We start from the raw sequence: 54,778 nt of genomic DNA, 5'->3' as shown, positions 1-54,778 counted from the left end.
ATACCTGATCATGATGGGAACCCGGTTGATTTTCAAATTATTGAAGCAAATCCCGCATTTGAACAGGTCTCCGGATTGCCAGCTGATTCATGTATCGGGAGAAGTGTGTTGGAAGTCTTTCCGACAACAGGCAGAAAGTGGGTTGAAGTCTGTGGAAAAACCGCAACAACCGGAGAGCCACAGGCTTTTGAGGAGCAGCTGCCTGGTATTGGCAATATATTTGAGGTACTGGTATACAGGCCACAGGAGGGAGAATGCGCTGCTCTCTTCCAGGATATAACCGAGAAGAAGAAGAAAGATGAAGAGATTCAACGTTCACTCCGGGAAAAAGAGACGTTGATAAAGGAGATCCATCATCGTGTGAAAAACAATATGCAGGTGATTGCAAGTCTCCTGATGCTGCAGAAGGACAGCATTGCGGATCCCCTGATGCGTGAGGTATTCATGGAGAGTGAAAACCGGGTCTATTCAATAGCCCTTGTGCATGAGAAACTCTACCAGTCGGATAACCTCTCCCGGATAGACTATGGCGAGTACCTCTCTGATATCGGGAGCCATATTCTGGCTTCAAGAAACGGGGGAGATGAGAGAATCCATCTTGAGATCGATGCTCCGGATATCTATCTCTCAATAGACAGAGCCGTGCCCCTCTCACTCATCACCAACGAACTCCTGACCAATGCCCTGAAGCACGCCTTTCCGGATGGCAGGGAGGGGACTATCCACATTCAGATGGAACGTATTGAGAACAGATTCATATATCGCTTTGCTGACGATGGTATTGGTCTTCCAGATGACCTTGATTATACCAACACACATACACTCGGCCTGCAGCTTGTTTGCAACCTGGTGAAGCAGCTCCTTGGGACAATGACACTGAAACGGGGGACGGGAACGGCATTTGAGCTAACCTTTGAAGCCAGTATGGAGGAGGAGGAGGAAGATAATGAGTAATGCAGCGATATTGATCGTGGAAGACGAAGCGGTCACCGCGATGGCAATACAAAAAAGCCTGACGAACCTGGGCTATTCGGTCTGCGGGATCGCTCCGACAGCAGAGCAGGCTGTAAACAAAGCCAGAGAGCTCGACCCCGACCTCATCCTGATGGATATCAAGCTTGCCGGGAAGAAGACCGGAATCCATGCAGCAGCAGAGATTAACCGGCATAAGAACATTCCAATCGTCTACCTGACCGCGTTTTCAGATGATAGGATCATCAATGCGGCAAAAACGACTGAGCCGTTTGGATACATCCTCAAACCCGTGCGTGAACAGGAACTCAGGACCACAATCGAGATGGCACTCTACAGACATGCGATGGAGACAAAACTCAGAGAGCATGAGGATACAATCCGCGTACTGCTGAATGCAACCGATGATATGCATTTTCTCATGGATACAGGGGGCACAATCCTTGCTGCAAACAAGGCTCTTGCTGACTGTGCAGGCAAAACCCACGAGGAGCTGGTTGGAACGGATATTTATGATCTTGTTTCCCAGGGTTGTATATCACCCAAAATGGCAGGGTATAAGTTCCCAGCGAATCAGAACACGTCAGTGATATCGACAGAACGCTTTGGAGAGAGATGGTTTGATATCGGGATACATCCGGTCACAGATTCCAGAGGGGTGGTGATTAAATATGCGGTACATATCCATGATATCACAAGGCTCAAGGGAATGGAGGAGAAGATACGCCAGAAAGACGAAGTGTTCAGATCAATCATCGATGATATGGCTGATATCATCATAATCCTGAACCAGGATGGCACGCTCCTCCAGGAGAGCCCGTCACTGAACCGGTTTGCCGGATACAGGGATGAAGAGAAGCAGGGCAGAACGTGGTTTGAGTATCTCCATGAGGACAGCCTTGAAACCGCCCGCAGGCTCTTTTTTGAGGTCCTGAAAAACCCGTCACAATCCCGGAAATTTGAGCTGAACTTCCAGACCGTTCATGGAAAGACCATCTCTGTCCAGGGTATACTGAGCAACCACGTTGATGATCCCGACTTTCTCTTCGATGGTATTGTACTGACTGGATGGGTGAAGAGACACCCCGATGTACCGCAGCTTTCAGATGCGGGCTCATAAGATGCGGGCTCATAGGTTCCGGAATAGCCATCCGGGGGCTGATCCCCTCTCTCTCATCTCCACAAAGCCTTGGCAGCCCAAAAGAGATCCATCAATAGTATTAATCCTGCCAACAGCCATCTTCTCTCTATGCCCCTTCAGGAAGCTGATGCATCTTTGATCGCTCTCTTATATGTTGATGATGAACCTGACATCCTCACGATTGGTAAGAGATTCCTTGAAAAGAAGGGGGGTTTCACGGTTCATACCTCAGAAAACGTCAATGATGCCATCACGCTTCTCTCTGAAAGGAGATTTGATGCAATCATATCAGATTACCAGATGCCGGTATGTGATGGCATCCGTTTTATGCAGTACCTTCGTGAGAGGGGTGATGAGACTCCATTTATTATTTTTACAGGGAAAGGAGACGAAGAGGTCGTCATCCGGGCTCTGAACAGCGGCGTTGATTTCTACCTTCAGAAGGAGGGGGATCTGAGAAAGCAGTTTGCAGAGCTTGAAAATGCGATTCGTTATGCGGTTGCACAGAAGAGAAGCGAAAAAGCACTCCGGGAGAGTGAGAACCGCTACCGCTCGCTCTTTGACTCGATGCATGATGGCTATGTCCATCACCAGGTTATCCGGAATCAGGGTGCAAAGACTATCAGATACCCGATTATCGAGGCAAACAAGGCTTTTGAAGAGATAAGTGGTCTTTCACGCGATCAGATCCTTGGAAAGGAGATGAAAGAGATCCTGTCCGAATTGGAAGCAGCCTGGGATGAACGTTTTGAGAGGGCTGCTTTCATGCATGAAACCCAGGTATTTGATTATCCCCATCCCGATCTGGAGAGGCATTTTGAAGTATCCATATACAGCCCCGGATCTACAGAATGCAGCACACTCTTCCATGACATCACTGAAAAGAAGAAGCGGGAGGAGGAGACGAAGCGTTCACTCAGGGACAAAGAGATCCTCCTGAAAGAGATACATCACCGGGTTAAGAACAACATGCAGGTGGTATCAAGCCTCCTCATGCTCCAGAAGGAGAATATCCTGGATACAACTGTCCGCGATCTCTTATCTGAGAGCCAGAACCGGGTCTACTCAATTGCCCTTGTCCATGAGAAACTCTACCATTCCGGGAACCTCTCCCGGATCAATTATGGTGAGTACCTCCACAATATGACCGATTATGTTCTTGCGTCACAAGGAATGGGAGAGGGAACTGTCTCAATAGAAATATCTGCACCTGATATCTTTCTCACGATAGAAACAGCTGTTCCGCTCAGCCTGATCACAAACGAACTCCTGACAAATGCCCTGAAGCATGCGTTTTTGGATGGCAGAACCGGATCGATTGCCATAACCCTTGAGAGAAGAGATCAGGTTGTCAGCTACCGCTTTGCAGATGACGGTATCGGCTTTCCCGAAAACCTCGACTTTACCAACACCAAGACACTTGGTCTGCAGCTTGTGAACAACCTGGTGAATCAGCTCCTTGGAACAATAACAATGAAACGGGACTCCGGGACAGTATTTGAAATCCTGTTCCCGCTTGATGAAGAGGACACTTGAAACAATAGAGATGTCCCTGTTGCCACCGCAGCCGAAATAAAACGTTTTTTTGAAACACAACCTGCAATCTCTATAAAGTATCTGGTCATACCAGTCCCTGTATGACCTACTATGCTCTCACGGAGATCGACTCTGCAATCCAGAGAACCCGCGATCTCCTCTGGCCGTTTCGAAAAGGTGTATGGCTGCGCCTCGCAGTCATTGCGCTTTTTGTCGGCTTTGGCGGGTGGTTCCCGCAGCCGACATGGTCTTCTGACACCGAAATTTTTGGAGATCTGGCTGGTTTTTCCGCTCCAACTCTCCCGGAAGAGATGCTGGTTATCCTTGCCCTCATCCTCATGGTGGGATTGCTTGGCCTGCTCTTCTGGCTGATCCAGTCGATTATCCAGTTTGTTTTTATTGATTGCATTGCAACAAAAGAGATCTCGCTAACCCGGACATTTGGGCTCCGTGCAGGCAAGGGCATCCGCCTGCTTCTCTTCCAGGCTGGCCTCGCGATTCTTCTGCTCCTTCTCCTTGGCCTTCTCTCACTTCCAATCCTCTATGCTGCAGGAATACTTTCAGGACCATCCATTGGTTTCCCGATTGCCCTCCTCCTGCTCTTCATGATCCCGTTCTTCCTATTGTTTGTTCTATTCGCAGCCCTTATCCAGCTCATCACCATCGATTTTGTCGCCCCCCTCATGATCAGGAGAGACTGCGGGGTGCTTGAAGGGTGGAGAACCTTCATCAGGATCCAGGAGGGGCAGTGGATGCAGCTCATTGTCTATGTACTTGTCCGCGTCCTTGCTGCGCTTGGAACCGGCATTGTCATACTGCTGTTATCGCTTCTGGTGCTTGCAGTCATTGCCCTTCCGTTTATTGCAATCGGACTGATTGGCATGATGCTCCTTGCGGCAGGCAACATTGTACTCCTTCTCCTTCTGGCAATACCATATCTCATCATTGCAATACCGGCGGTTCTCATGGTCTCGGTACCATTTGTCACCTTCTTCAGGACCTATTCCCTCCAAGTACTTGGCAGGCTCTCTCCTGATGATGCACTGCTCACATGAAGACATGGCGGGTTTGCCCTTCACACGGGCTTCCACCCCGTTTTTTGTACTGTAACCAATCCTTATCCCTCTGAAGAGCTCATAGAATCGACAGACGACAGGAGGCATGGTTACTATCCCATTTGAATGCAGCCAGTGCGGGGACTGCTGCAGCTATCTCGGCACTGTCCACCAGATCGAGAAAGACTATGGCGAACAACGCTACCTCATCCGAAACTGCTATACCGGCGAGAGAACAGCGGTTCAGATCAGCCCCGGGCTGCTCCACCGCTTTCTGGACGACGAGACATCTGGAGAACGGCCGGAGGCCTGCCCGTTCTTCCGCTTTGATCCAGACGAACGCAAAGGGTACTGCTGTGTCCATCTGACCCGGCCCGCAATCTGCCGGGACTACGGCTGCTGGCGTATCCTCATATCCAATGCAGATGGAGAGCGTCTTGGCCGTATCATGGGCAGCCGCCACCTCTCAACCGAAGATCCCAAACTCCTCGCTCTCTTCAGGGATGAAACTGCAGCCCTCTCCCCGCTCCCTGATTCCGACTGGGACGACGCGGTGATCCTGATCCTGCGCCGTGCCGGGTATACCGTCTCTGTCTGAGGTTTTTTTTATCTCTGATCACGACGATTGCCCTTGTCTTGTGCGGTTGTTACTGTGGCAGCCGGGCTCATCATGTATACGATGCTTGAGGAGCAGTATAAGAAAACGCATTTTATGAAGGATCTCGTCTGCTGGATCCGCCAGGAGATCGATCCCGATCTGAAGCCTGCCTCTGAAGACGGGGATCAGAGGTAATCTGCCTGGACGGCAAGCACCCCGGCACTGTCCCCGGCTGCTGCATACTCTGCAAGCGGTTCTGCATTCACCTCAAGAAACCGGATGCCAAAGGCCACTTTCGAGAGTACCAGTTCCGCCTGCTCCCGCTCACCAAGGATACAGAGTGCCGCGGCAAGCGCCTCGACTGAGGAGAGGAGAAAAGGCCTGCCGAAATTAATTGGGTTTGCCGCAACAAGGAACGGGAGTGCCCGGCGATTCCGAAAAAGAGTCAGCTCATCTCGTTCAAGCACCTCCCAAGAACAATCAAGGGCGGTTATGGATCCAGCCCATCTCCGGTCAGCGGGCGAGATGACAACACCGGCAGTCGGGTCAAGGAGGAGTGTCTTCTTTGGTACCTGCCTGATTTTTGTATGCACACGAACCATACCGTACCGTTCAAGTTTTTTGATAGTACACTTTCTCGGATCACAGGTATTGTCCCGGTACGCCATCAGGGGGATCATTCTGGTTTATTGGTATTCTCCTGCTCCCTCATCAAGCACTCCCACGATCAATCCATGAGGAAGCAGCGCCAACACTGATAGTATGTACGTGATGGTCGCCCCCTGCATTCTCGATCCCCTGCTCCGGGCTGAAGGAATTACAACAGAGGAGGATCTCAGGGCCTATGAGCGCTGCCAGGAGCGGTGCAGGGCTTTCGGGCTGGAGATGGTTCCCCTTCCCTGCCCGGAGACGCTCTTCTTTGGAAGAGAGAGAAAACCTGCAACCTATATGGAGCGGATGAACACCCAGTCATTCAGATCACATCTTGACGAGCTTCTCAAAGGGGTTCGCCGGGTGATCATGGAGAAGGGTGAGCCGCTCTGTATCATCGGTGCAGATTCATCCCCGACCTGTGGTGTCAACAGCACCTGGTACAGTCCTGACCAGAAAATGCGTCACCGCGGTGCATTCCTCTCGGAATTGCCTGAGATTCCTGCAATCGATGTCTATGACTTCGCCCGGTACCGGGTCTACCTTGCTGCCCCTCTCTTCTCTGAAGCTGAGCGGAGGTATAACGAATATATTCGTGATCTCCTTGCGTCCCACTGTTTTCTGGTGTACCTTCCGCAGGAGATGGGAGACGATTCGGCATCCCGGCATCACCACGAGATGGGGGATATCTTCCAGACACACTGTGAAGCCCTGAACAGGACCGACTGTGTGGTAGCAATTATTGATGGTGCTGATTCGGATTCGGGCACCGCATGGGAGATGGGGTATGCGTATGCACGCGGGATACCGGTTATCTCGTTGCGAACAGACTTTCGGTGTGCCGGTACTCACGAGCATGTGAACCTGATGCTTGAACAGGCTTCAACAGTCGTGAATACAAAAGAGGATCTTCTGCAGGCCCTCAACTCACCCCTCACCCATTAGCCCTGCGCCTCTTCCTGGTTGCAGCAAGCACCTCGCCGATTGACCTGAAGAGGTCTTCAACCTCTGAAAAGGCCGGGACACCGCCTCTCCTGAGCAATTGCATCCCCGGCCGCACCGACTGGCCTCCCGGAAACCCGGCAAGAACCATCCTGTCTGTATGCTCTGAGAAGCGGATGATCTCACGTGCGACATGCCTTGGATCGGCAATTGCAGTCGGTGCCGAGATGATGATTGCAATATCCCAGAAATCCTGGTTTTTCAAAAGGACATCAAAGACTTTTGCAAATCTCCCTGCAGTGGAATCACCGATCATATCCATCGGGTTTCGTCCGCTCCATCCCGGCGGGAGTATCTCATCAAACTCTGATCTCACGGAGTCGGGGAGTTCGACGAGCCTGATTCCATTCCGCTCGGCATAGTCTGATGAGAGAACAGCAAACCCCCCGGCACTCGTCACCACAACTGCCCTCTCTCCGGACGGCAGACTCTGGGTTGAGAGGATCTCACTTACCTGGAATGCCAGCCGGATCGAATCTGCCGGGACAACACCTGCCTGCAGAAACGCTGCCCTATAGGTCTGGTAATCGCCGGCAAGCGATCCGGTATGTGATGCAGCAGCAATCTGCCCGATTCTGGACTGCCCGGATTTGATCGCGACAACCGGCTTCTTCTCTGCAACCCGCATGACCGTATCAAAGAATCTCCGGCCCTCCCGGATCTCTTCAATATAGAGGACTATCACCTTTGTCTCCTCATCTTCAGCCAGGAGATCGATATAATCGACAAACCCGATATCGGCCTGGTTTCCGACACTGATCACAGCAGAGAACCCGATCTCCTCTTCAGCACTCCAGTCGATGATGGTGGTGATCAAAGCCCCGCTCTGGGAGATAAACCCAACAGGACCTGCCTGTGCTGCACTCTGGCTGAAGGTGGAGTTGATACCATGAGGGGGCACCATGACGCCGAGGCTGTTTGGGCCAACGATCCTGACGCCGCCCGATCGAGCAATCGAGACGATCTCCTCCTCAAGCTGCTTGCCCTCTTCTCCTGACTCACGGAACCCAAACGATATCACAACGGCTGTCCTGACCTTCTTCTCGACACAGTCGCGGATAATGTCAGGAACAACACCAGCAGGCACAGCAATCACGGCCATATCGACATCATCCTGGATCTCAGGTATCCGTGGCCAGGCTTTCCGTCCGAGGATCCCGGTATGTTTTGGGTTCACCGGGTAGAGCGCTCCTGGAAAGGAGAGGAGATTTCTTGTTATGGTATAGCCGATCTTCTGTGGATCAGGACTTGCACCCACAACCGCAATCGACTGAGGTTTCAGGATCCCGCTATCAAGTGGCCTGTGCTCCTGTTTGCCGGGTTTATCCTCTGCTCCGGCGATGAAACGGGCATCGACAGCGATTAATCCATCCTCATAGAGGATCAGCGGGTTGATATCAAACTCGGAGAAGCCGGGGTGATCCAAAAAGAGCCGGGCTATGGCACTGATGGCCTGGACAAGCGCCTCCTCGTCCCGTGGGGGTTCATTACGGAATCCTTTGATCAGCTGGTATCCACGAATCTCCCGTACCATCGATCGGATCTCTGGTTCGTCAACCGGCAGAATCCTGATGGCGGTATCCCTGATCAGCTCAACAAGCGTTCCGCCAAGGCCTACGGTGATCGTCTTTCCAAACGCAGGATCAGTTCTTCCTCCGATGAGGATCTCAAGACCAGGCGCCGCTTCTTCTTCAATTGCAACACCGGCAATTGATGCCTCTGGCTTCATTTCCCGGACCCGGGAGATGAGATCCCGATACTCACCTCTGATCTCAGCCTCATTCTGTATCCCAGGGATGACCCCGGATACATCGCTTTTATGGAGGATATCCGGGGATTCGATCTTCAGGACAACCGGGTAGCCTATCTCTTCGGCAATGGCTACAGCTTCCTCCTCGTCTGCTGCAAAACGGGTCTTTGGCACCCGGATCCCATACTCCCCGAGAAGCCGGTATGCACCCCTCCCTGATGTATGCGTTATGCTCATGGCTTCTTTTGGGATCTGTCGCATGAGGTATTTATTCTTCCCACCCCGGGAATATGGAAGGACTATTGCAACGAATAGGGAAACTGTGTTCAGAATAGTGTTCAGTACTGCCAAAAGATTCGATAGTTATAAAAAAAAGAGTGTTTCTGGTTACTTCCGCTTTGCAACAATAAAGAGAATACCAAGCATGGCAACAGCTCCAAGAGCCGCTACCGGGAGGCTTCCCGATGGTGTTGGCTGTGGTGGAGCAGGCTTTGGGGTAAGTGTCGCCGATACCTGGGCTGTCTCTCCTGCATTGACCTGGACAGTGCTCATCCACTCACTGTATCCCGGGACCTTCAGGGTGATTGGGTGTGAGCCCGGTGCAATGTCGGGAACAACAAACGGTGAATACCCGCGGAAGAGGTTGTCGATGTAGACCTCGGCACCGGATGGTTGTGACATGACATTTACCCTGCCGTTCGTTGCAGGTTCGGGATGCTGGCTCAGGGTTGCTGAGACGTATTTGACGCCTCCTCCTGTTACTGAGACATATGTGGAGTAGTCAGCATACCCGGGCTTTCTGAGCATAAGGGAGTGTGAACCTGCAGGTATACCGATGATATCGAAGTAATCATTGGTGTAGGTGTTTCCCTCATAGCTGCCATCAAGGTAGATTGCAGCACCGGATGGGAATGACTTCACCGCAATCGATCCGGTTTTCGGAGATTTATGCTGGAGTCCGACATTCTTGCTTGTCGTCTGGCCAGCATAGATCTGGACTGTCTGGGAGAACTTGTCATATCCGGCAAGCCTGAGTTCAAGGGTATGTGCACCCGGATGGAGGTTGCCAACAGTCATCGGGGTATAGCCGCGATAGGAGCCGTCAACATAGACATCAGCACCGGATGGAGATGACTTGATTGCAAGAGATCCGGTCTGCTCCGGCCGCCGTGTCAGGGCAGCATGAACAGGGGTCGTCTCTCCGGCATAGGCGGTAATCCTCTCAGACCATGACTCATAACCCGAATACTCAACCTGGATACGATGGGTGGTTCCACCCGACACCCGGTGATTTGAGATCGGGGTTGTACCGACATAATGGCCGTCAATCCGGACCGTTGCACCTGAGGGGGTGGAGGTGATTGAGAAGTACCCGTCATAGACCGGTGTTGGTGTGGGTGCAATAGGCTCAAGCACCGCATGGACGTATTTTGTCTCTCCAGCTCCAGGATGCGGAGCAGTTGTTGAGTAGGTCTTATACCCGGATTTTGAGATGACAAGCTGCTGTCCCGGTGTTCCGGTGGCATACACCCTGATATCAAGAGGTGTTGTTCCTTCGTACTGGCCACCGTAGTTTACAGAGGCGCCACTTGGGTCTGAGGTGACCTCAATAATTCCCACATCTCCGCCTATCATCTGGGCGGCTGCGGGGTTTGCAACCGCACAAAGGAGCAGTGCGGCTGCGGCAATGATAATCGTACGTATCAATAGCATGGGAAATCCCAATAATAAAAACGGAATGAGATTATTTATATATTTCCACTCTCTTTATTGATCAGGTACAATTTATTGGTTCTATCTTCATATCCGCTCAGTAACCCGGCTCTGCCGGGAACACTTTAATTAGAGATGGATGGTGAATATCAATAACCAGATAGCTGCGTGTGGGTTTCCTCTGGTTTTGGGGGATTAGGTGATAGAAGATGGATGGGTATATCGAGATTCTTGAGTTTGAACTTGGCAAAGAAGAGTATGCACTTGATATCCATCTCGTCCGTGAGATCGTCGAGATGAAACCGATCACCGAGATCCCAAGGACTCCGCCCTATATCAGGGGAATCATGAACCTCCGGGGCGAGATAACCACCATACTCTCGCTAAACGATCTCTTATCAATCCCTGACAAGACTAATGGTGAGCAAAAGATAATCGTCCTTGTTCCTGAAGCATCGCAGGGATCAAACGTCGGGATGATTGTTGACGATGTCCATTCAGTGATGCATGTTCCAGAATCAGATATCGATCTCTCCCAAGACGGGCTGGGTGACGAGGTTGCCGATTATCTCCGTGGTATCATCCGTATCCGAAAAGAAGGCGAAGAGGAAGAGGTTGCCCGTCTTGTCCTCTGGCTTGATATGAACCGGCTTCTCGATAGCTTTTTTGCTGATGCCCAGCGGGCTTAGGCGATCAGTCACGGCTTCATCCGGTATCCGATACAGAGTGCGGCTCCAAGAAGTGCTGCACCCCATCCTGCAGCCTCAGGTGTCTCTGGAATGGTTTCTGGCGGCAGAGGTGCCGGCTCAGGTACGGGTGTGAGTGTTCTGATTATTGAGGTTGTTTTTCCCTCATAGATGGTCACATTCATCCCGAATGGGTCGTACCCCTCGCAGCTGATGTCAACTGCATACCCGCCTGTTGGGAGCTGGATCGCAAGCGGGGTTTCCCCGGCATACCCACCATCAATCTCCACCCGGGCACCCCATGGCTCAACCGTCACCTGGAGTGATCCGGTCTTCTCAACACCGGTCTCAAGCGTGAGCGCCGCACTTCTCAGTGTCACCGGGATTGTCTTGTAGGTGGCACCATGGAGGTTATGCCTGTCACGGGGCTGGTTTACCGCAAAGATGGTGTATGTAGCCGGATCAAGACCGGCCCTCCCTGTATTCCACCTGTATTCCCATCGTCCCGATGAACGGACCTGCACCTCGGTGAACTGCCCTGCTGCTGCCCTGAGTGTCGGGTCATGGAGTGCAACACCAGCGCGATCAAGGTTTGGCCCGATCATGAAGAGATAGACCCTGTCTGCTCCGGCTGCCGATCCGGCAAGGGTGATCGTTTCGCCAATAACTGCCTCAGAAGCGGCTGCGCCCGTGGTGGCGAGACCTGCGAGCAGCACCACCGCGATGAGTACCCGGTACATGATCTCTCTTTTCCCGCTTCCCGGATAATGCTGTTTCTTTTTTGGCAGGTGGGACAAGTGCATCTGCGCCATCGCCGATCAGGTCTTCCCGGCCCGCGAGACGTAACCCTTCACGGACGAGTTCGTGGTTCCCTGGATCCCTATGCCTGAGGAATGCCCGCTGTATCCGGCGCTCGTGATCCCGGGGAACATGCACGCTCTTCCCGGTGATCGGGTCAATCCCCGAATGGTACATCGCAGTTGATCTCGTCATCGGGGTAGGGGTGAAATCCTGAACCTGCTCGGGTGCAAGGCCGGTCTTCTGGATATACCTGGCAAGATCGATCATAGCGCTGATGGTGCATCCCGGGTGGGATGAGACCCAGTAGGGGATCAGGTACTGCCTCCTCTTCTGCCCGGGCTGAAGCTGCTGAAAACGTTCTCTGAATGCTTCAAATGAAGCATTATCCGGCTTATTCATCAGCCTGAGGAGATCGCCTGTGATATGCTCCGGAGCGACCTTCAGCTGGCCTGAGACATGGTATCCAAGGAGCTCCTCGAGGTAGCCTGATCTATCAGCCAGGGCAAGGTCAAACCTGATCCCGGATCCGCAGAAGCTGTGCTTTACTCCAGGCATCTCCCGGATATGCCCAAGGAGCCTCGTAAGTGCACCATGATCGGTTGAGAGAGAGGGGCAGTCGGGTTTACAGTCCCTGTCCGGACAGGTTCCTTCCTCTCTCCATGCCGGGCAGGAGAGCCCGTACATGTTTGCCGAAGGCCCGCCGATATCCTGGATCGTACCCCGGAACCCCTTTGCCCTGCTGATCCGCTCAACTTCCAAAAGAATTGAGCTCTCGCTCCGGCTTGTGATTATTCTTCCCTGGTGGTGGGAGATGGCACAGAACGAGCAGTTCCCAAAGCAGCCGCGATGGGTGACGATAGAGTACCGCACCGGTTCAAGTGCCGGGATCTTCTCCTTATACGATGGGTGGGCGGATCTCGTGAAGGGGTGGTTATAGATGGCATCCAGTTCATCCGGGGAAGGGGGGTATGCCGGCGGGTTCTGGATGATAACCGTCTTTGGATGCGGCTGCGCCACGGCCCGGCCCCTGAAGGGATCCTGCTCGCGTGCATATGCGGCATATGCCTCTGCATATCGTCGTCTGTCTTCCCTGACGTCTGTATAGGATGGCAGGAGAACCATATCTTCGGTAGTAAAAGATCGAAATTCAGCCACCGGCATCTTCCAGCAGGTTCCCCGGATATCCCGGATTGCCTGGAGTGCAGATCCCTTTCTCACGCGGCTCGCAATTGAAGCGAGCGTCTGTTCGCCCATCCCGTAGACGAGCAGATCCACAGGCGCATCTGCTGCTATCGACTGGCGGACCGAGTCTGACCAGTAGTCATAATGGGCAAACCGCCGGAGACTTGCCTCGATCCCCCCGATCACAATCCCGCAGCCGGGTGCGGCAGAACGGATCCGGTTTGCATAGACGATCCCGGCACGATCAGGCCTCTTCAGGACACCGCCGGGTGAATAGACGTCACGGCTCCGCCGCTTCCTGTTCGGAGTATAGGCATTCACCATCGAATCGACATTTCCCGGGGCGATAGCAAAGAAGAGGCGGGGCAATCCAAGCGCAAGGAACGCGTCATCACGCTGCCAGTCGGGCTGGGGAATTATCCCGACGGTATAGCCTGCAGACCAGAGGTTCCGCCCGAGTATGGCAGGGGCAAACGAGGGGTGATCAACGTAAGCATCGCCTGAGACGATGATGATATCAATAGCATCAATCCCAAGCTTCTCCATCTCTCTCTCAGAAACCGGAAGGAACCCTGGCTCTCTCCCCTGGGCTGAAGACTGGTCTGCGCTCATGGCTCTGCACGGCGGAGAGCTAGGATGAATGCCGATCCCTTCTCAGGATAGCCGGGTATCCTGTCTGCAACCTGGATTGTACCCCCATACCGCTCTGCCAGTGTCCAGCAGATATAGAGGCCGATCCCAAGCCCTTTCTTCTCAGATCCGATTCTCAGGTGGCGGGAGAAGAGCTGTTCTTTTTCCTGATCCGGAATGCCGGGGCCGGTATCCGCGATGGTGACAAAGACGTTTGAATCATCCTGTGTCACCGTCACCTGGATCTCCACGTCAGGTCCCCCATACTTCAGGGCGTTCCCAAAGAGATTGAGGAATATCCCGGAGAGGAGTTCATCGGCATAGACGACAGCTCCGGATTGTGTAAACCTGATGTCTGCTCCCCTGGGTGCTGCCCTCTGAATCACCGGATCGATCGCAACAGGCTTCAGGTTCTCATCTCCGCCTCTCCGGATGGATCTGATCGTCATTACGTTCCGGTGGATCTCACCAGCGGTATCAAGTGCGGATTGGATCAGGTTCGTATAGGTTTCTCTCTCGTCTTCCCCTGCACCAGTGAGTAGCTCAAGTGCCCCACCGATGGTGTTGTGCGCATTATTGACATCGTGAACAAGGATGTCGAGGAAGAGATTGGCAATATCATTTGTCTGTTTCAGTTCATCCCGCATCATACCTGCCTGGATGGCTCCACCGATCTCTCTGCCGATGCTCACGAGCAGATCTCTTTCATCGGGATCGAAACCCTCCCTGCCTTTTGAGAAGAGATTGACTGATCCAAATACCCGGTCATCTGAGACAAGGGGGATGATGGCAACGGCGGTTGGGGAATGCCGCTTTGCAAGCGCATCAAAACCGGTCATTCCGGGGGTCTCAAGATCCCGGATCTCCTCAAAAAGAGGGTTTCCTCTCTGGAATACCTCTGCATAGGGTTCTTTATGGACAGGAATGGTACTGTAGCCCCGTAGCTCTTCAAAATCAGGGATATTTTCCCTGAGAATTGCACATTCTGCTACTTTTGCATCCGAAGAGATGAGATAGACCGCAGTCACGATGTTGCCAAAGAGACTGTCGAGTTCATCTGCAACGATCTTCAGGGCCTCCCGTGTACTCTCCTCACTATGCATTGCGGATATTACGGCATTTGTCATCTGAAGAAGCCGGTACTGCGATTCGATCTTCTGGTGCGCAATGAGCAGGGGCGTGACATCCCTTGCATGCACCATAACCCGTATGATGCTCCCAACCCGTATCGGAGTTAAGGTCACAATCGCTGTACGTTCCAGTGCGCCTGCGGCAGTAAAGACCCACCTGAACCGGACCGGCCCCCGCTCAAGCTGGGTTCTGTAGAGCTCCATCTTCTGGCCGGATAGCTCGTTGTCAGGCTGATATTCTGGTGAGAGGTCAAAAAGCGTCTTTGTCCTCAGCTCATCAGTATCCATTCCAAAAAACTCTCCTGCAGCTGCGTTTGCCCTCCTGATACTCCCGTTCTCCAGGAGGAGGATGCAGTCTGGTGAGGATTCAAAGATCTCCTGAAAAAAACAGTACTCAAAATCCCGATCAGCAGACGCCGGGTCGATAGCTGAGGCTAGGGTATCTGCCTGGTTGGAAGCCATGCCGTAACTCTCTTCATTGCCTCTCTCTGTGATAACGGAAACGTTGCTATTAAAACTGTATATAGATTCTGGATTGCCGGGGTTCACCATATCTTTATTTTTATCCCTCATGGGAGACGGGATTCATTTGGCTGCGTCTGGCTGGATTTCCTGATTAATTCCTGCTTTTTCCCCTGTTATATCGGTGGTGATGGCAAGAATATTTCGTATTTTGCCTCTGCTTGAGAAGATGGGTATCTTTTTTGTCTTCAGAATCAACACATCGTCTCCGGGAGAGAGCGGGTACTGCTGGATCTCCTCATGAATTCCCTGCGATCTGATGACAGCAGCTGTTGTCTCTGCCCATTCCTCTGCAAATTCCTTTGGAAAGATTTTATCAGGTTTCTGCCCGACCAGGAACTCCCGGGGCAGCCCGATGAACTCCTCTGCTGCCTGGTTGAAAAAGACAAGTGTGTGGGTGTCCAGATCTTCAACTGCTACCATATCCGGGATATTCTCAACAATGGAATTGAGAAAATCCTTCCACTGGCGGACGTGCTTGACTGCACGGTTTCTCTCGGTAACATCCCTGAACACTCCCCGGTATCCGAGGAAAAGAAGTTGTTCGTCTGCATCAGTGACGGTGATCGGGTTGGCTGATAATTCAATTGCAATACTCTCACCATCCGGCTTCCTGATACTGCATTCAACAAGTGGCCACGCTCTCTGGTTCCGGATGGCAGTATGAATTGTCCGCCTGAATGATTCCACCTCTTTTGGATGCATAAAGTCAGTAAAACGTCTGCCGACCATCTCTTCAGGCCTGAAACCGCATATCGCCTCTGAACGGGGACTGATATAGGTGATAGCCCCGGTCTCGTCAGCCGCCCAGATCACATCACTGATATCCGAGACAAGTGTCCTGAACATCTCCTCACTTCTCCGGAGTGCCTCCTCTGCCTTCTTCTGGGTGGTGATATCCTCAAGAATCATCGTGATGCCGGGGATGCCATCATCAAAGACGGTAGTGACGATCTTCTGTCGGAAGAAGCACTCATCATCTCCTCTCAAAAGCCGGATCACATCGACTGATTCAGGATTGCCGTTTCTCCAACTGAGATATTCTGTCAGCCTTGGATGGGAAAAGAGAGACAGCGGTGTCTCTTCCAGCTTTTTGCCGATGATATCCTCTTTCAGCGTGCCTGAGAAGGAGAGTATTGGATCGTTTGCAAGGATGATACGGCTGTCATGGTCGAGTACCATCACGAGATCTGAAGAGGTGTTGAGCATTGCACTGATCGGGATTCTCTGGGAGAGAAAGAAGACTTTTGCCTTGCCAAAGGTTCTCATCTCGACTTTTCCGGCAACAAGGAGCATATCCAGGTAGCGGGCTGCGGTATTTCTGTTTATTCCAATGGCATCTGCTATCTCGCCGACTGACATGCCGCGCGGTGCTTTCCTGAGGAGATCGGTAATTCCCGTTATGTCAGCAGACTGGGATGGCATTTTAGTAGATATGGAGTCTTCTGGATAAATCCATTTCGATATTGCCCGGCATCGCACTTAGCACCAATGCACGGCAATGGGAGAAACTTTTTTAAACCTAATTAACAAAGGTATGTATGGACAACCGGGATACCCTGTGATTCCGGTATCGCCCATCCATTGCGGAAGGCGTGCGTCCTGCCCCCTCTGTATGCGGACTTTTCAGAATTCAAGGCATGAATTTCAACCAATAGTGTCCGGCTACACACCTCTCAAGTGGCGATCACAAGGATGTCCATACACAATTGATCCCATCCGGACAGGTCCGGCAGCAGAGGGGGCACGCCACCTTCAGTATCATAAGAGATATCAGTTATTCCTGTGCCGTGCGGGCATATACCAACCAATCTTCTCCCCCTTTATTTTATCTGAAAAAAACGTCAGCTACTGCTCTTCCTGGTGCCGTTCATAAAAAAACCGCAGAGGGTTGGGGTTTCTATCTCTTCACAAACTCTTCACAAATGGGCGTATTTTGTTGTCCGCTGGATAAGGGTCCTGCCGATATCCTCACTGATATGCTTCATGAGCACCGGATCAAGATACCCTGCTTCTGATCCCCCTGCCTCGACAGAGACATCATCTGAGAACATCGTGCCCCCGAGGTCATCTCCACCTGACAGAAGTGCGATCTGGGTGAGCTTGATGCCGAATTTACCCCATGGCACCTGAATATGGTCGAAATTATCAAGGAAGAGGCGGGAGACTGCAATCATCAGGAGATCTTCCCTGCCTGTTGCACCTGCTGGTGCACGTCCCCGCCTGTAGAGCTCTGTATTATCGTGCAGGTAAGAGAGAGGAACCAGTTCGGTAAACCCGCCGGTCTCGTCCTGGATCTCCCTGAGAATCTGAAGATGGGTGATCCGGTCTGCCGGGGACTCTGCGGATCCGTACATGATCGTTGAGGTGCTCCGGATGCCTGCCTGGTGAGCCTCCCTGATGATCCGGACCCAGGTTGCGGTATCGACTTTGGCCGGGCAGATCACCTTCCGGACATCGTCCACCAGGATCTCAGCAGCAGTACCCTGGAGGGTGCCAAGGCCAGCCTCCCTGAGCGTTTCAAGTGCCTCAGTCGTCGGTACACCGCTTTTTTCTGCAATAAAGGCGACCTCGTCGGGACTGGCGGTATGAATATCGATCATGGGAGCCTCATCGCGGACAGTCCTGATGATATCTGCATAGGTATCAAGGGTATAGTCGGGGTGGACGCCGGAGAGGAGACAGATCTCGGTGATGTTTCTGGAACAGGCGATCCTCACCTTCTCCCGGATCCGTTCCGGATCATCAAAGAATGCATCCGGATCATCCTTTCGCTTTCCAAACGCACAGAACCCACAGAGATTCTTGCAGACATTGGTAATATGGATGTTCTGGTTTCTCACATAGGTCACGACATTGCCGACCTTCTCTTCACGGAGGAGATCTGCTGCATGACAGATGGGATAGATCTCACGTCCGGTCGTCTTCAGGAGATGAAGCGCCTCTTCAGGGGTAAGCCGGTGGCCTCCCAGGCAGTCGTCGAGCAGTTGTTTTGTCTCTATCATATTGATTCCCTACTTCTTCTCTTTCCTTCGAACTGCAATGAGTTCCTGGATGATAATGATGGCGATGATCACTATGGCAAATTCCACGATATGCAGGGGCAGGTACCCAAGGAGAGGAATTGCAAAGACCGCTTTTCCGATGATCCATTCATCTTTCACCGGCTCGATCCTGCCCAGATTCGTATGGGTTGTAAGCTGGTCGATCACCGGGTTGTTGTCGCCTTTTGTGACTATTCCGGCGTGGGGATCACGAAATTCGAGGAGCTCTTCAGCCTCAGCCTCGTCTATCCTGATGATCGCCCGGTGGATGATTGGATGGACCGAATCATCGCCATTTGGCCTGAAGACGATGACATCTCCCGGACTGCCAAATGAGAGATGCCCTGTTTCTGCTCCTTCGGCTGATGTGACAAGCGGCCCAAAGCGATCAGGTGCGGCAACAAAGACAAGATCTCCAACCCGCATATCAGGGAGCATGCTCCCGGACTCTACAGCCACAACCGCGGGCCATGTCCCGGATGCGGCAAAAAGCAGCAGTGCCACTCCTCCGACAACACAGGCGACCCAGAGGAGATCACGGCCAAGTGATACTGCGGGATGCGAACTTTCGCAAAACCGTTTCAGGAGTGACTGCTCCCCCACGGCAGGTGTTTCCTGCAGATCTTTCTCCCTCATCTGCCTCTATTGTTGTCCAGCACTGTTCTTGATGGTTTCCGTATGGTTAAAAATACTCATGAAAAATGACTGGTTTGTTTGAAGGTGATTATTTTATCACCTTTCTCAACAGAAAGGTACTGATACGCTTATGCCCTGTACAATTATTGTGGGTGGTTTTTTTGGCGATGAGGGTAAAGGCAAGATTGTTGCCCATATCGCGTATAAAGACAATCCAACAGTTATAGCACGTGGCGGTGTCGGACCAAACGCCGGCCACACCGTAAAGATCAAAGAGAAGGAATTTGGCGTCCGGATGGTTCCATCCGGCTTTGTTTTTGAAAAAGCCGATCTCTGTATCGGCCCCGGGGTCCTGGTGGATCCGAGGGTTTTTCTTCGGGAGGTTGACCTAATTGATGCCTCGGAGAGGACCTATATCGATGGACGATGCGGAATCATCGAGGAGGAGCATATCGAGAGAGATCAGGCGAGCGAATACCTGATGAAGACGATCGGGAGCACCGGGACGGGCTGCGGTCCTGCCAATTCGGATCGGGTGCTTCGCCAGTCGCGCCAGGCAAAGGATCTCCCGGAACTTGCACCATATATCACCGATGTTGCGGAGAAGGTGAACAGGGCAATTGAGAATGGTGAGGAGGTGCTCATCGAGGGTACCCAGGGTTTTGGCATATCGCTCTATTTCGGAACATACCCGTATGTGACAAGCAAAGACACCTCGGCATCCCAGATTGCAGCGGACTGCGGTGTCGGCCCGACCAGGATAGACGATGTGATCGTTGTCTTCAAGGCATTCCCGACACGGGTCGGTGAAGGTCCGTTCTCGACTGAGATGAGTCTTGACCAGTCTCATGAAAAAGGTATAATCGAATACGGCACCGTGACCCATCGCGAGCGGAGGATCGGGAACTGGGACGGGGCTATGGCTCGCTACTCGGCTATGATAAACGGCTGCACCCAGGTTGCGGTCACCGGAATTGACCGGGTTGATCCTGCCTGCTATGGGGCAACAGACTATGGTCAGCTCACCGAAACCGCAAAGGTTTTCATCCGGCAGGTAGAGGAGGATGTGGGACGCCCTGTTACAATCATCTCTACAGGGCCGGAACTCTCACAAATAATAGACCTGAGGAGAAAGCGATGAAACGATGGCTTATGGATATTCTCTGCTGTCCGGTCTGCAAAGGCGATATCGCCCTGACCGCAACCGAAGAGAATGATGAAGAGGTTCTTGAAGGCACACTCCGGTGTGATGCATGCAGCCTTGACTTTCCGATTCACGAGGGGATACCAAACCTCCTCCCTCCAGAACCTGTTCCAGAAGAGGGGTGATCAGCCCATATGACCATCGTTCTTGCCCATCTGAACCGGCGTGGGGTCAACTCGGTTGAACTCTCTGCCCGTGAGGCTCCAATTGATGCCGGGAGTGATCTTGTTCTCCACCTGAAAAACCATGGCTCTCCCACCCATGCGACGATCAGAACGCAGAACGGACAGGCATATACTGATTTCTTCCATGAAAACCTCTTTATTGACGGTGATATGGAATACCGGATCCCGATACGCGACTCATCAGGAGATGGAGTCTTTGATCTGGAGCTTATCACCGGTTATGGGGCACGCTCGGCACGGTTGAAGGCGGTGGTAAGCAAGGCCTGCCCGGTGGTGATGCCTGCACCTGTTGCTGAGACCTATGAGCTGGAAGAGGATGCTTCTGCCACAATCAAACCCCCGCTCCTTGCACTCCTCCCCTGTATCATCGCCTGTATCATCTACCTGGTCTGGCTCTCATTCCGGGGCGGGATCCTTGCTCCTGTTGACGCATTTGCAACCTCGCTTATTGTCCTGCTCCTGCTTGCCGGGATTGTCATTGCATGCCGTTCTCCGGATACGTCCTGATTCCAGCATTCGTCCTGGCAGCAGCCCTCGTACTTGACAGGTGCCTTGGTGATCCCCATACACCCTTTCATCCGGTTGCCCTCATTGGCAGGGTCATTGGGTGGTGGGGACGCCCGTCTGTATACCGGCCGGGCATCCAGAGGCTTGCCGGGATCATCTGCTGGGCTGGAACTTCGCTCCTCTTCACGCTGCCGTTTCTCCTGGTGGAGTGGTTCGCTCCATGGTGGCTGTACCTTCTGGCAGGCCCGTTCCTCTTAAAATCCACGTTTGCATGGCGCTCCCTGGAAGAACACGCCAGCTCAGTTGAAGCGGGGCTGGCAACTGATCCGGGTGCCGGCCGGACTGCAGCCTCGATGATGGTCTCACGAAACACCGAAACACTCTCGGATGAAGAGGTCAGGTCCGCGGCATACGAATCGGTCGCAGAGAACCTGGTGGATTCGATACTCGCACCACTCTTCTGGTTTGCCATCCTTGGCCTCCCGGGTGCGGCACTCTACCGTGCAGCAAACACAATGGATGCGATGCTCGGGTACCGGGATGAGCGGGAGCGTCTTGGATGGTTCCCTGCCAGGGCAGATGATCTCCTCTCCTATATTCCCGCACGGATTGCCGGATGCCTCCTCCTCTGCTGGTTTGGGGTTTATGGACGGGGAAGAGACGCGTTCTCGATCCTCAGGCGTGATGCACGAAAACGCCCCGGTCCAAATGGCGGGATACCAATGGCAGCCATTGCAGGGGGGTGCGGGATTGCGTTTACAAAACCTGGTGGCTACCTGATTGGTGAGCCTGCCCGCAGTCTGCTCAAGGGGGGGAGCTGCGTCATTGCTGCAGTCAGGGGAGTAACGCTTTTTTTTGCGTTCTTGCTTCTTCTCATCTGGATTCTCCCCGGTCTTTCGCTCATATCTCCTCTTCTATGGGGGTAGCCGGAGATCCCCTGCCCGGGATTTTGGATGGCAAAAGCGATCCGCCTGATGCGGTGATACTATGTTTTAATGGCTGAGCAGATCCATATTTCTTAAGATGAAACTTGAAGACCTGAGGTTTGGAACAGAGCTTCTGAAGCGGGGGTTTGCATCCATGCAGAAAGGCGGTGTTATCATGGATGTCGTCTCTGCCGAACAGGCGGTTATCGCTGAGGAAGCAGGAGCGGTTGCTGTGATGGCACTTGAACGTGTGCCTGCCGATATCAGGAAGGCAGGCGGTGTCACCAGGATGGCCGATCCGGCAAAGATCATCGAGATCACTGAAGCCGTCTCGATACCGGTGATGGCAAAGATCCGGATCGGTCATTTCGTCGAGGCCCAGGTGCTCCAGGAACTCGGTGTGGATATGATTGATGAATCCGAGGTTCTGACACCGGCAGACGAGGAGTACCATGTTGAGAAGAGCGGGTTCTCGGTACCGTTTGTCTGCGGTGCCCGAAATCTCGGTGAGGCGCTCAGGCGGATCAATGAAGGGGCTGCGATGATCCGGACAAAAGGTGAAGCCGGCACAGGAAACGTCGTTGAGGCTGTACGGCATATGCGTGCCATCCAGTCGGAGATCCGGATGCTGAAGGGTATGGATGCCCTTGAACGGACCGCCTATGCACGGAAGATCGAAGCGCCGTTTGAGCTCGTTGATGATGCTGCTTCACGTGGCCGCCTGCCGGTTGTGAACTTCTCTGCCGGTGGTATCGCCACCCCTGCGGATGCCGCACTGATGATGCAGCTTGGTGCAGACGGTGTCTTTGTCGGCTCCGGTATCTTCAAATCAGAACAGCCTGCAACAATGGCAAAAGCGGTTGTTGAGGCAGTTCACCACTTCAATGATCCCAATGTGATTGCAGACGTAAGCCGCGGCCTTGGAGAGGCGATGCCGGGCATCGATATCCATACCCTCAGACCGGATGAGGTGCTGCAGACCCGTGGCTGGTAATATCGGTGTTCTTGCCCTCCAGGGCGATGTACTGGAACATGTTGAGGCATTCCGCCGCGCACTTCAGGATAAAGGCTCTGTTTCCATATTCAGGGATGCCTCTGATATACCTTCTTTTGATGGGATTGCAATTCCCGGTGGTGAATCAACAACCATCATGCGGCTGATCCAGAAGGCGGGAATGCAGAAGCCCTTCCAGCAGTATGAAGGCGGGATCTTTGCCACCTGTGCAGGTATGGTTCTCCTCGGAACAGAGGTGCAGAATGACAGCCTCTTTGAGCCACTTGGTGTCATGGACATGACCGTGAAACGGAACGCCTTCGGCCGCCAGAAGGAGTCTTTTGAGGCTGATGTTGACTGTATTGGCCTTGACACCCCGTTTCATGGGATCTTCATCAGGGCACCGGTTGCAACCCGTGTCGGGTATGGAACAGAGGTGCTTGCATCCCTGCCACAGGGGATTGTTGCCATCAGGCATGGCCTGCATATGGCGTTTTCGTTCCATCCGGAACTGGGAGGCGACGTACGGCTTCACCGGCTCTTCCTGGACGGCCTTGGTCTCTGAAACCAATTTTTTTACCATCCGCACACGTATCAGAAAAAGTCAACCGAGGAGTTCCAGCGCCTCTCTTGCTTGCATTCCGATCCTGATTCCGCGTTCATAGCCAGGATGATTCACAGTATGCACTGAAGCCAAAAGCAGGTCTTCAATAGACTCTACCATCGGTTTTACGCTGGATTTCATCGTGGCTGCCGGAACCCCGAACCGCTCAAGTGCCGTGATATCAAAGGCACCGCACCCGATCATCCCGGATTCGGTTTTGATAAATACAAGCGTAACCGGCCCTACCTTTGTGGCATAGCCGGTTGCGGTACTGGTTGTGAGGGGGATAACCTGGTGTTCCATTCTCTCCTGCCCTCCACTTTTTAGTCGTCCAGGGTTCCAAAGTAGGAGACGATCCGATCAGCAACCGGTTTTGCCGAACTCATGGCAACGGTATCGGATCGGATATCACCAGCTGCTGCCCCCCTCCCGATGATATGGCCGAGGTAGCCGAACTCGTGGGTTAACAGGAATGCTTCCAGTGTCTCAAGTGCCCGGGCGCCTCCCTTGTCTGCACAGACAGTAATGGCAGCAGCACTCCTGCCTGCAAGTCTGCGGTCATGCCAGAGTGAATAGGTCCGGTCAATGAGGTTCTTCACCTGCCCGGAGACATCAAAGTAGTAGGTGGGAGATCCGATGACGAGGACATCCGCCTTGATCATCTTCTCTGCCAGTCCCGACCAGTCATCGTTTCTGATGGTGCACCATTTCTCTTCTTTGCATTTCTCGCACCCGATGCAGGGTTTAATCTCTTTTCCCGAGAGTGTGAGAAACTCTGTCGGAACACCTTTCTCTGCAACGTGGGTTAGAATCTCCTGCACAAGGATGGCAGTGTTTCCCTGTGCTCTCATACTTCCGGATATCCCAAGAACCTTCATAGGGGTATCCTTCTCGTACGCTTACTAATACCTTGTGATCATGGGCTCAAGGCCAAGTGCAGAGAAGGCTGCTTCTATGGATTCAACCGGGTCATCATGCCGGAGAAAGAGGTGGGATCGGCAGGAACAGTCTGAGCAGCCAAAACCAGGTATATTTTGACCACCGATTGTGTTTGCGAGCAGGCATTCGCAGGGGTCTTCTGTTGTTGCGGTAATCGTTGCAGAACACCAAATCGATTCATCCAGGAGGAGATAATCGATATGCCAGTGGTGTCGTTTGCCGCTTCCCGGCATAGCCAGATGCCTCTGCACCCGGCCAAGCCCCCCCGGCCCGAGTGCCGATCCGACATAGATGAGATATGCTTCCGGCAGATGGATGCTGCCAAGCCTCCCGACCGGGACCTCTCTGCCAGTGGATCTGAGGATAAGCGTATACACCCCTTTATTGTGCGGAGGTGAAGGGGACGGTGCGGGAAGACGCCGTCCTTCAGGGCGGGGTGGTTCACCCATGGTATGATCTGAGATACTGCTGTGTTGCCAGGAGATGTCTGCCCGCACCTTCAGTGACCGGCCGTTCGTGGCCAGGATAGAGGGATTCGATCCCGAATGTGGCAAGACGTTCGACTGATCTCATGAGATCTGCTGTGCTTCCTCCGGGGAAATCTGTCCTTCCAAATGAACCATTCGGGAAGACGGTATCTCCTGAAATAAGTGCGCGTGTCTCCTCATGATAGAGGCAGATGCTCCCTCTTGTATGGCCGGGGGTGTGTATGACGCGGAGATCCCCCACCGAATCGCCGTCTGCGAGGATGGTATCCGGGACAACCATGGGTGGCCGTGCACCGAAGTTGCAGGAGAGGCTTTCGGCATCAGATCGGAGAGCGCCGGCATCAAGCTGGTGGATGCAGACCTCTGCTCCTGTCATTGCCTTGATTTCACTGAGATGGGCGATATGATCAAAATGGCCGTGTGTCAGGATAATCGTCTTGATCTGGTCGCGGTACCGCTCGACTGCCATGGGGACGATGCCCGCATCGATGAGAGTGTCCCCGAAGAGATAGGAGTTTGCCTGCCACCCGCTTCCGGGTATCCATTGGATCTGCATGCAGGATAATAAGTGCTGAAGACAGATGGTATTTATGCACTCACTTGTCAGGCAGTGCCGATCGGGCCTCCCACCTGAGCTTCTGGATCTGGCTGTTTCTGAAGGCATCTCACCTGACCGTATGGCAGGGGCTATTGCAGACGGCCGTATTGTGGTTCCTGCCAATCCACGAAGAACGATTCGGTATTCTGCAATAGGAGAAGGCTGTCGCGTTAAGGTGAATGTGAATATCGGGACATCCGCTGTCCGCTGTGATCCGGAATTTGAGATGATCAAGGCCAGGGCTGCCCTGATGGAGGGAGCAGATGCGCTGATGGATCTCTCAACCGCAGGGGATCTGCAAGCGATCAGACGAGAGATCCTCTCTCTTCCGGCTCCTGTTGGGACAGTCCCGATCTATGAGGCTGTCCGGCGGGCCGGCACAGCACAGGACCTCACCGCAGATATTCTCTTCTCGGTGATCCGGGATCAATGCAGGCAGGGCGTGGATTTCATGACACTCCACTGCGGGGTGAACCATGATGCGCTCCATGCACTCAGAACCGATCCCCGGATGCTTGGTGTCGTCTCCCGAGGCGGGGTGTTCCATGTCGCATGGATGGTTGAATCAGGTGAGGAGAACCCGTTGTATGCAGAATATGACTATCTCCTTGAGATCCTTGCCGAAGAAGATGTCACCCTGAGCCTGGGTGACGGGATGCGCCCCGGCGCCCTGGTTGACAGCGGACGGCTCGCAAAGGCGACAGAGTACCTGACGCTTGGACGGCTTGCAAAACAGGCGCGTTTGGCGGGTGTCCAGCGGATGATCGAGGGTCCGGGACATATCCCGATCCACGAGGTTGCCTGGAATGTCAAGGTGATCAAAGAGGTGACGGACTCAGCACCGCTTTACCTCCTCGGCCCGCTCGTCACCGATATCGCAGCAGGGTATGATCACGTCGTCGGTGCCATCGGTGGTGCGATTGCCGCATCTGCGGGCGCAGATTTCCTCTGCATGGTCTCACCGGCAGAGCACCTTGCGCTTCCTGATGAAGATGATATCATCGAAGGGACCCGGGTTGCACGGATAGCGGCTCATGCAGGTGATATTGCGCGCCGTGGCGGCGTGGACGCGTTCCCTGTTGAGATGGCTATGGCGCGTGCGCGGCGTGATCTCGACTGGGATGCACAATACCAGGCAGCCCTCTTTCCGGAGTATGCCCGCTCGATCCATGACCGTGATGGAGAGACAGAGACCTGCTCGATGTGCGGGGATATCTGTGCTGTGAAACTGGTTTCGGATCTCCTCCCGAAAAAAGAGTAGGGGAACCCAATCAGGCGATCCCGAGGATCCGCGCGGCAAGGTGTGCCGCATTTTCGCCGCCATCTACGGCGACGCATGCCACGGGGACGCCTTTTGGCATCTGGGCGATTGAGAGGAGAGCATCAAGCCCTCCCATAACTTTTCCGGAAACCGGGACGCCAATAACCGGCTTTTTGGTTTTTGAGGCGATAACGCCTGGAAGGGCTGCGGACATCCCGGCAATTCCAATGAAGAGACGGGCATCGCTTGCTTTGATGTATTCTCCCAGCTTTTCGGGGTCACGGTGTGCGGATATCACCTGATGGTCGTAGGTGATCCCGTATTCTTCGAGTGTTGCGCAGACTTTGCGGATGATTGCCTCGTCTGATTGTGATCCGGCGATGACAGCTACGTCGACCATGGTCTTCACTATCTATTAAGACGTTTATCTTCTTATAGTACGGACGATCAGGATGCAGAATGAATTATTGCTCATGATGCCTGGACCGGTGCAGATGCCGGATCGGGTCAGAAGCGCGATGAGCCAGCAGGCGATCAATCATCGGGGAAAGGTATTCGGCGGTGTCTATGCAGACTGCGTCAGGGTGCTTAAGGAATTGTTTGGGACAGGAAATGATCTCTTTGTCGTATCCGGCTCGGGCACCGCGGGGATGGAGGCTGCGGTTGCGAATGTCGGCTTGAACCAGACCATCGCATCTGTCTTTAACGGCAAGTTCGGAGAGCGGCTTGCGGAGATTGCCGGAAGGTATGGTGATCTGAGGGCAATTGAGTCTGAGTGGGGACATCCCCTTGACCTTGAAGGTCTTGCAGAGGCGCTTGAGAATGGTGCCGGTGTTGTGACGATGGTTCACAACGAGACCTCTGCTGGTATTCTCAATCCCGCAGCAGAGGTTGGGAAGCTTGCAAGGAAACATGATGCGCTCTTTATCATGGATGGGATCACCTCGATTGGTGGCGAACATGTTGCCGCAGATGAGTGGGGTGTTGATATTGCGATTGTTGGATCACAGAAATGCCTTGCCGCACCTCCCGGCCTCTCCGCAGTCTCGGTCTCTGAACGGGCCTGGGAGCGCCTCTCAGAGAAACGTCCCTACTACCTTGATCTGAAGGCTTACAAGAAGGCCGCATCAAAGGATCCGATGGAGACTCCGTATACACCGGCGGTGCCGCTCTTCATGGGATTCCGTGAGGCCTGTCTGATTGCCGAGGAGGAAGGGATAGAGGAGAGGATTGGCCGGCACCGGAGGCTTGCGGATGCCGTCCGTGCAGCAGCGGATGCCTGGGGGCTCCCGCTCCTGCCGGTCAGCGATGCCCATCACGCACCTTCAAATACGGCAACAGCGATCCTGTACCCTGAAGGAGTCCGTGACGCTGATCTCCGGAATGGTGTAAAGAAGGCCGGGATTGAGATTGCAGGCGGCCAGGATCGGCTGAAGGGCAGGATCTTCAGGATAGGCACAATGGGAGCAGTCGGGCCTGCGGAAGTGCTGGCTACCCTTGCCGCTGTGCAGGGGACGCTCACAAAGCTTGGCTATACTCCTGCAGCAGATGGTCTCTCTGCTGCAATGGAGGTTCTGGCATGAAGATAGGGATCGCAGACACGACATTTGCACGGGCAAATATGGGCAAAGCGGCAATTGATGAGATCAGGCGCCATGTAAGTATCCGTATTGAGCGGTCTACCGTGCCGGGGATAAAGGATCTTCCGGTTGCCTGTAAGAAGCTGATCGAAGAACGTGGATGCGATCTTGTGATGGCGCTTGGGATGCCCGGCGGCAAGGAGAAGGACAAGCTCTGTGCCCATGAGGCATCACAGGGCCTTCAGCTTGCCATGCTGATGACAAATACCCATATCATCGAGGTCTTCGTCCATGAGGATGAGGCAGAAAATGATACTGAGCTTGCGTGGCTTCTCGAAGAGAGAACCCGCGAGCATGCAGTGAATGCAATCAGGCTCCTTCTCTATCCAAAGGAGCTTGAACGGGATGCGGGTACCGGTCAGCGGGAGGGTTTCCCGGATGCCGGGCCTGCACGGCTGTAAGGAGAAGATGGTACTATGACGATAAAACTTGGATTTGTAGTTGCGGAATTCAACCGCGATATCACGTATATGATGGAGATTGAGGCAGAAGAACATGCGAAGTTCCTTGGGGCTGACGTGATTGAGCGGTCATTTGTGCCTGGTGCATATGATATGCCGCTTGCTATCAAGAAGATGCTCAAGGACGGGAATGTCGATGCGGTTGTCACCATCGCCTGTGTCATTGAGGGAGCAACCGGCCATGACGAGATTGTTGTCCAGCATGCGGCACGCAAGATCATTGATCTCTCGCTTGAATTTGAGAAACCAGTGGCTCTTGGGATATCGGGTCCCGGGATGACCCGGCTTGAGGCGCAGGAGCGGGTCGATTATGCCCGGAGAGCGGTTGAGTCTGCGGTCAAGCTTGTCCAGCGATTGACATGAGGCAGCTGTCAGATACTATTGGTGCGATAACACCATCAGCCACAATGGCGATTGCGGATCGTGCAAAGGAGATGGTACGAAACGGGATCGATGTCATCAGCCTCTCTATTGGTGAGCCGGATTTCGAAACGCCCCCCCATATCACTGAGGCGGCAATAGATGCCCTCCGGCGTGGGGAGACGCATTACGCACCCTCACGCGGCATCCCCGAACTGCTGGATGCGGTTGCTGATAAACTCTCAACCGAAAACGGCATTCCTGCATCACCTGCTGACTGCATCGTGACTGCCGGTGCAAAGGATGCGATCCGGCTCTGCTGCCAGGCGGTGCTGAATCCGGGTGATGAGGTGATCATCCTTGACCCGTCCTGGGTTTCGTATGAACCCTGCCTGCAGATGGCAGGGGCACAGGCAGTCCACTACCCGCTTGATCCGGTGACGTTCCAGCCGGGGGAGTCGCTTGCGGAAGCGATCACGCCTGCAACACGGATGATCATCGTGAACTCGCCATCGAATCCGACTGGATCGGTCCTGACGCGTTCATCGCTTGGGATGATTGCGGATCTCTGTTCAGATCACGATCTCCTTGCGTTATCAGATGAGATCTATGAGAAACTTGTCTATGATGGTGCTGAACATATCCCGCTTGCCTCGATTCATGATATGGCAGAGCGTACCGTGACTGTAAACGGGTTCTCAAAGGCGTATGCAATGACCGGATGGCGGCTTGGGTATGCGGCCGGCCCCTCGCAGGTCATCAGTTACATGAACCGGATCCAGCAGCACTCGGTCTCCCACCCGATGACGTTTGTGATGTGGGGTGGGGTTGCTGCACTGAAGGGTGATCAGTCCTGTGTCCTGGAGATGCGGGAAGAGTTTGCGAAACGGCGAACGTTTATGATGGCATCCCTTCAAAAAGCAGGATACCGGTCTGCTCCGGCTGATGGTGCGTTCTATGCGTTTGCAGAGGTCGGGGGAGATGATGTCGCCACTGCCTCATCGTGGCTTGAGGAGAAGCATGTTGCGGTGACGCCTGGATCGGCATTTGGGGCACCCGGCTGGGTGCGGCTGAGCTACGCAACCTCGATGGACCGGCTGGAAGAGGCGGTGGAGCGGCTGTGGGGGGAGTGAAGATATACGCACAAAAAATAGAATAAAAATCGCATATATTTTGTAGTGCTCTGCGTTGGTATCCCAGATCAGACTAACCCCTCCAATACCAATATTTTTCCTCTCTTCTGTGTAACCAATCAGGAAGCATGCCCATGCTCCCTCCACAGGCAGATCCGTCCACACGCGAGAAGAAGCAGATTGCAGGTATAGCAATCGCAAGCAACACCATTCTTGTCATCCTGAAACTGGTAATCGGCACAATCACCGGTTCAGTTGCCATCATCTCGGATGCAGTCCATTCTGCAACCGATATCGTCGCATCTTCAATAGCATTTTTTGCAGTCAGAAAATCCGGACGCCCTCCTGATGATCAGCACGCATTTGGGCATGGCAAATTCGAGTCGCTCTCAGGGCTTATTGAGGCAACACTGATCATACTTGTTGCACTCTTTATCATCTATGAGGCATCCGGTGCTCTCATCCGTGGCGAAAGCACGCTTGATCCTGATCTCCTCGGGCTCGGCATGGTGGCTGTCGGCGTATCGGCACTGGCAAACACCATTATCTCCCAGAGGATGATGAAGATCGCACGGAAGACTGAGTCGATTGCACTTGAGACAGACGCCTGGCATCTCAGAACAGATGTCTTTACTTCAGTTGGTGTCTTTGCAGGATTGCTTTTGATCTATCTGACCGGCATCCTGCTCCTTGATGCAATCATCGCGCTTGCAGTTGGTCTTGTCATCATTCGAACCGGTATCAGCCTGATCAAAAAATCACTTGGTGATCTCCTTGACAACCGGCTTCCTGAAGAGGAGGTTCGCCGCATACAGACAATCCTCACTGGCTACTGCTCCGAATATGTCAATTTTCATGGTCTGAAGACAAGACGGTCAGGGCCTGAGCGCTTCATCGAATTCCACCTGATGTTCAACCAGGACTCCCTGCTCAGCACCGCTCATGAGCTTGCAGATCGACTGGAAGAGGAACTCAAAGCCGAGTTTCCACGGGTTCATGTCACAATTCATATGGAACCCTGCCACGAGATATGCGAGGATTGCGGGGTTTATATCTGTCCCGAAAGGAATGAGTGAGGATTATATGCTCTCTTCACGATTTTTTGTCATGGTGAGGATATTCTGTCCATCTTTCCGCTCATAGGTGACCGAATCAGTCATCTTCCGAATGAGATAGATTCCAAGACCCCCAACCTTCCGCTCATCAATACCGAGCGTGATATCAGGAGGCTCAATCTTCAGTGGATCAAAGGGTTTTCCGGAATCGATGAGCGAAACGACGACAGCTTCACCATTGACAGAAATCCGGATTTGAACGTTCCCCACTTCATCCTCATATGCATATGAGGCGATATTGGTGAATGCCTCATCAACTGCCAGCTGGAGATTGAATGCCGGAGCACCATCAATGTCTGCCTCCTCAAGCACTGAGTCGAGAAACCCCATGACATCAGGAAGATTCTCAATACCTGCCGGAAAATTCCTGGCTGTATACATCTGCATCTGCCCCCACGAAAACTGATCCAATTGTACTTGTTCGATGATATCATAATTTCTCTGATGTTTATTCCGGGTAGCGATCTGCTAAAATAGTCGGACCAGAAAATAGACTGCTATGCAGACAAAGATCCAAATCATCATCATCTCCCTCATCATCGGGATTGTCATTGGAGCAGGGGGGGTTGCACTTTTTGCAGCAGTCTCCAGTGATACCGGTATTGAGGAAGGTGATCTCATCTTCCAGGTCTCAACAATCGACGCACTCCTTGAGAGTGTCTATGATGGTGTTCTGCCGGTCTCGGACCTGATCTGGTATGGCGATCTCGGGATCGGGACGTTTGATTCCCTGGATGGCGAACTTATCCTTGTGGATGGAACTGTCTACCAGGCCAGGGCAGATGGATCACTTGTGACTGCCCCAGATGATCTCACAACACCGCTTGCTGCGGTGACCTTCTTTGACGCAGATATCATCGTCCCGGATCTTTCAACCGCAGGATACCAGGATTTTGAGGATCATATCAACGAGGTGATCAGGTCAGAAAACCTGATGTATGCCATCCGTATCGACGGTGTCTTCTCGTCGGTGACACTTCGTGCACCCCACCGCCAGGAGAAGCCGTATCCGCGTCTCATCGATGCCCTGGCAGATCAGTATGTGGCAACACATACAGATATCAGTGGTACAGCAGTCGGGTTCCTCCTTCCTGAGTATATGGGAGGGCTGAATGTCCCGGATTACCACCTCCACTTTGTCAGTGATGACCGGCATACCGGAGGCCATATCGTTGATTTCTCACTTGAATCCGCAAACGTGGGTCTTGATGAAAAAACCGCCCTCCTGATACGGCTCCCGGAGGAGGGAGGATTTATTTCTGCAGATCTCACCCAGGATCTCTCGGATGAACGTGCGGTTGTGGAGCGGCCGGATGTTGGGTGATCTCTCAGAAAAGCATGAAAGCCGCTTCGTTGCCACCGTGAATCCAGAAGCCCACATGAAGCCAGAAGCAACACTTTTTTTTTTTGTATCGTCTGCTGCACCATATTTTTATCAGCAAATAAAACGAATCAATACTAAATAATATCAGGTAGCCGGCCTCCGGCGCTGGTGGTGAATACGTAGTTATGGGATCAGATCTTCTCACTATCCTCTTCAGGCCCGATGAGTACTTCAGGGAGCATGCACAAGAGGAAGCGGCACTTGGTATGCCCCTTGGTATCGTCTTTGTGTATGCTCTCCTCTCTGCACTGGGCGGTTACCAGATGTCTTCACTGATGACCCCGATGTTTGAGGGTGGAATGGAAGGCTATGGTGCGGTCATTGGAATCTTTGGAGCAGTCGGTGGTTTTATTGCCGGAATTATGTTCTGGATACTCGCAGCTGTGGTCTTCTATCTTGTGAGCATGCTCTTCAAAGGCGAAGGTTCTCTGAAGAAGGTGGCAGAAGCAGCCGGGTATGGTATGGCACCGTTTATTGCGTCAGTTGGGATTGGTATTGCCTATCTTGCAACAGTAGCCGATCAGGTGACAATACCAGTTATTCGCGATTTTATGGATCCGGCTGCAATAGATGCGGCAGTCGAAGCGTTTCTTGCCCAGCCGGTGATGGCTGATGTAATGCTTCTCCAGGGTGTTCTCTCACTTGTCTTCATGATCTGGGCTGCAAACATCTGGTACTATGGTATCCGCTATGCACGGAACCTGACCGGGCGTGATGCCGGGATTGTGGTGCTTGTCCCGGTTGCAATCTATCTCCTTGTAACAATTATGTCTATTGGGGTGCTGTGATGAGAAAGAGTCTCTTTATACTGGTAATCGGAGCCCTACTCGTATGCTCGGGTATAGGTGCTGCTTCCGCCTCGCAGGTTGGTGTCATTGATGTCTCCCTTGATCCTCCTGTCTTCTTCCCCTCAGACACCGGAACCATCACGGTCGTCATCAAAAATACCGGCAGCAACCCTGTTGAGATATCCAGGATAAATCTTGCAGGGGTACGAAATATCGGTGTAGTAGAAAGCCCGCACTATTCGGGTGTCGGGATACTTGGTGCCGGGGACTCCATGACGACCAGTTTCACCATCAGGGCAGGGAGTGAGGAAGGTATCTTCTACCCCAGGTTCTCCATGAATTTTATTCCAACCGGGAATTTTAACTATCCGGTTACTGTGAAAGTTGACAGGACCCCGCTTGAAGCCAGCATAACGTCCCGGCCTGATACTTTCATGGAGGGAAGAAAAGATACTGTTGAGATCTCTGTTGGAAACCCGCGTGATAATTCTCTCTCAGGAGTGAGGATCACCCCGGCAACCGGTGTAGCAGAGGTCGTCCCGACATCCGCCTTTATCGGCACGCTCAATCCGGGGGAGAATGAGAGTGCAAGTTTCTCAGTGACACCGGCTGGCGAGGGCGATCTCACCTTCAATGTCGAATACAGAAATGGCCAGAACCGGCATACCATCCCGCTTACGCTTTCGGTCGTGCCAGGGACAGCCAAGCGGGTGGCAGAGCCGATCGTCTCAAATATCGAGGTGGGTTCAGTTGCCGGAGGCTACCGGATCACCGGCGATGTCTCAAATGCAGGGCTTGAAACTGCACGTTCGGTTGTGATGACAACGAGTGAGCCGGCAGTGCCGATTGACCCGTTCCGGCTGTACGTCGTCGGGGCACTGGATGCCGATGACTTCTCCTCGTTTGAGGTGACATTCTCGGCAAAAGATGTGGATAACGTTCCGCTTGTGATCAGGTATCGTGATGATGACGGAAACCTGTATGAAGAGACGGTCATGGTCGCAATCAGGCCATCTCTTCTTCCCTCGACAGCAGATCAGGATGAGGGCATCCCGCCTGTGATCATCGGAATTGGTGTTGTATCTCTGCTTTTTGTTGCAGGAGCACTCCTCTATTCACGAAAAAAGCGATGAAAACAGCGATCCGATTCCAGAATGTCTCGAAAATATACTCCCTGAAGAGCGGTGATGTCATTGCTCTTGACGGGATTAATCTCTCTATTGAAGCCGGAGAGTTTATTGCGATCATGGGCCCGTCGGGCTCTGGTAAATCCACTCTTTTGAATATGATGGGGTGCCTTGACACCCCCACACATGGCGAGGTCTTTATCAACAATCAGAACATCGGCGAGATGACAGATGACGAACTGACAATGCTCAGGCGACACCATCTTGGCTTTATCTTCCAGCAGTTCAACTTAATCCCGCTCCTCTCGGCAATCGAGAATGTACGGCTTCCACTCATCCTCAATGGAGGCAATAACGAATGTACACTCAACTGCAAAAACATCCTCTCGGCTGTTGGTATCAGTGAGGAACGGCTCGAACATACGCCGTCTGAACTTTCCGGTGGCCAGCAGCAGCGGGTTGCGATTGCACGGGCATTAATCAATGATCCTGAGATCCTGCTTGCGGATGAACCGACAGGGAACCTGGATACAAAGACCGGGGCCCAGATCATGGATCTCCTGTCACGACTGCAGAAAGAGGAGGGGAAGACGATCATCATGGTCACACATGATCCAACCCTTTCCCGCTATGCCGATCGCGTGATACGGATAGTCGACGGGAGGCTCGAATGAACCGGCCGATCTTCTTTCAGTTCGCCCTTCGAAATCTCAGGCTCCACTGGCTCCGTTCGCTCCTTGCGATGATCGGGATCATTATCGGTGTTGTTGCCATCACCTCGATGGGAATACTTGGATCGTCGCTTGTCCTCTCCATCTCAGAAGATCTGACAACAGTGGGCGATACAATCGTTGTCATCCCCCATGCCGGAGGGGCTCAGATGGGGCCGGGAGGAGGTATATCTTCAGATGATGTCATCACCTCCAGGCAGCTTGAACGGATAACACGTGCATCTGTTCCGCATACTGTCATCCCGGTCTATTCGGGGGGTACGCGTATTCGTATTGGGGGAGAAACCGGATTTGCTTCTATCTATGGGCTTCGGACAGCTGATATCCCGGTTCTTCTTGAGCTGGAGGAGGGGCAGTATCTGCGGGGGGCTTCCGGTGCAATGGTCGGATACCGGCTTGCTGAGACATATTCACTCAGGACAGGCAGCAGAATCATTGTTGGAACAGAGGGGCAATCCGTCCGGGTGGTTGGTATCCTTGAGGAACGGGGTATGGGCTTTGATATCAATACTGACAATGCCATCATCGTATCTGACCGTTGGTATGAGAATGCCTATGATCCAATGGGCTATGATCGTGTCATCGTCAAGGTCAGAACCCTGGAAGAGATCGAGCAGGTGAAGGAGTCAATTGATTCTGCCCTGAACCGCCGGGACACTGAGGTCGATGTATTTGATACCCGGGCGATACTCACGACCATTCTTGAGACCTTTGGGAGAATATCGACCTTTACCATTGCAATCGGGGGGATCTCCCTCATCGTTGCCGGAGTCTCAATATTCAATGTCATGATGATGTCGGTGATGGAGCGGTACCGGGAGATTGGAATTCTCCGTTCAATCGGGTGCCTCAGACGTGAGATCCGGCGTATGTTCTTCTATGAGTCCCTCCTCCTCGGGATCGCCGGATCAGCAATCGGCGGGACTCTCTCGGTTGCAGGTGGCTACCTTGCCCTTCTTGTCATGCTTGAAGATACAAGTTATCTCCTCGCACCAACAAGCCTCATCTATATCCCGATCGGAATGATCTTTGGGATTGGAACCTCAGTTCTCTCGGGGCTCTACCCCGCCTGGAAGGCGTCGGAAGCCAACCCGATTGAGGCACTCAGGCACGAATGAACACAATAACAACCCTTTTCTCTCTCAAATAAATACAAAAGGGTTATACGTTCTTTTTGAGTATATTGAAGGCAGGTGATCGTATCAGGACAGTTCTCCTTGCAGGTGGAAGCGGAACCCGGCTATGGCCACTTTCCAGGCGGCATTGCCCGAAGCAGTTTATCAGACTCCTTGATGAAACCCTCTTCCAGCAGGCCTACCGGAGGGCCCGCCTCCACTCATCTCCTGATGAGATTGTTATAGTGACCGGATCCGCATACGAATTCCTTGTGAAGAACCAGATTGAGGAACTTGGCGAGGAGGTTCTCCATGATCAGGTCCTTCTCGAACCCTGTGGCAGAAACACACTCCCAGCAATCGCCTGGGGGATGCGGAGGTTTGCAGATGATCCGGATCATCCGGTCGTGGTTTATCCAACCGATCATCTCATCGGGGATGGCATGGCTCCGGTGGTGCTGCAGTCAGTTCCCCTCGCAGAAGAGTGCCTGGTCACCTTCGGGGTTGTTCCGGATCGCCCCCATACGGGGTATGGCTATATCAAACCAGGTGATGCACTCCAAAATGGATACAGGGTGGCAGCATTTCACGAAAAACCAGATTCAGCATCTGCAGAGCAGCATATCAGGGACGGCGCTCTCTGGAATGCCGGCATTTTCCTGATGACTCCACGGCTCTTCTTTGAAGAATGCCAAAAATATGCTCCGGAAATAGCAGAAGCCTCTCTTCCCGGGGAGTATTCTCTTCTTCCATCCATCTCTGTGGACTATGGTCTCCTTGAACGATCCGGGCGTGTTGCGGTGGTTCCCCTCACTGTTCCATGGAGTGATCTTGGAACATTTGCCGCACTTCATGATGCATCCAGACAGGATCAGTTCAACAATGTCGGTGATGCCCATCTCTTCGACACATCAGGCTGCACATTCATCCATCCCGAGGGCAAGCGGGTTGCAGCGGTGGGAGTCTCAGATCTGGTGGTCATTGATACCGATGATGCGCTTCTGGTCTGTTCAAGCGGTGCAACTGAGCGTGTCAGGGAGGTGGTGGAGGAACTTGACGCCCTCCATGATCCCACGGTTCTTGAGCACCGGCTTGTCTATCGTCCCTGGGGTTCCTATCTCGTCCTCGAAGAATCACGCTTCTTCAAGATCAAACGGATTACTGTCAAGCCGGGGGCATCGCTCTCACTTCAGCAGCACCATCACAGGAGCGAGCACTGGGTTGTCGTCTCAGGCTGTGCCAATGTCTGGATTGACGGGGAGACGCGTCTTCTTCCTCAGGGAGAATCGACCTTTGTCCGTGCGGGTGCGGTTCACAGGCTTGAGAACCGGGGGCAGATACCCCTCGAGATGATCGAGGTTCAGATCGGCGAATATCTCGCAGAGGACGATATCGTCAGATTTGATGATCGCTATGGCAGATGAGGATGGCTTTTCCGGACTGGAGGCAGCAATAATCCTGATTGCCTTCATCGTGGTTGCCACAGCCTTTTCGTATGTAGTCCTCGGAGCCGGCTTCTCTGCGTCAGAGAAGACACGTTTGGTGACTGGTGAGGCAGGCAAAACCACGTCAGCTCTGGTAGTGACTGGATCTGTTGTTGGACAGGCAGATGAGCGGGGGAACAAACTGAAGCACCTGAGCTTCTCCAGTGAGGTTATCGGGGAATCCGTGCCTGCATCAGGTATCCGCTACTCCCTCATAACCACTGACAGCATAGTTGAATTATCTTCGCAAAACGTAAAACTCAGCTGGAATTATGAGTTGGAAGCTGATGGAATTCTCTCCAGGGGAGAGATACTCTCTATAGAACTGACTGTCACTGATGCAGAGCTTGTACCTGGAACACCATTTACCCTTACTCTCCATCCGCCAGAGGGTATCCCCGTTTCTGTCAGGTGCCAGGTGCCGGGAAGTCTGACTCCGAATAAATATTATATGGTGGGCTGAGATGGATGACGGACTCACTGGACTTGAGGCAGCAGTTGTCCTGATTGCATTTGTTGTTGTGGCTGCCGTCTTCTCCCATATGGTTATTGCTGCCGGGGTCTCGATTTCAGGTGGAGTGAACGCAGAGCTGTACCAGGGGCTCTCGGTTGCAGGATCCGGTCTTATGGTGGCAGGGACTGTCTATGCAACAGATCTGATGTCAGAGCAGCGCTATGCCCAGGAGGTGCGTATTCCAATCAGGCTCCTTCCAAATTCAGATCCAATTGATCTTTCGACGTTGACGATTCATATTATAGGAACCGATCATTATGGGTTGATACCTGCGAATGATCTGCTCTTTGCACAAACACCTGCTAGTGGACGCTACTCGATCAGGCACCCGCACCGGGCTGATCAAAATCCAATCCTAAAACCTGGTGAGATGGTTACCATCGCGGTCCGTCCAACAGTGGTTGGTAACCTGCAGGCAGGTGACAATCCGACCATTGAGATCATTGCACCTGGTATCCACCCGCTCCGGGTTCAACTCTCGTTCCCTGCTGATCTCCAACCGATCATGGCTGTCGGGTGAGTAGTCCCAAATCCGAAGTATCAATATTCATGAATGACAGACTTAATCGGGATTGCATGTCTGAGATACCAAAAGAAGAGTATATAGAAAAATGCACAACGGCCTGTGCCGGCTGTACATCCTCGCTTGCACTCCGGTATGTGCTGAAAGCTGCAGGCCCTGACACGGTTCTCGTTGTTCCTGCATGCTGTACAAGTATTCTGCAGGGGGCATATCCGAAAACCGCGTTCTCAGTGCCGGTCTATAATATCGCCTTTGCAGCAGCTGCTGCCTGTGCATCAGGCATGAGCGAGGCGTTTTTAAGTATGGGGAAGAAGACGAACGTCATTGTCTATGCAGGTGACGGCGGAACAGTTGATATTGGTATCCAGGCGCTCTCAGGTGCGCTTGAACGGGGAACAGACTTCCTCTATATCTGCTATGATAACGAGGCATATGGAAACACCGGGATGCAGCGTTCAGGTGCCACCCCGGCAGGCGCCCGGACAACGACAACACCCGGTGGCAAGACCGATGCCAAGAAGGATCTTGACCGGATCATTGCCGCCCACAACATCCCCTACCAGGCAACAGCAACACCTGCATATCCAAAAGATCTCTATGAGAAGGTGAAGACTGCGCTTGCGACTCCCGGACCATCATTTCTGCATATCCTGATCCCCTGTCCCCCGGGATGGAGAATATCCTCTGACATGTCGGTTACTGTTGGGAAGATGGCAGTGAAGACCGGTTCGTTTGTACTCTGGGAGCGGAAATATGGAGAACTCACGATCAGCTCCCCCTCAAAAACTGCCATGAAGAGGAGAGCGCCTCTCAGGGACTACCTCTCGGTTCAGGGCAGGTTTAAAGGCATCTCTGACAAGGCCGTGAATGAACTGGAACAGGCAATCGAGAAGAATATTACACAACTTACAAAAGAGGAGGCCGGAGAATGCTGATGGTGGCAACAGGGAACAAGGCGGTTGCAGCTGCTGTGAAGGATGCAAAACCCTCGGTTGTTGCAGCATACCCGATCACTCCCCAGTCCGAGGTTGTCGAAAAGATTGCGGAATATGTCGTAAGCGGTGAGATGCAGGCACGCTATATTCCTGTCGAGAGTGAACACTCAGCAATGACGGCCTGTATCGGTGCTTCAGTTACCGGGGTCAGGACCTTTACCGCAACCAGTTCGCACGGGCTTCTCTATATGCACGAGATGCTTCACTGGGCAGCTGGTGCCCGCCTCCCGATTGTGATGGCAAACATCAACCGGTCGCTTGGACCGGGGTGGAATGTCTGGGCAGAGCATACCGATGCCTATTCACAGCGGGATTCCGGGTGGCTTCAGTTCTTTGTTGCTGATGTCCAGGAAGCCTATGACACGACCCTGATGGCGTTCCGGATAGCGGAAAATACAGGTATTCTTCTGCCAGTCATGGTTAATCTTGACGGGTTCCTCCTCTCCCACATCATACAGTCCCTGGATACAGTTGATCCTGGTGACTATCTCCCCCCGATGGAGCTTCCCCATGCAATCGATACTGCCAATCCCGCCGGATATGGCACACTGACAGGTCCCCAGGATCACTTCAGGTTCAGGTGGGAGATCGAACGGGCGATGCGCAACGCTCCGGCTGTCATCCGTGAGGCAGAAGATGAATTCTTCAAACGGTTTGGGAGAAAGTACGGCCCGACCGATGAGTACCTCTGTGAAGATGCAGATGTTCTCATACTCTCGCTTGGCACACTCGGCAGGGAAGCCGAGGTTTCTGTTGATATTCTCAGAAAAGAAGGTATCAAAGCCGGTTCCATGCGTGTCCGCTGGTTCAGGCCGTTCCCGGAACTCAACTTCGGTGACCGGGAACTTGTTGTCATCGATCGCGGCTACTCGTTTGGGTTTGGCGGTGTGCTTGCCGACTCCATCCGCTCCCGCTACCATGATGCATCGATCTATTCTGTCATAGCCGGGCTGGGCGGCCAGGAGGTTACCTATGATGATATCGCGGGCTTTGTCCGTGATCGAAAGATGGGAGAAGAGTTCTGGTTCGGGGTGGATGCCTGATGTTTGAGATCAGAATCCATTCCCGTGGCGGCCAGGGCGGGGTCACTGCTGCCACGCTGATTGCAACGGCTGCTTTCCTTGACAAAAAACATGCGACTGCCGCACCATTCTATGGTGCTGAACGCCGGGGTGCGCCGGTAACCTCGTTTGTCAGGATAGATGCCGAGCCGATCAGGATCTACTCGCAGATCAGATCGCCGGATCTTGTTATCGTCCTTGATGCCAGCATCATGGATACCGTTGATGTCCTCCAGGGGATGCGGCCCGGAGGGACACTCCTGATCAACAGCTCTCACCCGGTGGATATTGAAGGCTTCAGGGTTTTGACGATCGATCTCACCGGAGTTGCACTTGCTGTTGATCTTGTTGTTTCCGGCAGCCCGATCCTGAACACCCCGGTTCTTGGAGCGCTTGCGAAGATGGATGTAATAACAAAGGATTCTGCTGAAGCTGCAATACGCGGCATGTTTACTGATGAGCGGAATATCAGGGCAGCAGAGGCTGCCTATGCGGAGCTGGTTGTATGAGTGATCCTGTTGCAATGAGCAGGCCAGGTCCCGGTGCTGCCGGAAAAACCGGTGCATGGCGGACGTTCTGTCCGGTGGTGGATCGAGAGGCATGCAATGCATGCGGCCTCTGTGCGATGTACTGCCCGGACGGCTGTATTGATGACGATTTTGAGATCGATCTCGACTATTGTAAAGGCTGTGGCATCTGTGCCCAGGAATGCCCAAAAAAAGCGATCCGGATGGATCGTGAAGAGCAGTAACTGCCTCCACCCAACTTTTTTTGGCTATTCTCTATATTTATGAAGGTAATTATTATCCAAATATCATAATAATACATGAATAATCTCAATTCGCTATTGTCTGACCAAAGTAGATAGTAAAATGCCATAATATATTTTTAGATTCATATACTTCACTCATCTTCTGTCTTTAAGTTTATTGGTAGTAGAAGAGTCTGAGACAGGCATAAAGTTACGTTGGATTGGGACTCTGGTACTCGCGTGTATTCGCTCATCAAAAACTGATCCACTTTTCATGAAAACGCTCATCATAAATTGATCCACCCTATCAACCCCTCTGTCCATTATTGGATCGGGAGGGAACTGTAGGTGAAATCGATGAGCGACATACAGCGCATTGTAGAACTCTATAACCTCTATGGATCAAAGAGAAGAGTCGCCAAAGAACTTGGAATGTCCCGGAATACTGTGGCACGGTATCTCCAACGGGTACAGGATGTCAAGGATGGAGTTGAAGATGAAATACTTCCTAAGAATCGCCAGATACAACGTCCCTGCACAATCATGACTCCAGAGATTCGAGGATGTATTCATTCAATTCTGGAAGAGAATGCTGATCGCCCAAAGAAACAACGGTGGAACGGACTGAAGATTTGTCACTACCTGAACAAGCACGGGCATGGCATCAGTTACGCAACAGTCAAGCGAGAGATCGCATCATGGAAACAGAAGCATGGCCATCGTGACGTCTATATTGCCCAGGAAACCGATCCTGGATGTCGCGCAGAATTCGATTTTGGCAAGACCGATCTCTGCATCTGCACGCGATGGGGTAAATATCCAATGGCATCCATGGTCCTCAATAACTCACTCTATCGGTTCGGCCGGGTCTATCATCGTGAGACACTCCTCGAGATTTTTGATGCCCATATCCGGTTCTTTAACGAGATTGGTGGAGTTCCTGCCACCATCTTCTATGATAATATGGCTGCAATCCTCAATCCAAGAACAAAAGATTGGAATCCACGGTTTCTTGAGTTTTCTCTCTTTCATGGATTCGAACCTCATGTCTGCAACCCACGGTCACCCCATGAGAAAGGAACCGATGAACAGTCAGTCGGGTACATGAGACGCTGGGCATTCAGTGAAAGGAATACGTTTCCGTCACTGGATGAGGCAAATGTGTGCCTGGCAGAAACAATCGCCGAGATCAATGCAGGTAACGTCTATCGCCGTTCATCTCCTCCCTGTGTTGGCCTTCTCGCAGAACAGGAAACGTTTGCCCCTCTTCCCACCCTTGAATTTTCCAATTATCAATCTCGCTCAGCCCGGATCTCAAAATACTCGCATGTTGCCTTTGAAACGAACTATTACTCGGTTCCGGATACCTATCCCGGTCACCATCTAACACTCAAATACTCTCCAGACATCGTCGAGCTGGTCGGAGGCGATCAGGTGCTTGCATGCCATACACGGCGGTTTGGAAAAGGAGAGCTTTCCTATGACCTCACCCACTTTCTCAAGACACTGTCACGAAAACCTGGTGCACTCCCAAACTCCCGGTTATTCCGACAACTCGACGAGGCGATTCAACGAATCCTTCATAGACATTATTCAGGGAGGAACAAAGATTTCCTCCCGATTCTCTCGCTTTTCAAAGAAGCATCTGAAGAGGAGTTGATATCTGCGATCCATCTGTTGGAAGAGCATGGCATGGTTCCAACCTATGAGACGTTACGATGTGTGATCATGCATCAGGCAGGCCAGGTGCCAGATATGTCCCTCCCTCCAGACCTGATCAAAATGGATGATCCCAATCTGTCTCTCTACGACCACCACTTGCTTGGAGGCCGCTGATGTCTGCAAGGATTGAGGAGCTCTGCCGTACACTGCGTCTCTCAGGGCTTGCAGCATCTGTACGTGACCTTGACCCGGGTCCCTGCTCAGAAGAGATTACCGGGTTTCTGCTTCAGGCTCTGGAGAATGAATATGATCTGAGGTTAGAGCGGAAACGGGTGAGCGCCATTCGTACCGCTGGTTTTCCGACAATGAAACGGTTTGATGATCTTGTTGTTGATCTGTTGCCCGAAGATGCTCGTTCCTATCTTTCCCTGCTGAAAGAATTACAGTTTCTCAAAGAACATCAGAACGTGCTCATGATCGGGAATTCCGGAACTGGAAAGACTCATCTTGCGATTGCTATTGGTGTCCTGGCATGTGAACAGAATTACCGGGTGATTTTCAAGACAACAGCCGGTCTGGTGAATGAGCTGGTCGAGGCAAAACAAGAACGTAGGTTAACCTATCTTCTCCGGCAGTTAAAACGTGTAGATCTCCTGATTCTTGATGAGTTAGGATATATCACGTTTGATCTTGCGGGAGCAGAACTGTTGTTTCAGCTGCTTGCATCACGGTATGAGACGGCCAGTACATTGGTGACATCGAACCTGATGTTCTCTGAGTGGGTGAAGGTATTCCATGACAAGTCACTTACAGCGGCTCTGCTTGATCGGATCACCCATCGAGCACTTGTGCTGAACATGACTGGCACAAGTTTTCGGCAGCGATAGCCACCACAGAATTAATGTGTGAGAAGACAAGATTGGTAGTAAGGTGGATCACTTTTAGATGAGCCAAGTGGATCAAAATTAAATGAGCGAAAACACTCGCGTGTCAGAAGCCCCCAACCGCCCACTTCCCCGTCCGCACATGCTTCGCAAGGGAGGTTGAGCCGGGTTGCCGCAGATGCTGGCGCGGGAGGGGGCGGGAAAGCTCCTTTTGGCTTTCAGAGGAGATATGCCCCGATTCCTTCGGAATCGCCTTTCAGGTTGCTCTGATGAGCAAGGGCTTATCACCTCTGCCAGCCTGCCTCTTTCGCCTGACCCCGCCCCCCGACACCCGCGCCGCACCTGCTTTTAGTCACTCCTGATTATTTTGGTTGCTGCATTGGGATCTCTACCCGGGATCTTTTTCCACGTTCAGAAGAATTCAGGAAAAACACGAGCGATCAGAATTTTGGAGAAGAGTCCTTTTTTCCTTCTTCTCCTCGTTTCCTTCTTCTCCTCGTTTCCTGCTGGAATGAGGGAAGCTATTAATAGTATTAGTTCGTCTATATCAGTATAGTTCGTCATATAGCGAACAAGACTCCGGGTGGCGCCCCGGGAGAACATCAGGGAATACCCGGGCCCAAAACCCTCGTCTTCCCAGGGGCGCGACCAGGAGATAAGCGAGGAAGAAAAAATGGCAGAATACGTTATTCAAAACGGCTTTGTCTCCGGCCCGTTCCAGGGCATTGAGAGAGATATAACGGACATCTCAATCAAAGATGGTAAAAATGTCGAGAAGGCCTGGTCAGGTACAAAGAAGATCGATTGCGACAGAGTGAGGTGAATTGAGATGTTGTTGCTTTCAGAGGGGGGAGCCTGCTTCTCTGATCCGCTTCCCATCTTCAATCAGGAGCTGGAGGGGCAAGGCAGCTGCCACGAGCTGCAGGAGAAGGTTATCCTCTGTCGGTTGGGGCTGACGGATCCTGTCTGCCGGATGCTCCTGATGCAGGAGATGATGGATGAGATTGGGCTTGATGTGTAAAAAAGGGAATTTCAGGCAATCCTGAACTTTTTATTGGCCTCAAGCGTCTCCTGGGATATCCCGGTGACGTGCGTGACCATCCGGGCTACCTCATCAACACTGGCTGAAACCTCTTCAGTTGCAGCAGCAGTATCGCCAGCCTCATGAGTTGTCCTCTCCATCAGTGCTGTCACTTCATGGATGCTTGCTGTTATCTCCTCAACAGTTGCTGCCTGCTCTTCTGTGGCACTTGCCACCTCTTCGATGCTCCGTGAAATCCTGCTGACCGAATCGACAATCTCGTTGAAGGATACGATCGTCTGCTGCATCTGATCTGATCCGTCCCGAACCACCTGGTTGGCTGTATCCATTGCAGATGAAGCCTTTTCTGCACCTGATCGCAGGTTCTGGATCATCCCGGTGATATGCTCTGCTGAGTTCCTTGATTCTGTGGCAAGCGCTTTTACTTCTGCTGCCACAACGGCAAATCCGCGTCCCGCATCTCCTGCGCGTGCAGCCTCGATTGCGGCATTCAAAGCCAGCAGGTTTGTCTGATGGGCAAGATCCGAGATGACACCGACGATCTTTCCAATCTCAACCATCTGGGTGTTGATATCCCTGATAATCCCATCGATCTCTGCTGTAGCAGTGTTGATCTCACTCATGCCTTCCTCGGCACGTTTCGCAACCCTGACCCCGTCCTGCGACTTCTCATCGGCATTTCGTGAGAGTGTGGCAACTGACTCTGCACTTGACGTCACTTCCTCAACGGCAGCAGAGAGATCCTCCATCGCCTGCAGTACCTGCTGTGCGGAGTTCGTGGCTTTCTCTGTATGTTCGCTGACATTGCCGGTTGTCCGGGCAATCTGCTGTGTCCCTGATGAAACCTCATCAATGCTTGCGTCAGCTTCTGCTGCAGCCTGGACGAGAGTCTCCATCATCCTGTTTGATTCACGGATCATATGGGAGACATCTTTTGATACCGTATTGAGTGCAGTTTTGACAGCGACGAGATCCCCCCTGACATTCAGACTCTCGTCGATATGGGCGGAGAAGTCGCCTTCGGCAAAGGCGCCGGCCACACGGGTGATCTCTTTTACGGTGTTATTGAAGACCTTCCCCATCCGGTCAAGAGATTTTTTGAACTCCTCCCATTCTCCGTTGACCCGGATTGAACTGTCAAATGCTGCAGAGAAGTCAGCCTGTGCGAATGAGCCGCAGACACGCATTGCTTCATGCACCGGAACTGTCACTGCATCCAGCATGCCGTTTAACCCGTCCATGCATGCTGCAAACTCTCCCTTGTGATTGCCGGTGTCGACCCTGACTTTGAAATCGCCATCTGTTAAGCCGTTCATCATCGTTTTTGCATCGATCATCAGATGATCAAGTGATTTCTTCAGGGTTGCGAGGCTGGTATCCATCTTACTGATAAGCCCGGCGAAGCTCTCTGTATCCTCATCTGAAAAGGCGGGATCGAGATTAAATGATGTATCGCCTTCTGCAGCCTTTTTGAGGTTTCCAACCATCCGCATCACTTCTGTGACCACGAAGGCATCCTGTTTCATCTTCCTGGTTGTTTCTGCTGTTATATCCCGGATGCTGCCCCGGATGCCGACTGACTGGCCGTCAGTGTCTTTTGCAACAGTACAGAGAAGTCCAATCCAGCGCTCACGCCCGCTTTTGTGTTTGATCCTGCATTTTACCTCTTTCTCTTCCCTGTCCCTGACCGCCAGGGCATCCTTTACCCTGCTGAGATCCTCTGCGTGAACAATACGGTGGAAGAGTGCTGCGTCTTTGAGAAGATCCTCAGGAGAATACCCGCTGATCCGCTCACAGGAAGGTGATACATATAAAAACGATCCGTTTGTGCCGAGAAGAAACTCCCAGTCATGGGATGTTTCAAGGATCTGGAGGTATAAGTCGTTTTTTTCAGATGCTGCCATGGAATGTGTCCTCCTAATTGAAACTGGTGTGATCTGATTGTAAGAAATCAAATGTCAATAATGTTGAAAATCTACTTTCTGATGCAATAAATGTATCTATATCTGCTTTCTTCACCCTCCCGCCTCCAGCCACTCATCACCTGTTCCGGCCGGCGTTTTATCTCTAATTTATCTTTTAATTGTTGAAGCTTAAAATTGATCTTTTCGTCGATATTTTCATATATATTGATGACCAGTATAGTCATATATTCACTCCGAGGTGTAAGTATGACCATCCGAATTAAGCCATGTAAACCCGTTATCTCTCCAGAGATACGGCCATCACGGAGGGTGCGCAGGCTTATGATGAACCAGACAGATTATCCGGTCAGATCAGAAGCAGTAATGAACCTCTTTGTATTGGCTCTTCTCTCTGCCACCTTCTCACTCACAGGAATAACGCTCGGTGTGGTTCTCAGACTGACTGGTTTCTGATAGAACCACCCGGTTTCATTTTTTCCCTTTTCAGACGAAGGAGAGGGCGCACCCACTGAAATCTATTGGGGATATACGGAGCGAACCCGGGGCCCGGCTGGTGTGTATCAACAATAATGTTGGATTATTACCTGACCACCGGATCGCAGACATCCTTTTCAATATCACATTTGCCGATATACTGGAGATTGAATTTAAAGAACTGGGTGAACCCGCAGTTTTCACACCTGACTGTGCAGTGGTTGCATCCGATAAAGAGATCATGAGGTCCTGTTGTTTTGCAGTTTCTGCATTCTGCTGCTGGTGTCAGTTTCCAGACATCATAACAGGAGATTGGGGTGAATGATCCCTGTGTTCCGACATCGTGAATACGGGGGATGAAGATCCGGGTGGCACCGCAGTTGGAACAGATAACCTGTGCCTGCTGCGGCACGATTTTGATCATCTGGTCTGCATGGGTGTGGCAGTGATAGCAATCAGTCCGATATTTTGTATATATGAATCCGGTCTTCATGACAGAGTCTGAAGACGCCCAAGAAGAAAAAAGTACCCCTTTGGAACAAAGGGGAATCTATTGTGTTGTGGTAAAGAGGGGGAGATGATGTTCTTACATCATGCCTGGGGGCATGCCGCCCATTCCACCCATACCGCCCATGCCGCCCATGGCAGCCATCTCTTCCTCGCTCGGCATTCCGCCGCCCTTTCCGGAAGAGGCGATGACATCATCGATCCTGAGGATCATAACAGCGACTTCGGCAGCTGAGGAGATTGCCTGTGTCTTGACACGGAGAGGCTCAACGACGCCGGCTTTCTTCATGTCGGTTGCCTTTGCTTCAAAGACATTCAGGCCGAAAGTCTTCTTCTTCTGCTCGTGTGCTGCACGGAGCTCTACCAGCATGTCGATCGGGTCGAGCCCTGCGTTCTCGGCAAGGGTCCGGGGGATGACTTCAAGTGCACTTGCAAATGCCTCGATAGCAAGCTGGGCACGTCCGCCAACACTGGATGCATAATCACGGAGACGGAGCGAGAGTTCAACCTCGGGTGCGCCCCCGCCGGCAACGACCTTTTTGTCTTCAACGACAACACCGACGACACGGAGCGCATCTTCGATTGCACGTTCAAGTTCGTCGACGACATGGTCAGTACCGCCCTTGATGATGATCGAGACTGCTTTTGGATTCTTGCACTCTTCGACAAAGATCATCTCTTCGCCTGATACCTTCCGCTCTTCAATCCTGCCTGCAGATCCGAGCTCCTCGGTTGTGATTGCATCAATGGATGAGACGAGTGCTGCTCCGGTTGCGCGTGAGAGTTTCTCCATATCGGACTTCTTCACACGGCGGATTGCCAGGATGCCTGCCTTTGCAAGGTAGTGCTGGGCGATATCGTCGACACCCTTCTGGCAGAAGACAACATTGGCACCTGATGCGATGACCTTGTTGACGATCGTCTTGATCATCTTCTCTTCCTCATCAAGGAACATCTGGAGCTGGTCAGGGCTTGTGATGCTGATCTCTGCATCGACTTCGGTCTTCTTAAACTCGATTGCTGCGTTTAAGAGGAGGATTTTTGCGTCCTGAACGAGCTTTGGCATGCCGGGGTGGACACGCTCCTTGTCGATGATCATGCCTTCGATGATCTCAGAGTCATTGATTGATCCGCCGACCTTCTTCTCGACCTTGACATTCTCGGTATCGACTGTTCCATCCTCGTCGGTGACCATTGTGATCGCCTTGACGATCAGGTCGCAGAGCTTCTCTTTTGCAGCCTCTGCACCCTTTCCGGTCATTGCGGTTTCAGCGATCTTCTTGAGCAGTTCGGTGTCCTTGATCTCGATGTCAAAGGCGATCTCCCTGACGATCTCCTGGGCCTTCTCTGCTGCCTGACGGTATCCCTGAGCAATCACGGTTGGGTGGACGTCCTGCTCGAGGAGATCCTCTGCCTTCTTCAGGAGCTCTCCACCAACGACAACTGCGGTTGTGGTTCCATCACCGACTTCGTCGTCCTGGGTCTTGGCGATCTCGACCATCATCTTTGCGGCCGGGTGCTCAATATCCATCTCCTTGAGGATTGTTACACCATCGTTTGTGATGACAACATCACCGATGGTGTCGACGAGCATCTTGTCCATGCCCTTTGGGCCAAGCGTTGTCCTGACTGCTGCTGCAACTGCTTTTGCTGCTGCAATGTTCATTCCCTGTGCGTCGCGTCCCCGTGTTCGGGAGCTTCCTTCTTTTAGAATAAGAATCGGTTGTCCTCCAAGTTGTGCTGACATGTAGTATCACCAGTGTCTGATGATAACGTTGCTTTGTGGTTCTATATAAATATTATTCGGGGATGAGGTCAACGAGGTCCGATCCCTGATCAAGTGAATAGAGTTGTTCTTCACCGATAACGAGCGTTTTTCCAATCTTCTTCTCTTTATGGTAGTCGGTAAGAATACAGAGTGATCGGGCATGCGCAATCTGGGAGAGGTTTCCAACGAGTGCCGCGCGTTTTACTGTCTTCTGGGCTGGGCCAAAACAGGCGAAAATGGTTGTTTTCTCATAGAGGGCAACTGCCTGGAAGGGGGCACGCCGGAATGGATGGAGTTCAAGGCCGATCTCCTGAAGGTGGGCAGCAGGTGAAACCGGCTGGATATCATCGAGATCCATCATATTGATGATATCGTGTGGTCTGTCCATGAAGAGATCAATTGGTTCGACTATCGCCTCATCAAAGAGCTCTTCGAGCTTGAGTGCCATCTCAAGGGTTGTGCCCATGCCGCTCTCATATTTACTGATCGTCCTCCTGGATACGCCGAGGATATGGGCGAGATCACCCAGGGAGAGGTTATGCAGCTCCCGGATCTCCCTGAGCCGTACCCCGTCGATATTGACGTAATGGCCTCCGGGTGAGGCGTAGACGAGCGGTGGCACCCTCTCCACCAGGAAGTCGTACAGTGTCGATGGTGCGACAGCAAAGAGACCGTACCGGAGGTACACACAGCTCCGCTCAAGCGGGGCATCACGTGCCCGTTCTCCGATGATGATCGGCACTGCCCTCAGGTGGTGCGCCATCGCCTCAAGATCAGATGCGATCTCTTCAGAGACTGAATCGATCTGGGAGACGATCTTGATGATGACGAGCCTGGTGTTGTCGGATGCAAGGAGGTCGAAGCTCCGTGGCCTGAGCAGGCACCGCTCCGAGACATCATACCCGGCGCTAATGAGGATACTGATCACTGTCTTGATTAACCGTTCATGCACCATTTCAATTACATCCTACATGGTGAAGACAGATAATAAATGATTCTGGCAGGTAGCCGGTATGTCATCTCACCCACCCGCCCCTGAAGGGGTGGCATCCTGCCTGCTGATGAGTGAAGATGCCTGTAACATTATTGCTCCTGTACAGCAGATCATAACTCCGGATGTGGATTGGGATCGATGATACGGATTCGCCCCGTGGGATGTGCACCACGTATCTTGCCGCAGTACTTGTTCGCAGGCTTGAAGAACACGGTTTTGTTGTCCGATCACTTCGCCTGGTCCGCTTAAATCCCAATGTCATCTGGAAGACACGGGGGAATGCAGCTGTTGCAATAGAGGCAGACGGTGACCCGGATACTGCCTTTCTGCTGGCAGAGGCAGTCATCGAAGAGTCAGCTGATCTCGCCTGCGATGATACACATCCGGGGCTTGTTGTCTGTTCCGGCACGCGTCCTCCGCACTCTTTTGCAGAGCAGGCGATCACGGATTTCTGCACCCTGGACGAGGCTGTTCTGGCCTGTGAGGCAGCAGGAGCACGGTATTATGGCTGGAAGAACCGGCGCGGCCTCATCGGGGCGACCGCTGCGGTTGCTGCAGTTTTCACAGACGCAACCTCAGAAATACTTGTCTACCGTGATCCGGCAGATACACAACGAGAGCGGTTTGTTGATCCGGAGAGTCTCGATATCGCAGATGAGATGACCGCCCCCCATACCTGGGATACCGTGGATCGAAGGAACAGGGTCGTTGTCTGTGTTCCCCACACACCTGATCCCGTGCTGTTTGGGATCCGTGGAGAGAACCCGGTCTGGGTCTCGCTTGCCAGGCACCTGGTCGTCTCCCCCCCGGCGGTACTGGAGGCGGTCTTTGAAACAAACCAGGGTACCGATGCCCACCTGGTTTCCGGTTTGATTGGATCGCTGGAGGAGGGGAGATCCTACCGTCTTGAGGGAACAGTTGCTGCTGTACCAACAACCGGTGAAGGCGGACACGTATCCTGCAGACTGCAGGATCAGGATCTGGTGCTTCCCTGTATGGCATATGAGCCGACGAAGGAGTTTCGGGATCTGATCCGATCTCTTCTTCCGGGAGACCGGGTGATTGTCTGCGGGAGCTGGAAACAGGGTTCATTGAACCTGGAGAAGATCCGGGTTCTCTCTGCTCCTCCCCGGATTATCCGGAAAGCACCAGCCTGTCCCTCATGCGGGAAGAAGATGACTTCGGCAGGTTTTGGGAAAGGATTCAAATGCCGCTCCTGCAGCATGAGGTCTGCTGAACCGGAGATTGTAACCATTGAACGGACCATCCAGCCCGGCTGGTATGAGGTTCCCCCCTCTGCGCGGAGGCACCTCTCCCGGCCGCTGATCAGGGGAACTGATCCCGGCCCATGACCCTTTCATCATGAGAGCGCCAATCAGTCAGCTTCTCCGGGGGGCGAGGTTTCATCTCTTCATGGGTTGGAGATCTTCTGCATGATACAGGGACTCAGTCTTCACTTTGAGACACGGGATGATGCCCAGCAGTGTCTTCGCGTCCTGAAGAAAGCCGGATCGTCTGCGAAACTCTCGGTTGATACAACCCTCCACTCCCAGGAGATGGTGCAGGGACGGATCAGGGATCTTCGTGCGTTTCATGCAGAACTTCAGGCAGGGGATGATGATGAGGCAGAAGCTCTCGAACTGGCCCGTGAGATCATTGCACTTGAAGAAGGTGCCTTCTCCCGGATCATGAACGCGATTGAAGAGGATGGCGGGAGCTATCTCGCCCGGGCATATGAAGAGAGAGAGACTCTATCTGAAGAGGAGCTGGCATCTCTCACAGAGGATGCATACAGGGTCATTGTCTATGAAAAAGAGGGTCTCATTGAGGAGAGCGATGGCACACTCCGGCGTATACGTGAGCTTGATCCCGGAGATCACAGTATCAGCATCCCCTCACCCCTTCTCCTCTTTCCGGATCCTGAAGCGCTAAAGGCAGCCCACCTCACGGGAGAAAGGGTTGTATCGTCTGAGACAGTCTACTCAGTCCAGGCCGGATCAGATGTGATCTTCTGTCATGATCCAACTGATCTGATCGATGCTATCCAGGAATGCAGGCCTGAAGAGGAGAGCTTTGTGACATTTCTGGAACAGTTTTTCCTGCTTCTGACCCTGGCAGATGAGCTGGCACGGCTGATCCAAAATGGCTGTCTGGCTGTTGCAGATCTCGTGCGTGAGCTGCCTGCTGCCCCCGTCTCACTGGATGCAGATGCCTATCCCATCCGCTTTGATGTCGCCCCCCTGATGATTGAGCAGATGGTTGATATACTCCGCTCCTCTGGACGAATAAGCGGGAAAGACGGAAGGCTGAGGATCCGATAGAAACTTTTATTAGATCCTGCCCTAATTTCCGGTCTGGTGAGAGAGTATGGCATACAGATGGAAAAACAGACTTGAAGTCGATGAAGCAGTCGTCGTTGTGATGAATTCCCTTGAGAAAGGCCCGGATCTTTCTCCATGGCTTGTCAGGACCATTCAGGCGGCAATTAATGAATCAGGCCCGGATCTTGGAAAATATTTCCTTGAGCAGCTGAAGGATCATGCACCGGGTGCCCTTCGCTGGTTTGAGGTGGAAGAGTAAACTCGCCGTTTCCTGGCCGATCATGATGAATCCATACCCGCCCCGGATCTAGACCTGATCCGGGGGGGTTGCCTGCAGGATCGTTTCCTGGCAGATCCAGGATCTGCTTTTTCCTGCAGTCTCCGGAAACCCCGTGATCCTGCAGAAGACTAAGGACTTATTCTCAAAGAGAGCAAATGCTTACGGTAGAGGTTTGGGTTTCATGATGAGAGAGGATTGTTCTGATCCTGTCCTCCAGATGCACCTGCAGCCCGGTATGACGGTTGGGGAACTTGTGGCACTGATGGATGGAGCAGGAGCATATAACGGGGGATCGCTTGCCGAGGCGGTTTCGGTGACAGAAGCCATGTTTACGGATACTGGCGCGACACGGTTCTTTGGTCTTGCCGGTGCGATGGTACCGGCAGGTATGGGAGGGGTCGTCTCTGATCTCCTTGAACGCGGGTTTATTGATGTCCTCGTCTCGACTGGTGCGAACCTGACCCATGACATCATAGAGGCGATCGGGTGTCACCATTACCATGGCACCAAAGATTGTTCAGATGTGGATCTCCATCGGGATGAGATCAACCGGATCTATGATATCTATCTCCCGACAGAGGCTTTTGAAGAATTTGAAGGATTCATGCAGGAGACGCTCTCGGAACTGGATGATGGCTGCATCATCCCGATTGCTGATCTTCTGCAGCATATCGGTGCGCGCCTTCCCCGAGGGATTCTCGCAACAGCAGCCAGAAAGGGGATACCTGTATACTGCCCGGCAATTCAGGATTCGATGATTGGATTGCAGCTCTGGCTCTTCTCCCAGACAAACACTGTTGTTGTCGATGCATTTGCCGATATGAAACCGCTGTTGAACCGCTGTTTTGCAAGCGAACGGGCGGCTGCCTTCATTGTCGGCGGCGGTGTTCCAAAGAACTTCATCTTCCAGAGCATGCTGATGACCGAAATGGGGTTCTCCTATGCCGTGCAGCTCACCGGGGATCGCCCTGATCTCGGCGGGCT

General features: G+C 52.6%; 62 protein-coding genes (2 of these 62 cut by a window edge). 42 read left to right on the top strand and 20 right to left on the bottom strand.

The genetic code is table 11. From position 1 onward, the window contains the following. The 6 genes from ABCO64_RS03615 to ABCO64_RS03590 form a co-directional block, all read left to right on the top strand. On the top strand, positions 1 to 954 hold the final stretch of the coding sequence (locus ABCO64_RS03615; protein ID WP_253456317.1) for a PAS domain S-box protein. Its footprint begins 1,758 nt before the window's first position; 954 of the gene's 2,712 nt are visible here — the last part of the coding sequence; its start codon lies beyond the left edge, outside the window; its stop codon occupies positions 952 to 954. After that, complete coding sequence (locus tag ABCO64_RS03610) at positions 947 to 2,092, top strand: PAS domain S-box protein (RefSeq protein WP_253456314.1); 1,146 nt, start codon at positions 947 to 949, stop codon at positions 2,090 to 2,092. The genes ABCO64_RS03615 and ABCO64_RS03610 overlap by 8 nt, the downstream gene beginning before the upstream one ends. A gap of 129 nt (positions 2,093 to 2,221) precedes the next feature. Next, the gene (locus ABCO64_RS03605; protein ID WP_253456311.1) at positions 2,222 to 3,649 is read left to right on the top strand and encodes a sensor histidine kinase; all 1,428 of its coding nucleotides are present in this window, start codon (positions 2,222 to 2,224) and stop codon (positions 3,647 to 3,649) included. 101 nt (positions 3,650 to 3,750) lie between these two features. Further along, entirely contained in the window at positions 3,751 to 4,704 is a 954-nt protein-coding gene (locus ABCO64_RS03600; RefSeq protein WP_253456308.1) for a DUF7544 domain-containing protein, read from the top strand. A 106-nt stretch (positions 4,705 to 4,810) separates the two neighbouring features. After that, the gene (locus ABCO64_RS03595) at positions 4,811 to 5,302 is read left to right on the top strand and encodes a YkgJ family cysteine cluster protein (RefSeq protein ID WP_253456305.1); all 492 of its coding nucleotides are present in this window, start codon (positions 4,811 to 4,813) and stop codon (positions 5,300 to 5,302) included. A gap of 54 nt (positions 5,303 to 5,356) precedes the next feature. Next, a complete protein-coding gene (locus ABCO64_RS03590; protein ID WP_253456302.1) occupies positions 5,357 to 5,497 on the top strand; it encodes a hypothetical protein in 141 nt (46 codons plus the stop codon). On the opposite strand, the gene ABCO64_RS03585 is transcribed toward ABCO64_RS03590, so the two are convergent. Further along, complete coding sequence (locus ABCO64_RS03585) at positions 5,488 to 5,982, bottom strand: DUF367 family protein (RefSeq protein ID WP_253456299.1); 495 nt, start codon at positions 5,980 to 5,982, stop codon at positions 5,488 to 5,490. The genes ABCO64_RS03590 and ABCO64_RS03585 overlap by 10 nt on opposite strands. Positions 5,983 to 6,064: 82 nt before the next feature. Here ABCO64_RS03585 and ABCO64_RS03580 point away from each other — a divergent pair, with 82 nt between their 5' ends. Then, positions 6,065 to 6,898: a nucleoside 2-deoxyribosyltransferase gene (locus ABCO64_RS03580; protein WP_253456296.1), complete on the top strand. Its 834-nt coding sequence runs from the start codon at positions 6,065 to 6,067 to the stop codon at positions 6,896 to 6,898. On the opposite strand, the gene ABCO64_RS03575 is transcribed toward ABCO64_RS03580, so the two are convergent. Then, positions 6,888 to 8,966 carry an acetate--CoA ligase family protein gene (locus ABCO64_RS03575; RefSeq protein ID WP_253456293.1) on the bottom strand — a complete coding sequence of 693 codons (2,079 nt, stop codon included), beginning with the start codon at positions 8,964 to 8,966 and terminating at the stop codon, positions 6,888 to 6,890. The genes ABCO64_RS03580 and ABCO64_RS03575 overlap by 11 nt on opposite strands. A gap of 126 nt (positions 8,967 to 9,092) precedes the next feature. After that, complete coding sequence (locus ABCO64_RS03570) at positions 9,093 to 10,418, bottom strand: PEGA domain-containing protein (RefSeq protein ID WP_343089210.1); 1,326 nt, start codon at positions 10,416 to 10,418, stop codon at positions 9,093 to 9,095. Positions 10,419 to 10,627: 209 nt separating this feature from the next. On the opposite strand from ABCO64_RS03570, the gene ABCO64_RS03565 reads away from it, so the two are divergent. Beyond that, complete coding sequence (locus ABCO64_RS03565; protein ID WP_253456288.1) at positions 10,628 to 11,107, top strand: chemotaxis protein CheW; 480 nt, start codon at positions 10,628 to 10,630, stop codon at positions 11,105 to 11,107. Positions 11,108 to 11,115: 8 nt separating this feature from the next. Here ABCO64_RS03565 and ABCO64_RS03560 read toward each other — a convergent pair whose 3' ends face one another. The 6 genes from ABCO64_RS03560 to ABCO64_RS03535 form a co-directional block, all read right to left on the bottom strand. After that, on the bottom strand, positions 11,116 to 11,844 hold the full coding sequence (locus ABCO64_RS03560) for a PEGA domain-containing protein (RefSeq protein ID WP_253456285.1): 729 nt from the start codon (positions 11,842 to 11,844) through the stop codon (positions 11,116 to 11,118). Further along, the gene (locus ABCO64_RS03555) at positions 11,777 to 13,699 is read right to left on the bottom strand and encodes a YgiQ family radical SAM protein (protein WP_253456281.1); all 1,923 of its coding nucleotides are present in this window, start codon (positions 13,697 to 13,699) and stop codon (positions 11,777 to 11,779) included. Before ABCO64_RS03555 ends, ABCO64_RS03560 begins: the two co-directional genes overlap by 68 nt. Next, the gene (locus ABCO64_RS03550; protein WP_253456278.1) at positions 13,696 to 15,309 is read right to left on the bottom strand and encodes a sensor histidine kinase; all 1,614 of its coding nucleotides are present in this window, start codon (positions 15,307 to 15,309) and stop codon (positions 13,696 to 13,698) included. Before ABCO64_RS03550 ends, ABCO64_RS03555 begins: the two co-directional genes overlap by 4 nt. A 123-nt stretch (positions 15,310 to 15,432) precedes the next feature. Further along, positions 15,433 to 16,794, bottom strand: a complete 1,362-nt coding sequence (locus ABCO64_RS03545; RefSeq protein WP_253456275.1) for a PAS domain S-box protein — start codon at positions 16,792 to 16,794, stop codon at positions 15,433 to 15,435. A gap of 494 nt (positions 16,795 to 17,288) precedes the next feature. Further along, on the bottom strand, positions 17,289 to 18,374 hold the full coding sequence (gene cofH / locus ABCO64_RS03540; protein WP_253456272.1) for a 5-amino-6-(D-ribitylamino)uracil--L-tyrosine 4-hydroxyphenyl transferase CofH: 1,086 nt from the start codon (positions 18,372 to 18,374) through the stop codon (positions 17,289 to 17,291). A gap of 9 nt (positions 18,375 to 18,383) precedes the next feature. Then, on the bottom strand, positions 18,384 to 19,049 hold the full coding sequence (locus ABCO64_RS03535; RefSeq protein ID WP_253456269.1) for a S24/S26 family peptidase: 666 nt from the start codon (positions 19,047 to 19,049) through the stop codon (positions 18,384 to 18,386). A 130-nt stretch (positions 19,050 to 19,179) separates the two neighbouring features. On the opposite strand from ABCO64_RS03535, the gene ABCO64_RS03530 reads away from it, so the two are divergent. The 6 genes from ABCO64_RS03530 to pdxT all read left to right on the top strand — a co-directional run bounded on the left by ABCO64_RS03530 (position 19,180) and on the right by pdxT (position 23,430). Next, positions 19,180 to 20,190, top strand: coding sequence for an adenylosuccinate synthetase (locus tag ABCO64_RS03530; RefSeq protein WP_253456267.1), 1,011 nt, complete (start codon positions 19,180 to 19,182; stop codon positions 20,188 to 20,190). Then, positions 20,187 to 20,378: a methytransferase partner Trm112 gene (locus ABCO64_RS03525; RefSeq protein WP_253456265.1), complete on the top strand. Its 192-nt coding sequence runs from the start codon at positions 20,187 to 20,189 to the stop codon at positions 20,376 to 20,378. Before ABCO64_RS03530 ends, ABCO64_RS03525 begins: the two co-directional genes overlap by 4 nt. A gap of 9 nt (positions 20,379 to 20,387) precedes the next feature. After that, positions 20,388 to 20,945, top strand: a complete 558-nt coding sequence (locus tag ABCO64_RS03520) for a DUF7524 family protein (protein ID WP_253456263.1) — start codon at positions 20,388 to 20,390, stop codon at positions 20,943 to 20,945. Then, positions 20,921 to 21,871 carry an adenosylcobinamide-phosphate synthase CbiB gene (cbiB, locus tag ABCO64_RS03515; RefSeq protein WP_253456261.1) on the top strand — a complete coding sequence of 317 codons (951 nt, stop codon included), beginning with the start codon at positions 20,921 to 20,923 and terminating at the stop codon, positions 21,869 to 21,871. The genes ABCO64_RS03520 and cbiB overlap by 25 nt, the downstream gene beginning before the upstream one ends. A gap of 97 nt (positions 21,872 to 21,968) precedes the next feature. Continuing rightward, positions 21,969 to 22,865, top strand: a complete 897-nt coding sequence (gene pdxS, locus ABCO64_RS03510; protein WP_253456259.1) for a pyridoxal 5'-phosphate synthase lyase subunit PdxS — start codon at positions 21,969 to 21,971, stop codon at positions 22,863 to 22,865. Next, a complete protein-coding gene (pdxT, locus tag ABCO64_RS03505; RefSeq protein WP_253456257.1) occupies positions 22,855 to 23,430 on the top strand; it encodes a pyridoxal 5'-phosphate synthase glutaminase subunit PdxT in 576 nt (191 codons plus the stop codon). The genes pdxS and pdxT overlap by 11 nt, the downstream gene beginning before the upstream one ends. Before the next feature lie 39 nt (positions 23,431 to 23,469). Here pdxT and ABCO64_RS03500 read toward each other — a convergent pair whose 3' ends face one another. From ABCO64_RS03500 to ABCO64_RS03485, 4 genes are read right to left on the bottom strand one after another with little or no spacing between them, the layout of a single operon-like run. Beyond that, positions 23,470 to 23,772, bottom strand: coding sequence for a YunC family protein (locus ABCO64_RS03500; protein ID WP_253456255.1), 303 nt, complete (start codon positions 23,770 to 23,772; stop codon positions 23,470 to 23,472). A gap of 20 nt (positions 23,773 to 23,792) precedes the next feature. After that, positions 23,793 to 24,320, bottom strand: coding sequence for a flavodoxin family protein (locus tag ABCO64_RS03495; protein WP_253456253.1), 528 nt, complete (start codon positions 24,318 to 24,320; stop codon positions 23,793 to 23,795). Positions 24,321 to 24,371: 51 nt separating this feature from the next. Then, positions 24,372 to 24,857: a GIY-YIG nuclease family protein gene (locus ABCO64_RS03490; protein WP_253456250.1), complete on the bottom strand. Its 486-nt coding sequence runs from the start codon at positions 24,855 to 24,857 to the stop codon at positions 24,372 to 24,374. Beyond that, the gene (locus ABCO64_RS03485; RefSeq protein ID WP_253456248.1) at positions 24,850 to 25,452 is read right to left on the bottom strand and encodes an MBL fold metallo-hydrolase; all 603 of its coding nucleotides are present in this window, start codon (positions 25,450 to 25,452) and stop codon (positions 24,850 to 24,852) included. The genes ABCO64_RS03490 and ABCO64_RS03485 overlap by 8 nt, the downstream gene beginning before the upstream one ends. Before the next feature lie 25 nt (positions 25,453 to 25,477). Between ABCO64_RS03485 and thiC the strand changes: the two genes are divergently transcribed. Next, complete coding sequence (gene thiC / locus ABCO64_RS03480) at positions 25,478 to 26,755, top strand: phosphomethylpyrimidine synthase ThiC (RefSeq protein ID WP_253456245.1); 1,278 nt, start codon at positions 25,478 to 25,480, stop codon at positions 26,753 to 26,755. A gap of 10 nt (positions 26,756 to 26,765) precedes the next feature. Here thiC and purE read toward each other — a convergent pair whose 3' ends face one another. After that, positions 26,766 to 27,155, bottom strand: coding sequence for a 5-(carboxyamino)imidazole ribonucleotide mutase (gene purE / locus ABCO64_RS03475; RefSeq protein ID WP_253456241.1), 390 nt, complete (start codon positions 27,153 to 27,155; stop codon positions 26,766 to 26,768). Positions 27,156 to 27,207: 52 nt separating this feature from the next. Here purE and ABCO64_RS03470 point away from each other — a divergent pair, with 52 nt between their 5' ends. The 5 genes from ABCO64_RS03470 (at position 27,208) to ABCO64_RS03450 (ending at position 31,425) form a co-directional block, all read left to right on the top strand. Beyond that, positions 27,208 to 28,338, top strand: a complete 1,131-nt coding sequence (locus ABCO64_RS03470; protein ID WP_253456238.1) for a pyridoxal-phosphate-dependent aminotransferase family protein — start codon at positions 27,208 to 27,210, stop codon at positions 28,336 to 28,338. Continuing rightward, on the top strand, positions 28,335 to 28,796 hold the full coding sequence (gene ribC / locus ABCO64_RS03465; RefSeq protein WP_253456235.1) for a riboflavin synthase: 462 nt from the start codon (positions 28,335 to 28,337) through the stop codon (positions 28,794 to 28,796). Before ABCO64_RS03470 ends, ribC begins: the two co-directional genes overlap by 4 nt. A 15-nt stretch (positions 28,797 to 28,811) precedes the next feature. Further along, positions 28,812 to 29,219 (top strand): 6,7-dimethyl-8-ribityllumazine synthase, encoded by a 408-nt coding sequence (ribH, locus tag ABCO64_RS03460; RefSeq protein ID WP_253456232.1) that lies wholly within the window; start codon positions 28,812 to 28,814, stop codon positions 29,217 to 29,219. Further along, complete coding sequence (locus ABCO64_RS03455) at positions 29,216 to 30,349, top strand: pyridoxal phosphate-dependent aminotransferase (RefSeq protein WP_343089209.1); 1,134 nt, start codon at positions 29,216 to 29,218, stop codon at positions 30,347 to 30,349. Before ribH ends, ABCO64_RS03455 begins: the two co-directional genes overlap by 4 nt. A 128-nt stretch (positions 30,350 to 30,477) precedes the next feature. Beyond that, positions 30,478 to 31,425 (top strand): cation diffusion facilitator family transporter, encoded by a 948-nt coding sequence (locus ABCO64_RS03450; RefSeq protein ID WP_343089208.1) that lies wholly within the window; start codon positions 30,478 to 30,480, stop codon positions 31,423 to 31,425. Positions 31,426 to 31,428: 3 nt separating this feature from the next. Here ABCO64_RS03450 and ABCO64_RS03445 read toward each other — a convergent pair whose 3' ends face one another. After that, the gene (locus ABCO64_RS03445) at positions 31,429 to 31,851 is read right to left on the bottom strand and encodes an ATP-binding protein (protein ID WP_253456223.1); all 423 of its coding nucleotides are present in this window, start codon (positions 31,849 to 31,851) and stop codon (positions 31,429 to 31,431) included. A 112-nt stretch (positions 31,852 to 31,963) separates the two neighbouring features. On the opposite strand from ABCO64_RS03445, the gene budA reads away from it, so the two are divergent. From budA to istB, 14 genes are all read left to right on the top strand, one after another. Further along, entirely contained in the window at positions 31,964 to 32,788 is an 825-nt protein-coding gene (gene budA / locus ABCO64_RS03440) for an acetolactate decarboxylase (RefSeq protein ID WP_253456220.1), read from the top strand. A 185-nt stretch (positions 32,789 to 32,973) separates the two neighbouring features. Continuing rightward, entirely contained in the window at positions 32,974 to 33,636 is a 663-nt protein-coding gene (locus ABCO64_RS03435) for a Yip1 family protein (protein ID WP_253456216.1), read from the top strand. Further along, positions 33,636 to 34,769 (top strand): COG1361 S-layer family protein, encoded by a 1,134-nt coding sequence (locus ABCO64_RS03430; RefSeq protein ID WP_253456213.1) that lies wholly within the window; start codon positions 33,636 to 33,638, stop codon positions 34,767 to 34,769. Before ABCO64_RS03435 ends, ABCO64_RS03430 begins: the two co-directional genes overlap by 1 nt. Then, complete coding sequence (locus tag ABCO64_RS03425; protein ID WP_253456210.1) at positions 34,766 to 35,437, top strand: ABC transporter ATP-binding protein; 672 nt, start codon at positions 34,766 to 34,768, stop codon at positions 35,435 to 35,437. The genes ABCO64_RS03430 and ABCO64_RS03425 overlap by 4 nt, the downstream gene beginning before the upstream one ends. Further along, entirely contained in the window at positions 35,434 to 36,612 is a 1,179-nt protein-coding gene (locus ABCO64_RS03420; RefSeq protein ID WP_253456207.1) for an ABC transporter permease, read from the top strand. The genes ABCO64_RS03425 and ABCO64_RS03420 overlap by 4 nt, the downstream gene beginning before the upstream one ends. Positions 36,613 to 36,668: 56 nt before the next feature. Further along, entirely contained in the window at positions 36,669 to 38,033 is a 1,365-nt protein-coding gene (locus ABCO64_RS03415; protein ID WP_253456204.1) for a mannose-1-phosphate guanylyltransferase/mannose-6-phosphate isomerase, read from the top strand. Beyond that, on the top strand, positions 38,023 to 38,556 hold the full coding sequence (locus ABCO64_RS03410) for an archaellin/type IV pilin N-terminal domain-containing protein (RefSeq protein WP_253456201.1): 534 nt from the start codon (positions 38,023 to 38,025) through the stop codon (positions 38,554 to 38,556). The genes ABCO64_RS03415 and ABCO64_RS03410 overlap by 11 nt, the downstream gene beginning before the upstream one ends. 1 nt (position 38,557) lies before the next feature. Then, positions 38,558 to 39,127, top strand: coding sequence for an archaellin/type IV pilin N-terminal domain-containing protein (locus tag ABCO64_RS03405; RefSeq protein WP_292615757.1), 570 nt, complete (start codon positions 38,558 to 38,560; stop codon positions 39,125 to 39,127). 56 nt (positions 39,128 to 39,183) lie between these two features. After that, positions 39,184 to 40,065 (top strand): thiamine pyrophosphate-dependent enzyme, encoded by an 882-nt coding sequence (locus ABCO64_RS03400; RefSeq protein ID WP_253456196.1) that lies wholly within the window; start codon positions 39,184 to 39,186, stop codon positions 40,063 to 40,065. Then, positions 40,059 to 41,168 (top strand): pyruvate ferredoxin oxidoreductase, encoded by a 1,110-nt coding sequence (gene porA / locus ABCO64_RS03395; RefSeq protein WP_253456193.1) that lies wholly within the window; start codon positions 40,059 to 40,061, stop codon positions 41,166 to 41,168. Before ABCO64_RS03400 ends, porA begins: the two co-directional genes overlap by 7 nt. After that, entirely contained in the window at positions 41,168 to 41,695 is a 528-nt protein-coding gene (locus tag ABCO64_RS03390; protein ID WP_253456190.1) for a 2-oxoacid:acceptor oxidoreductase family protein, read from the top strand. Before porA ends, ABCO64_RS03390 begins: the two co-directional genes overlap by 1 nt. Continuing rightward, entirely contained in the window at positions 41,692 to 41,937 is a 246-nt protein-coding gene (locus tag ABCO64_RS03385) for a 4Fe-4S binding protein (RefSeq protein WP_253456187.1), read from the top strand. Before ABCO64_RS03390 ends, ABCO64_RS03385 begins: the two co-directional genes overlap by 4 nt. Positions 41,938 to 42,294: 357 nt before the next feature. Beyond that, positions 42,295 to 43,773 carry an IS21 family transposase gene (gene istA, locus ABCO64_RS03380; protein WP_343089207.1) on the top strand — a complete coding sequence of 493 codons (1,479 nt, stop codon included), beginning with the start codon at positions 42,295 to 42,297 and terminating at the stop codon, positions 43,771 to 43,773. Next, a complete protein-coding gene (gene istB / locus ABCO64_RS03375; protein WP_343089206.1) occupies positions 43,773 to 44,486 on the top strand; it encodes an IS21-like element helper ATPase IstB in 714 nt (237 codons plus the stop codon). Before istA ends, istB begins: the two co-directional genes overlap by 1 nt. Before the next feature lie 408 nt (positions 44,487 to 44,894). On the opposite strand, the gene ABCO64_RS03370 is transcribed toward istB, so the two are convergent. Continuing rightward, positions 44,895 to 45,047 carry a hypothetical protein gene (locus tag ABCO64_RS03370; protein WP_343089205.1) on the bottom strand — a complete coding sequence of 51 codons (153 nt, stop codon included), beginning with the start codon at positions 45,045 to 45,047 and terminating at the stop codon, positions 44,895 to 44,897. A 109-nt stretch (positions 45,048 to 45,156) separates the two neighbouring features. On the opposite strand from ABCO64_RS03370, the gene ABCO64_RS03365 reads away from it, so the two are divergent. Beyond that, positions 45,157 to 45,306 carry a hypothetical protein gene (locus ABCO64_RS03365; RefSeq protein ID WP_253456181.1) on the top strand — a complete coding sequence of 50 codons (150 nt, stop codon included), beginning with the start codon at positions 45,157 to 45,159 and terminating at the stop codon, positions 45,304 to 45,306. 6 nt (positions 45,307 to 45,312) lie between these two features. Further along, on the top strand, positions 45,313 to 45,504 hold the full coding sequence (locus ABCO64_RS03360) for a hypothetical protein (protein ID WP_253456178.1): 192 nt from the start codon (positions 45,313 to 45,315) through the stop codon (positions 45,502 to 45,504). Between the two features lie 11 nt (positions 45,505 to 45,515). Here the strand turns inward: ABCO64_RS03360 and ABCO64_RS03355 are convergent, their stop codons facing one another. Beyond that, a complete protein-coding gene (locus tag ABCO64_RS03355; protein WP_253456174.1) occupies positions 45,516 to 47,429 on the bottom strand; it encodes a methyl-accepting chemotaxis protein in 1,914 nt (637 codons plus the stop codon). Between the two features lie 267 nt (positions 47,430 to 47,696). Here ABCO64_RS03355 and ABCO64_RS03350 point away from each other — a divergent pair, with 267 nt between their 5' ends. After that, on the top strand, positions 47,697 to 47,903 hold the full coding sequence (locus ABCO64_RS03350; RefSeq protein WP_253456171.1) for a hypothetical protein: 207 nt from the start codon (positions 47,697 to 47,699) through the stop codon (positions 47,901 to 47,903). A 127-nt stretch (positions 47,904 to 48,030) separates the two neighbouring features. On the opposite strand, the gene ABCO64_RS03345 is transcribed toward ABCO64_RS03350, so the two are convergent. From ABCO64_RS03345 to ABCO64_RS03335, 3 genes are all read right to left on the bottom strand, one after another. Continuing rightward, entirely contained in the window at positions 48,031 to 48,417 is a 387-nt protein-coding gene (locus ABCO64_RS03345) for a hypothetical protein (RefSeq protein WP_253456169.1), read from the bottom strand. A gap of 93 nt (positions 48,418 to 48,510) precedes the next feature. Continuing rightward, entirely contained in the window at positions 48,511 to 50,178 is a 1,668-nt protein-coding gene (gene thsA, locus ABCO64_RS03340) for a thermosome subunit alpha (RefSeq protein ID WP_253456166.1), read from the bottom strand. A gap of 52 nt (positions 50,179 to 50,230) precedes the next feature. Continuing rightward, positions 50,231 to 51,154, bottom strand: coding sequence for a transcriptional regulator (locus ABCO64_RS03335; RefSeq protein WP_253456162.1), 924 nt, complete (start codon positions 51,152 to 51,154; stop codon positions 50,231 to 50,233). Between the two features lie 58 nt (positions 51,155 to 51,212). Between ABCO64_RS03335 and ABCO64_RS03330 the strand changes: the two genes are divergently transcribed. From ABCO64_RS03330 to ABCO64_RS03310, 5 genes are all read left to right on the top strand, one after another. Continuing rightward, positions 51,213 to 51,335, top strand: coding sequence for a hypothetical protein (locus tag ABCO64_RS03330; RefSeq protein WP_292615476.1), 123 nt, complete (start codon positions 51,213 to 51,215; stop codon positions 51,333 to 51,335). Then, positions 51,316 to 52,545 (top strand): tRNA(Ile)(2)-agmatinylcytidine synthase, encoded by a 1,230-nt coding sequence (locus ABCO64_RS03325; protein WP_253456159.1) that lies wholly within the window; start codon positions 51,316 to 51,318, stop codon positions 52,543 to 52,545. The genes ABCO64_RS03330 and ABCO64_RS03325 overlap by 20 nt, the downstream gene beginning before the upstream one ends. A gap of 81 nt (positions 52,546 to 52,626) precedes the next feature. Continuing rightward, positions 52,627 to 53,514 carry a hypothetical protein gene (locus ABCO64_RS03320; RefSeq protein ID WP_253456155.1) on the top strand — a complete coding sequence of 296 codons (888 nt, stop codon included), beginning with the start codon at positions 52,627 to 52,629 and terminating at the stop codon, positions 53,512 to 53,514. Between the two features lie 46 nt (positions 53,515 to 53,560). After that, entirely contained in the window at positions 53,561 to 53,773 is a 213-nt protein-coding gene (locus tag ABCO64_RS03315; protein ID WP_253456152.1) for a hypothetical protein, read from the top strand. A gap of 205 nt (positions 53,774 to 53,978) precedes the next feature. Further along, on the top strand, positions 53,979 to 54,778 hold the 5' portion of the coding sequence (locus tag ABCO64_RS03310) for a deoxyhypusine synthase (protein ID WP_253456553.1). 136 nt of this gene lie beyond the right edge of the window; the window shows 800 of its 936 coding nt (coding positions 1-800); the start codon lies at positions 53,979 to 53,981; its stop codon lies beyond the right edge, outside the window.

Source organism: Methanocalculus natronophilus, assembly GCF_038751955.1.
Classification (GTDB): Archaea; Halobacteriota; Methanomicrobia; order Methanomicrobiales; family Methanocorpusculaceae; genus Methanocalculus; species Methanocalculus natronophilus.
This window is presented reverse-complemented; position numbering and strand designations above follow the sequence as displayed.

What these genes read in the sequence shown, in the direction of transcription:
- ABCO64_RS03610 (WP_253456314.1), top strand. Translation starts at nt 947, where the DNA reads ATGAGTAATGCAGCGATATTGATCGTGGAAGACGAAGCGGTCACCGCG.
- ABCO64_RS03605 (WP_253456311.1), top strand. Translation starts at nt 2,222, where the DNA reads ATGCCCCTTCAGGAAGCTGATGCATCTTTGATCGCTCTCTTATATGTT.
- ABCO64_RS03600 (WP_253456308.1), top strand. Translation starts at nt 3,751, where the DNA reads ATGACCTACTATGCTCTCACGGAGATCGACTCTGCAATCCAGAGAACC.
- ABCO64_RS03595 (WP_253456305.1), top strand. Translation starts at nt 4,811, where the DNA reads ATGGTTACTATCCCATTTGAATGCAGCCAGTGCGGGGACTGCTGCAGC.
- ABCO64_RS03585 (WP_253456299.1), bottom strand. Translation starts at nt 5,982, where the DNA reads ATGATCCCCCTGATGGCGTACCGGGACAATACCTGTGATCCGAGAAAG.
- ABCO64_RS03580 (WP_253456296.1), top strand. Translation starts at nt 6,065, where the DNA reads ATGTACGTGATGGTCGCCCCCTGCATTCTCGATCCCCTGCTCCGGGCT.
- ABCO64_RS03575 (WP_253456293.1), bottom strand. Translation starts at nt 8,966, where the DNA reads ATGCGACAGATCCCAAAAGAAGCCATGAGCATAACGCATACATCAGGG.
- ABCO64_RS03570 (WP_343089210.1), bottom strand. Translation starts at nt 10,418, where the DNA reads ATGCTATTGATACGTACGATTATCATTGCCGCAGCCGCACTGCTCCTT.
- ABCO64_RS03565 (WP_253456288.1), top strand. Translation starts at nt 10,628, where the DNA reads ATGGATGGGTATATCGAGATTCTTGAGTTTGAACTTGGCAAAGAAGAG.
- ABCO64_RS03560 (WP_253456285.1), bottom strand. Translation starts at nt 11,844, where the DNA reads ATGTACCGGGTACTCATCGCGGTGGTGCTGCTCGCAGGTCTCGCCACC.
- ABCO64_RS03555 (WP_253456281.1), bottom strand. Translation starts at nt 13,699, where the DNA reads ATGAGCGCAGACCAGTCTTCAGCCCAGGGGAGAGAGCCAGGGTTCCTT.
- ABCO64_RS03550 (WP_253456278.1), bottom strand. Translation starts at nt 15,309, where the DNA reads ATGGCTTCCAACCAGGCAGATACCCTAGCCTCAGCTATCGACCCGGCG.
- ABCO64_RS03545 (WP_253456275.1), bottom strand. Translation starts at nt 16,794, where the DNA reads ATGCCATCCCAGTCTGCTGACATAACGGGAATTACCGATCTCCTCAGG.
- cofH (WP_253456272.1), bottom strand. Translation starts at nt 18,374, where the DNA reads ATGATAGAGACAAAACAACTGCTCGACGACTGCCTGGGAGGCCACCGG.
- ABCO64_RS03535 (WP_253456269.1), bottom strand. Translation starts at nt 19,049, where the DNA reads ATGAGGGAGAAAGATCTGCAGGAAACACCTGCCGTGGGGGAGCAGTCA.
- ABCO64_RS03530 (WP_253456267.1), top strand. Translation starts at nt 19,180, where the DNA reads ATGCCCTGTACAATTATTGTGGGTGGTTTTTTTGGCGATGAGGGTAAA.
- ABCO64_RS03525 (WP_253456265.1), top strand. Translation starts at nt 20,187, where the DNA reads ATGAAACGATGGCTTATGGATATTCTCTGCTGTCCGGTCTGCAAAGGC.
- ABCO64_RS03520 (WP_253456263.1), top strand. Translation starts at nt 20,388, where the DNA reads ATGACCATCGTTCTTGCCCATCTGAACCGGCGTGGGGTCAACTCGGTT.
- cbiB (WP_253456261.1), top strand. Translation starts at nt 20,921, where the DNA reads ATGCCGTTCTCCGGATACGTCCTGATTCCAGCATTCGTCCTGGCAGCA.
- pdxS (WP_253456259.1), top strand. Translation starts at nt 21,969, where the DNA reads ATGAAACTTGAAGACCTGAGGTTTGGAACAGAGCTTCTGAAGCGGGGG.
- ABCO64_RS03500 (WP_253456255.1), bottom strand. Translation starts at nt 23,772, where the DNA reads ATGGAACACCAGGTTATCCCCCTCACAACCAGTACCGCAACCGGCTAT.
- ABCO64_RS03495 (WP_253456253.1), bottom strand. Translation starts at nt 24,320, where the DNA reads ATGAGAGCACAGGGAAACACTGCCATCCTTGTGCAGGAGATTCTAACC.
- ABCO64_RS03490 (WP_253456250.1), bottom strand. Translation starts at nt 24,857, where the DNA reads ATGGGTGAACCACCCCGCCCTGAAGGACGGCGTCTTCCCGCACCGTCC.
- ABCO64_RS03485 (WP_253456248.1), bottom strand. Translation starts at nt 25,452, where the DNA reads ATGCAGATCCAATGGATACCCGGAAGCGGGTGGCAGGCAAACTCCTAT.
- thiC (WP_253456245.1), top strand. Translation starts at nt 25,478, where the DNA reads ATGGTATTTATGCACTCACTTGTCAGGCAGTGCCGATCGGGCCTCCCA.
- purE (WP_253456241.1), bottom strand. Translation starts at nt 27,155, where the DNA reads ATGGTCGACGTAGCTGTCATCGCCGGATCACAATCAGACGAGGCAATC.
- ABCO64_RS03470 (WP_253456238.1), top strand. Translation starts at nt 27,208, where the DNA reads ATGCAGAATGAATTATTGCTCATGATGCCTGGACCGGTGCAGATGCCG.
- ribC (WP_253456235.1), top strand. Translation starts at nt 28,335, where the DNA reads ATGAAGATAGGGATCGCAGACACGACATTTGCACGGGCAAATATGGGC.
- ribH (WP_253456232.1), top strand. Translation starts at nt 28,812, where the DNA reads ATGACGATAAAACTTGGATTTGTAGTTGCGGAATTCAACCGCGATATC.
- ABCO64_RS03455 (WP_343089209.1), top strand. Translation starts at nt 29,216, where the DNA reads ATGAGGCAGCTGTCAGATACTATTGGTGCGATAACACCATCAGCCACA.
- ABCO64_RS03450 (WP_343089208.1), top strand. Translation starts at nt 30,478, where the DNA reads ATGCCCATGCTCCCTCCACAGGCAGATCCGTCCACACGCGAGAAGAAG.
- ABCO64_RS03445 (WP_253456223.1), bottom strand. Translation starts at nt 31,851, where the DNA reads ATGCAGATGTATACAGCCAGGAATTTTCCGGCAGGTATTGAGAATCTT.
- budA (WP_253456220.1), top strand. Translation starts at nt 31,964, where the DNA reads ATGCAGACAAAGATCCAAATCATCATCATCTCCCTCATCATCGGGATT.
- ABCO64_RS03435 (WP_253456216.1), top strand. Translation starts at nt 32,974, where the DNA reads ATGGGATCAGATCTTCTCACTATCCTCTTCAGGCCCGATGAGTACTTC.
- ABCO64_RS03430 (WP_253456213.1), top strand. Translation starts at nt 33,636, where the DNA reads ATGAGAAAGAGTCTCTTTATACTGGTAATCGGAGCCCTACTCGTATGC.
- ABCO64_RS03425 (WP_253456210.1), top strand. Translation starts at nt 34,766, where the DNA reads ATGAAAACAGCGATCCGATTCCAGAATGTCTCGAAAATATACTCCCTG.
- ABCO64_RS03420 (WP_253456207.1), top strand. Translation starts at nt 35,434, where the DNA reads ATGAACCGGCCGATCTTCTTTCAGTTCGCCCTTCGAAATCTCAGGCTC.
- ABCO64_RS03410 (WP_253456201.1), top strand. Translation starts at nt 38,023, where the DNA reads ATGGCAGATGAGGATGGCTTTTCCGGACTGGAGGCAGCAATAATCCTG.
- ABCO64_RS03405 (WP_292615757.1), top strand. Translation starts at nt 38,558, where the DNA reads ATGGATGACGGACTCACTGGACTTGAGGCAGCAGTTGTCCTGATTGCA.
- ABCO64_RS03400 (WP_253456196.1), top strand. Translation starts at nt 39,184, where the DNA reads ATGTCTGAGATACCAAAAGAAGAGTATATAGAAAAATGCACAACGGCC.
- porA (WP_253456193.1), top strand. Translation starts at nt 40,059, where the DNA reads ATGCTGATGGTGGCAACAGGGAACAAGGCGGTTGCAGCTGCTGTGAAG.
- ABCO64_RS03390 (WP_253456190.1), top strand. Translation starts at nt 41,168, where the DNA reads ATGTTTGAGATCAGAATCCATTCCCGTGGCGGCCAGGGCGGGGTCACT.
- ABCO64_RS03385 (WP_253456187.1), top strand. Translation starts at nt 41,692, where the DNA reads ATGAGTGATCCTGTTGCAATGAGCAGGCCAGGTCCCGGTGCTGCCGGA.
- istA (WP_343089207.1), top strand. Translation starts at nt 42,295, where the DNA reads ATGAGCGACATACAGCGCATTGTAGAACTCTATAACCTCTATGGATCA.
- istB (WP_343089206.1), top strand. Translation starts at nt 43,773, where the DNA reads ATGTCTGCAAGGATTGAGGAGCTCTGCCGTACACTGCGTCTCTCAGGG.
- ABCO64_RS03370 (WP_343089205.1), bottom strand. Translation starts at nt 45,047, where the DNA reads ATGACGAACTATACTGATATAGACGAACTAATACTATTAATAGCTTCC.
- ABCO64_RS03365 (WP_253456181.1), top strand. Translation starts at nt 45,157, where the DNA reads ATGGCAGAATACGTTATTCAAAACGGCTTTGTCTCCGGCCCGTTCCAG.
- ABCO64_RS03360 (WP_253456178.1), top strand. Translation starts at nt 45,313, where the DNA reads ATGTTGTTGCTTTCAGAGGGGGGAGCCTGCTTCTCTGATCCGCTTCCC.
- ABCO64_RS03355 (WP_253456174.1), bottom strand. Translation starts at nt 47,429, where the DNA reads ATGGCAGCATCTGAAAAAAACGACTTATACCTCCAGATCCTTGAAACA.
- ABCO64_RS03350 (WP_253456171.1), top strand. Translation starts at nt 47,697, where the DNA reads ATGACCATCCGAATTAAGCCATGTAAACCCGTTATCTCTCCAGAGATA.
- ABCO64_RS03345 (WP_253456169.1), bottom strand. Translation starts at nt 48,417, where the DNA reads ATGAAGACCGGATTCATATATACAAAATATCGGACTGATTGCTATCAC.
- thsA (WP_253456166.1), bottom strand. Translation starts at nt 50,178, where the DNA reads ATGTCAGCACAACTTGGAGGACAACCGATTCTTATTCTAAAAGAAGGA.
- ABCO64_RS03335 (WP_253456162.1), bottom strand. Translation starts at nt 51,154, where the DNA reads ATGGTGCATGAACGGTTAATCAAGACAGTGATCAGTATCCTCATTAGC.
- ABCO64_RS03330 (WP_292615476.1), top strand. Translation starts at nt 51,213, where the DNA reads ATGTCATCTCACCCACCCGCCCCTGAAGGGGTGGCATCCTGCCTGCTG.
- ABCO64_RS03325 (WP_253456159.1), top strand. Translation starts at nt 51,316, where the DNA reads ATGTGGATTGGGATCGATGATACGGATTCGCCCCGTGGGATGTGCACC.
- ABCO64_RS03320 (WP_253456155.1), top strand. Translation starts at nt 52,627, where the DNA reads ATGATACAGGGACTCAGTCTTCACTTTGAGACACGGGATGATGCCCAG.
- ABCO64_RS03315 (WP_253456152.1), top strand. Translation starts at nt 53,561, where the DNA reads ATGGCATACAGATGGAAAAACAGACTTGAAGTCGATGAAGCAGTCGTC.